This is a genomic window from Desulfuromusa ferrireducens (assembly GCF_055389805.1).
The window spans coordinates 346,029-403,699 of sequence record NZ_AP042415.1 but is presented as its reverse complement, the minus strand read 5'-3'; the positions used below and the strand labels follow the sequence as shown (position 1 = coordinate 403,699).

The following is a 57,671-nucleotide window of genomic DNA, read 5'->3' as shown; positions in this document are numbered from 1 at the left end:
AAAATCCATTTCACAATTTTAAAATCGAATGATGATGATTTTGTAGGTGCCATAAGCTCAATTTTAGCATCAAACGGGTAACGATAACCGGCGGCGACGTAAACTTTCGTGACCCACCGCAATAGGTTTTGTTTTTAAATTTAAAGCAGAAGCGTTTTCCGTCCGGTTGATTAGATGGTTATGTGGCTTTTTATGTTGAACTTTTCAGACAGCTTCCTAATTGAATAACCGTACCCTATGGCACCCATTGGGGTTCTATTGATCTTTTTATTTATTTCAAGAATGTTGCAGCTATTTACGCCACCTTCCATTTCGATATAGACCTCGTAACCATAAGCATGATCGGTCATTGAGCCAAGCACACTTCTGCTTTTCGTTTTGGTGATTTCGATGGTCTCATTTTGCATTTGAATTTTATCGATGATCGCTTGTGGAAACCCCTCTGCTCTCAAGTTGGTCTCAAGGCCTGTTGAGAAGGTGAGTTGTAAATTTTCAAAGTCTTTCTTTTTCACGCCGAGCACCATGAATGAGTACAGCGTTTCCTCTTGGGTGAATAAGATGCATTTTCTCCGGTTGAATCGAAGGAGGTTCGCATACCAAGGCCCTAGTGGGGCAATTGGCACCACTTCTTTTTCTGGAATTGTTCCTTTGAGGCCCAACTCCTTCAGTACTTTTTGAGTAGCGCGGATAATCTGCATTTCATTCTTGCCACATAACGGTTCATGATAACCGGCGGCGACGCGAAGTTTCGGCCACCACCGCAATTTGGTTTTGCTTTTCAATTTAAAGCAGAAGTATTTTCCGTCCGGTTGATTGGTTTGTTAGGCCACAGTTTCACCGGGACTCCAAAAATATTTGAACAGTTCGCCACTTTTCCAACAGCAGAGCTCTGTTTTCAGGCTTCCGATTGATGTACAACGGGCTTGGGTGTGGACTTGTGAAGATTTTGAGTCTCGGAGCAACCCGTTGCACATACCATTCAGCTTTTTGCGCTTTCCCACCGACAAGGACAATCGCGCGAAGGCGTGGCAGGTGCCCTATCAGTTCGGCCAACGATTCAATGCCCGAATCAATATCTTTCGAGTTGGCAGGACGAATTCGACTACCTGATCCAATATACCAGGGTACGACATTCCAAGTGATGGTGCGCTTTCGGTCGATTCCAGCCTCTCTGCTTATTTCAAATAAGTTTTTAGCTGTTTCGTCAGGATTGTTGCGCGATATAAAACCAGAGTTTCTTGCCTTTGATCCTGGTGCTTCAAGCAAAAACAGAACTTCTGCCTCAATGCCCCCATCCCAAGGATCAAAAAACGGGATAGATGCCTCTGGTCCCATCTTTATGCGAAGGTTCCGTACAAATTCAGTGAGAGCCGCGATATGGGGCTGATCAATCTGCGACAGTCTTGTGTCCACATCTTCCGCTGTGCCTAATAATTTTGGTTTATCCATTCTAGGGCCTAACGGTTCATGATAACCGGCGGCGACGCGAACTTGCGTGATCCACCGTAATTTGGTTTTGTTTTTCAATTTAGCGCAGAAGTATTTTCTGTCCGCGTTGATTAGTTTGTTAGCTGCTTTTTCGTGCAAAAAACAATGCGCCAATTGTGAACTTTGAAGTGCTGAATTCTGTGTAGCCCACGCATTCAGCGTCAATGAATCCGGCATTTTGAATTAACTTGATTTGATCCCGAACCGGGATCGCACCGCCAATTCAATGTGACCATGCTTTTGCACTTAATTCCCCCGGTGGCAATTCTTCTTTTAAGACCATGTCTGCAAACTGAAGACGCCCACCCGGTTTCAATACACGAAATATTTCTGAATATGTTTTTTCTTTTTCCGGGGAAAGATTGAAAACACCATTTGAGGTAACAACGTCAAATGTATTGTTTTCAAATGGCAATTGCTCTGAACTTCCCGATTGGACTTTTGCATTGCTAATGCCTGCGAGGGCAAGGTTTTCCTTCGCTTTTTCTAACATTTCGAGGGAAAGGTCTAGGCCAAAAACGTTTCCTTTTGGTCCTACCAATTTACTTGAGCAGAACATGTCAAAACCACCACCACAGCCGATATCGAGTATGTCCTCTTCTGGTTTTATTTTTCCTGCTGTGAATGGACAGCCAACGCCGCAAAAGAGGGTACTTAATTCCTGTGGCGCTGAATTGATTAAGTTTTGATCGTATCCGAGTGTTTCTGCCCCAGCTCTACCCGTTGGATAACGGAAATTGCCTTCCGGAGACTTGGAGACCTTTTTGTATTTTTCTTTTATGGCAGATTGAATCTCGCCAAGATCAACTTTTGGGGGCATGGATTTATTCTTTCCTTGCAGCTAACGGTTCATGATAACCGGCGGCGACGCGAACTTGCGTGACCTACCGCAATTTTAGATTTTGCTTTTCAAATTTGCACAGACGTATTTTCCGTCCGCGTTGATTTAGTTGTTAGCTTTTTTCAACATAAGCTTTGATATCCGCCAAATCTTGTATTAGTGCCTTTTTTATCGAGTTTCTAATAAGTGGACCCATTGAAAATGAAAGGGTCTTTGCAATAAATGATTGTGGAATTCCATTGAATGATATCGTTAACAAGGTGCCACCATCAATTGCTGTTAAACTCAACTTTGTTATGTAAACAGATCCGTGGCTTTCCGCACGCGTAGAGTAATATTCGTTTGTTTCCGAATCTGTTATCCACATGGTTTCTGATGCTTCTTTTCCAAACATCTCTCTTGTTTCTTCCCATTTTAATCCAACGATACCGGAGGATGTTTTATTTAGGATATTAATTTTAAGGATGCTCGTAATTATGTGCTCACAATTTTCAATATCTGTTATTGCTTTCCATACTGCATCTTTTGTCTGATTTATCTCGATAACTTCCGTGACAATCATGTTCGTGCTTTCTCCGGTTTTTTTCCGAAAGCTAACGGTTCATGATAACCGGCGGCGACGCGAACTTGCGTGGCCCACCGCAATTTGGTTTTGCTTTTCAATTTAGCGCAGAAGCATTTTCCGTCCGGTTAATTAGATTGTTATATGCTTTTATTTGACGTGGTAACTATTGGTGAATTCTTCAAAGCTGAAGGTGACAGATTTAGTGTCCATGACTGTGCAGCTTTTTAAGTTTGCAAGATCAAGATCAAACAAGATGAAGTTATGACCTGGTCCCAAATGGCTTTTACAACAGATTCCATCGAAACCTTCAAGCTTAAACAATTCAGCTAAAATTTGAGTAGGAACGTACTCTGAGCTTGAATGGTCATTTGTTACAGGGTTTGTAAAACTGTCATTTATGAATGACCAGATAGCAGCGGAGATTTCTACCTCAGATTCTGGGGGTGAAAAGAAGCATTCAACATGAGAATACTGTTTATTTACTGAGTAGCAGTCTACAAGTCTTAAATTTTTAGTGACCTTGAACTGTGCACAGGAAATTTTCTGACCAACGTGTGGTCGGAGTTCTGCCATGCTCGTATTTTTGTCATTCGATAAATAAAGGTATGAAATACCTTTTGGATTGGCCCTTCCTTCGTGTGCCTTTCTTTCTAGTGGCTTCATTCTGGAGGGTGGATACCCTACGCAAATGCACTGTCCTTCTTGCTCGCTTTCTTCATAACCGATTTGAGAGCGGAAAAGGGAGCTGCCTTCAGCGAAACTTCTTTCACGGCTCGGCAATGTCTTTTTTAAATTTTCGAGGAATTCAACTGCTTCGGGACTATGAACGTACCGATTATTGAATCGCACCTCTTTTGCAAAGGCATAAAAGTCAGCCCACGATTTAAAGGCCATGATGGTTCCTCATTTTTGCATATAACGGTTCATGATAACCGGCGGCGACGCGAATTTGCGTGACCCACCGCAATTGGTTTTGCTTTTCAATTTAAAGCAGAAGTATTTTCCGTCCGTGTTGATTAGTTTGTTAGAAGCTTTTCTGTTTTTACTCAAGAATGAATGCAATCATAATCATTGACGCAACAACCATAATTGCAATTACAATATCTGACTTGGTCACATTCGCCTGATAATTAAGTTTGTTTTTTGGGGTGTTTATTGATTGTTTTTGGTCTTCTTGACGCTTGATCTTATCACCGCCCCCAAATGTAAATTTACGTAAATTAGGCCATACGACGAGGACGATGCCGCACAATATGAGTAAACTTGGCCAAATGATTTTAGAGTTCATGATTCTATCAATTCTTGCTTCTAACGGTTCATGATAACCGGCGGCGACGCGAACTTGCGTGACCAACCGCAATTGGTTTTGCTTTTCAATTTAAAGAAGAAGCGTTTTCCGTCAGGTTGATTAGTTTGTTAGATCGTTTATTCGCAGTTTGATAATTTTTTGTTTTTATTTAGTAAGTCCATGTAACTATCAGCTCCAGGAGATTTAATAGTAACGTTTTTATTATGATCTATTTGTAGCTCATAATACTTTAAACTTTTTTCATAGTTCTTGCAGGCTGCTTCATAATTATTGTTGTATTGATTTACAAAACCAATGGTGTAGTAACCATTATTTGCATATTGAATATACTCTTTGTATTGATCAATATTTTTCATGTTTTCATTTTTGGAAAAGAAAGTATCAAGGTACTCTAGCGATTTTTTATAATGAGGAATGGACTCCATTCCATTATTGATTCCATTATTGATTCCATTTGTTGGGAAATTGTATCTCAGGCCACCATACACATTATATGCGTAGCCGAGTCCTAGCGTATTACTCTCCAGTTCAAATATCGTGATAGCTTCTTTGATCAATTTTTCTGCTGGGAGTGGCCTGCCTGAAAAAATTGCAGCATTCGCCCATTCGAGTTTGCTTTCTGGGTCATCAGTTTCTGGAATGAATGCAGCAGCACAACTACAGAGGCAGAGCATGGCAATAAGGTAGATAGAGAATTTCAAATTCACGCTAATCATGATTGTTCTCCAGATCTAACGGTTCATGATAACCGGCGGCGACGCGAAGTTTCGGCCACCACCGCAATTTGGTTTTGCTTTTCAATTTAAAGCAGAAGTATTTTCCGTCCGGTTGATTGGTTTGTTAGGCCACAGTTTCACCGGGACTCCAAAAATATTTGAACAGTTCGCCACTTTTCCAACAGCAGAGCTCTGTTTTCAGGCTTCCGATTGATGTACAACGGGCTTGGGTGTGGACTTGTGAAGATTTTGAGTCTCGGAGCAACCCGTTGCACATACCATTCAGCTTTTTGCGCTTTCCCACCGACAAGGACAATCGCGCGAAGGCGTGGCAGGTGCCCTATCAGTTCGGCCAACGATTCAATGCCCGAATCAATATCTTTCGAGTTGGCAGGACGAATTCGACTACCTGATCCAATATACCAGGGTACGACATTCCAAGTGATGGTGCGCTTTCGGTCGATTCCAGCCTCTCTGCTTATTTCAAATAAGTTTTTAGCTGTTTCGTCAGGATTGTTGCGCGATATAAAACCAGAGTTTCTTGCCTTTGATCCTGGTGCTTCAAGCAAAAACAGAACTTCTGCCTCAATGCCCCCATCCCAAGGATCAAAAAACGGGATAGATGCCTCTGGTCCCATCTTTATGCGAAGGTTCCGTACAAATTCAGTGAGAGCCGCGATATGGGGCTGATCAATCTGCGACAGTCTTGTGTCCACATCTTCCGCTGTGCCTAATAATTTTGGTTTATCCATTCTAGGGCCTAACGGTTCATGATAACCGGCGGCGACGCGAACTTGCGTGACCCACCGCAATTGGTTTTGCTTTTCAATTTAGAGCAGAAGCATTTTCCGTCCGGTTGATTAGTTTGTTATGTGTTTTCATATTTCGTTGATCATTAACTGGATTACGTCGTCTTCTTTTTGACCCTCAATAAAGTCAAATTGGGCCAGGATTCCATAAAGAAATTTACCCAAACATTTAACGTGGTCGTCATAGTGAACACTTGAGTTCTGTAGAGTATAAACATGAGAAGTTAGACTTTTGAAGAAACTGTGCACTTTTTCTTCTTCAATTGTGATGTTGTTTAATACATATGAAATTTCATTTGCAAAATGCGAGAGTTCAACGATTAAATCGTTTAGTAGGTTCCTATCGTCTTCAAGGGCATTTAAAGCGGCGTACCATTTTTCTCTATCGTTTTTCTTGAAATACTCTTTGAATTTTTGATAGTCGCAAAGCTGTTCAGGAACGTCATGATTGTAACTTCCATTTGCAGCCATTAGCAAAATTTGAATTGTTCCAATTTTGAAGTATTTATATTGCCGTTCGAGGTTCCTTTTTATGATTTTGCGTTTTTTTGATTCTGGCTGCTGAACGACCAAATACCAAAAAAATAAGCTGACGAGATAGCCTATTGATAAGTTAAAAATAACTTCGTTCCCAATGTGCAAGTTATGCAAAATTGGTTCTATGGAAGTACCTTTAAGGATAGCAATTGTAGCTTCATTACTACCGGCTACCGCACCGAATGCTGCAAAAACGGTGAGTGCTGAAAGGATAATATTTGATGTTTTTATCTTCTTATTCATTTCTACACATAACAGGGATTAGACGGACTCTATAGATCTATAAATGGTTTATAGGTCTGGATGCCCGGTTTATAAATGTATCTGCTGGTTTATAGATATGCCTGCTATAAACTTTTAGAGACTGTTCTTTTCTGGTTTTATCCGATCTTCTATGTTCAGGTCGATGGCATCTTTAAAGCGCATCCTCCAGATTTTCTTCTCTGGGTCCCAGCGTGCTCCGCGGCTTTTGGCCTGGTTGCGCAGTTCCTGCTCGTGGAACTCGATCCGGACGGATACTTCGGCGAAGTATTTGGCGCTATTTTCGGGGACGTAGGGTTTGGCATCGACGATCAGTTCGACGGTTTTATAGCGCATCCTTGTCTTGGGATCGTATCGGTAGCGGACGCACACCAATTGATCGCCGTACTGGGCGTGCAACTGCCTGGTCCCCTTGTCGCCTGGTCTCAGGCTGACTCTGGTTTTCATTCCCCCCCCCTAAAACGCAAAAAAACCGCTTCTCTGATGGCTGGAGCGCGATCATGAAAGCGGTCGTCGTTTTATTTCCCCCCGATGAAAATATGATAACAACGCATAGATACTAGCGAATCAGCATCCGGCGGTCAAACTATTCTCACTTATCAGCTGTTGTTTTGTGGCGCTCGGTTGGCAGATTGCCCTGCGAAGTATTTTCGTTGTTCTTCTGTCAGGGGCCTGTTAGCGCTTCTGCCCGCGTTTAGATGTTGGCACCTCTCCCGCTTTGGTCATCAGCCTTGCTTGATCAGAGCGGCGATCTGTTCCGGGGTGCTATGCGGATGTACGCTGATGTACCGCTGGGTTTCCTCTGCTGTCAGCGGCTCTGCCTGCTGCCATTGGGTGTTCAGGACCGCGACGTCGGCTTCTGAAACCTGTCTACGTTGGCTGCTGCGCTGTTCAACCCGTCGTATCAGGTCTTCTTTACTTAGCGGGAAGTCGAGGATGAGCAGGGGGCGTTGCAGTTTGCTCGCCAGTTGCTGCATCTGTCGGCGTTGTTCCTGTTTGAGGAAGGTGGCATCAACGATGACTGGCAGGTCGGAGAGAAGAATGGTTTCGGCCTGCGTCTGCAGGTGGTGGTAGGTTTGGCGGCTGGCTTGCTCGGTGTAGATTCCGCTGTCGAGCGCTGAGTGGCTAGTCTCTGTCGCCTGCAGTCCATGCAGCCGTTTACGTTCGATATCAGAATGCAGGCTGATGGCGCCACATAGCGGGGCGAGTTGTTCGATGAAGGTGCTTTTACCGGAACCGGAAAAGCCGTGGCTGATGATCAATGGCGGTTGCTGTGGGACCGTGTAGCTGGTGGCCAGATCAAGGTAGCTTTGCGCCAGCTCGCTATCCACCGTCCGTTCGCGGCTGCTCAGTCCTGGCTGTGACAGCCGCAGGCAGGTGACTTTGGCCCGCACCAGGGCGCGATAAGTCTTGTAGAAGTTGAGTAGCGGCAGTCCCTGATAATCGCCGCTTTGGCGCAGGTAGCGGTTGAGAAACAGCCATCCGAGGGGGGACGCGCCGCGATCATCCAGGTCCATCAATAAAAAGGCGATATCGCTGATTACGTCGATCCAGCGCAGATTCTCGTTAAACTCAATGCAGTCAAACAGCAGTGGTTGCTGGTCCTGCCAGACCATGTTGGCCAGATGCATGTCGCCGTGACATTCACGAATGGCACCCTGTGCCTTGCGCTGTTCCATCCGCGGGCTGAGAGTCTTTAGCCGGCTCCGACTCCAGCTTTCCAGTTCGTTCAGTTGTGCAGCGCTGCGGCTGTAGGTCTTTAGTGCCTGCAAGTGGTGAAAATTTTCCAGTACCGGCGCACTGATCGCGGCGGCGGAGCCGAAGCTTTGGTTTGGCTCGCTGCGTGGGAGTTGCTGATGGATTGCCGCGATGTAGTCGGCAAAGGCTCTGATCTGCTCGGCCTTGAGGCGTTGCTGCTCAAGCATTACATCCAGTTCGCCGGAGCGGGGGAAGCGTTTCATTTTAACAGCATATTCAAATGCCGGGGTGCCGCTGAGGATGGGGGCTTCGGGCGTGCCACCGATGCCTATGACTTCGAGGTAGAGATGCGGGGCAAAACGCTGATTGAGGCGGATTTCTTCGTTGCAGTAGTGTCGTCGCTTGGCCAGGGTGGAAAAATCAAGAAAGCCGAAGTTGACCGGTTTTTTTAGTTTGTAGGCAAAGTTACCCGCCAGAAGCACCCAGGAAATATGGGTTTCGACCAGTTTGACCCGATCCGCCGGGTGATCGTAACAGTCAGGATTGTGCAGTGCTTTAACCAGGATTGATTGCCGGTTGGTCATGCGTTGTCTCCTGGCCCTCGGGGGCAGCTCAAAGGCAGGGAATTGCTATTCGTCGTCCTGTTTATAGCCTAGTCGATCGGCTCGTATTGGCAAATGTCGCGCTGATATTTTGCTCATTTTCACTCAGAGCATCCATCATCTGCAAAGAATTCATCTTGCGCCTCGTCCTTTAAATCAGATTCTGCGGTATTTCTTGGTGGTATTGTTGGGTGTATGTTGGTAAGATTAACGATAGCCAAGGATGGGGGGGGTGGAAATGTTGAAAGATAACTGCGAATGTCCTCCCGATCGATCCGCCACCTACGGGTCAATCGTTTTTAGAGCTGGCAGGGCCTTCCTGTATTTGCTCATCATTTTTTTCCTGAGCGGCTGTCAAGACGAGCGGCCGACGGTCAATCTCGGCAGTAATGCCGATCGAGAAGACTCCTCGCCGGTAACGCCAGCCGATCCTCAAGCGACGTTACGAGTGGCTGTCGGGGCCATGGTTTCGCCGGAAATCACCCGTGAGTATTATCAGGAAATGATGGAGCTGATAGCCCATCGCGTTGGTCGCCGGGCGATTTTTTCACAGCGTCGTACCTACGCAGAAGTCAACGAACTGGTCGAAGCGCATGAGGTGGATCTGGCCTTTGTCTGTGCTGGTCCCTATACCAGTGGCCGTGATGATTTCGGTATGGAGCTGCTGGTCACTCCGGTGGCACACGGACAAACCGTTTATCATTCATATATTCTTGCCCGACGTGGCAGCGCAATCCAGTCTTTTGCTGATCTGCGCGGCAAACGTTTCGCTTTTACCGATCCGCACTCCAATACTGGCTCCCTGGTGCCGACCTATATGCTTGCTAAGGATGGCGAGTCTCCCGAATCATATTTTGCTGAAACCTTCTATACCAACAGCCATGACAACTCGATCAAGGCGGTTGCCGATGGCTTGGCCGATGGCGCAGCGGTCGATTCCTTGATCTGGGAGTTTATGAATGCTGTCGATCCTGAGGCGACCGCACGAACTAAAATCATTGAAAAGTCACCCCCTTACGGGATTCCACCCGTTGTTGTGCACCCCCATCTGGACGCTGAACTGAAACGCCGCTTAAAGGCAGCCTTTCTCTCTCTGCATGAAGATCCCAACGCGATTCCTTTGTTGCGTAAGATCCAGATCGACCGCTTCACTGAAGGGGATGATGCGATGTATGACAGTGTGCGTGAGATGCGTCAATGGACGGATTCTTTTGTCCGGGGGACTCGTCAGTAATGCTGAAAAGAAAAATATTCCAGCGCACTTCCTTTTTGTTGCTGACCCTGATCGGGGTTGTCACTGCAGTTCTTATCTTTTTTTCCTTGCGCGAAAATCGTATCGAAACAAAGCGGATTCATCTGGCTGTCGCCAGTGTGGTGACGGGGGAAATCGAACGTCTCATCCTTTGGGATGACCGCGTCGCCGTGCGCGAGACGTTGGCACGACAAATGGAGATTCATCATCTGATTGAATACGCTTTTATTGTTCTTGATGGCCAACCCTACGTTGACTCCTTCGGCGGCTCCGTTCCCGTTGGCCTGCTCAACGCGGCCTCTCCCGAGCAGCAGGGAGCATATTATCTGGAGTTTCTCGATCCCGATGGGGAAGTTTACTACGATCTGGCGCTCTCCATGCCGCAGACCGGCGCGGTCTTGCGACTTGGGCTGAAAAGGGCCAACATCGATAAGCAAATATATCCTGCTGTATCTATGATTGCTTTTGTCGGCAGCATCGCTCTGTTGATCGGAATTGCCTTCTCTTATCGGATTGCCCTGCGTGCGACAAGGGAAATCACCCTCCTTTGCGACGCTATCCATTCTTATCGGGGGCAGGGCGATGAGGCGCCTTCAGGCTTAACTGACGCGACAACAGAAGTGGCTGAGCTGACAAAATCTTTCCGTGGACTTGTTACCGAGCGTCAACACGCCGAGGAAGAGTTACGGCAACTGCGCAACTATCTTTCCAATATCATCGATTCGATGCCTTCGGTGCTGATCGGTGTCGACCCTGATGGCAAGGTGACGCAGTGGAATAGTGAAGCGCGGCGGACGACCGGCATAAGTACGGAGGCTGCTCTGGGGCAGCCGTTGGGTCAGGTTTTCCCCCGCTTGGCGAGTGATTCGCCGCGGATGCGTCAGGCGATGCAGACGCGCCAGCAACAGAGCGACAGCAAGCGTCCCTATCCGCAAGAGGGGATCACCCGCTTTGAGGATGTGACGATCTACCCGCTGATCGCCAATGGCGTGGTCGGGGTGGTGATCCGGGTGGATGATGTCACCGAGCGGGTTCGACTGGAAGAGGTGATGATTCAAAGTGAGAAGATGCTTTCGGTTGGCGGACTGGCTGCCGGCATGGCCCACGAGATCAACAACCCGCTGGCCGGGATGATGCAGACTGCCAACGTCGTGGCAAACCGCTTGTCCAAAGACCTGCCAGCCAATGACCGCGCCGCTGCCGCTGTTGGAACGACAATGGCGGCGATTCACGGTTTTATGGAGAGTCGCGGGATTTGCAAAATGATCGATCAGATCCATGCCTCGGGTATACGCGCTGCGGAGATTGTCGACAATATGTTGAGTTTTGCTCGCAAAAGTAGTGCTGCCGTCTCAAGTCACAATCTCGGCGAGCTCCTCGACCGCAGTGTCGATTTGGCCAGCAGTGACTACGATTTGAAGAAACAGTACGATTTTCGCCAGATTAAGATTGTTCGTGAGTATCAGGATGATCTGCCGCTGGTGCCCTGTGAAGGCAGTTCTATCCAGCAGGTTATGTTGAATATCCTCCGCAATGGGGCCGAGGCGATGCGGGATGTCGTCGCGTCCGCTGACGGGCGGGAGCCATGCTTGCGGTTGCGGACGGCATACGATCCGCAACGCAACTCTGTACGTGTCGAGATCGAGGATAACGGTCCCGGTATGGATGAAAAAACCTGCAAGCGGGTCTTTGAGCCTTTCTTTACCACCAAGCCGGTCGGGGTGGGGACCGGGCTGGGTTTGAGCATTTCCTACTTTATCGTCACCGAAAATCATGGCGGTGAAATGAGTGTAGAATCCTGGCTTGGTGCGGGTACTAAATTTGTCATCGATTTGCCGGTCGCGGGAATTTCGGCCTGACTGAGGTGAGATGTCATCCGGGCATAAAAAACAATCAGCCCCCTGAGTTATTTAAACGTCAGGGGGCTGATTGTTTTCTCAGTTTTTCTATTCTGCGTCAGCTATCGCTGGCGGCATTCCAACCGGCCTGAACCGCTTTGAGGTTGGTTTCCAGCAGCGCCGGTTTTTTGAAGGTTTCAGCCAAAAAGGCTTCCAGTCCGGCCAGCTCGAACATACCGGTTTTTCGAGCGACAAATCCAAGCACAACCACATTGGCCGCTTTAGTCGTTCCTGCTTCCGCGGCCAGGTCTGTCGCCGGCAGGGCGTAGACTTGGCCCTTGAGGTTGTCCGGCACCTGATCGATCAGCGAGCTGTTGTAGATGATCAGGCCATCCTCGGGGACCAGTGGGCCGAATTTATCCAGCGATGGTCGGTTCAGGGCAACCAGCACGTTCGGGTTTTCGACCGCTGGGGAGCCGATCGCTTTTTTACCCACCACCACCGAGCAGTTGGCAACACCGCCGCGCATCTCCGGACCGTAGGAGGGCAGCCAGGTGACCTCCATATTCTGTTCCATCGACATCTGCGCCATCATCATGCCGAGCGATAAAATCCCCTGCCCGCCAAAACCGGCGAATTTGAAGCGCAGCTCATCGGCCAGCATTTCCATCTTCTGGCTGGTATCTTCGTCATCACTGGTCAGTCCGAGCTGTTCGGCGATGGCCGCAAATTCAACCCGTTCGCAGCGACGATTCTGTGCCTGGCGCTCATCGGTCAGATCTTTAAAGACGCCGAGCGGGTACTGCTTGCAGACCACCTCGTCGATCCACTCGCAGGCTTCCTTTGGATCTTTTCTCCAGTTGGTCGGGCACTGCGAGAGCACTTCGATAAAGGCATAGCCCTTCTTGTCGCGCTGCACTTCCAGGCCTTTTTTGATCACCTTGATCGCCTGCCGGATGTTTTTCGGGTTGTTGACGCCGACCCGGGCGACCAGGGTTGGCGCTTCCAGCCCGGCCATCATTTCCGCCATGCGCAGCGGGTAGCCGTCGTTGAGTACGCTGCGGCCGGTTGGTGAGGTGGTCGAGGTCTGACCGATCAGCGTGGTTGGCGCCAGTTGGCCGCCGGTCATGCCGTAGATGTTGTTGTTGACGAAAAAGACGATCATGTTCTCGCCACGGTTGGCGGCGTGGATGGCGTTACTGGTACCGATCGCCGCCAGGTCGCCGTCGCCCTGGTAGGAGATGGTGACGCTGTCCGGGTTGGCGCGGCTGACGCCGGTGGCGACGGCCGAAGCGCGGCCGTGGGCGGCGGAAACGCTGGCGCTTTCAAAGTAGTAGTAGATAAAGACGCCGCAGCCGACCGGACCGACAATGATCGTCTGGTCCTGCAGCCCGAGCTCGGCGAGCTGATCGGCGATGATCTTGTTCAGGGTGCCGTGGCCGCAACCCGGGCAGTAGTGGGTGGTCTTCTGCATACTCGGCTTGCGTTCGAAGGTGTCGAAGAAGGCCGGTGATTTCTCGTAAACTTTAGACATTTTTCGCCTCCTGCAACAACTTTTCGGCTTGCTCGACCAGTTCGCCCAATTCCGGCAGGTTGCCGCCGACCCGACCGTAGTGCTTGACGTTATAGCCAGGCAGAGACAGGCGGACATCCTCGACAAATTGGCCGCGACTCAACTCGACCGACAGCACCGGCACGCCCGGTTTGACGATTTCCTGATAAACTTTACTCGGGAACGGCCAGAGGGTCTGCGGGCGGATCAGGGTCGCGTCGATGCCGCATTCGTTGAGCTGATCGACCACGCTGCGCAACATCCGACCGGTGATGCCGTAGCCGGTCAGGACGATATCCGGCACATCGGCGCCGTAGACTTCCGCCTTGGCTTCTGTGTCGGTGATCTGCTGATATTTGTCATGCAAGCCATTAATGTGCGCTTCCATATCATCAAAATCGAGATAGATGGAAGTGATCAGATTGTCGTTACTCTCCGTCTTGGTATCCAGCGCCCAGGGTTTCTCGGCGCGGTGAGTTGGCACCTCGCGGATATCGATCGGCTCCATCATCTGACCCAGCGTTGCGTCGGTGAGGATAAAGACCGGGCTGCGCCATTTGTCGGCCAGGTCGAAGGCTTCGATGCTCATCCGGTAGGTTTCTTCGACCGAAGCCGGGGCCAGCACGATGGCGCGGTAATCACCGTGACCGCCACCTTTAACCACCTGAAAGTAATCGCTCTGTTCCGGACCGATGTTGCCCAGGCCCGGACCGACGCGCTGCACATCGACGATAACGCAGGGCAGCTGCGCACCAGCCAGGTAGGAGACGCCTTCCATCTTCAGGCTGATGCCGGGGCCGGAGCTGGCGGTCAGCACCCGTTGTCCCGAGGATGCGGCGCCATAGACCATGTTGATGGCGCCGACTTCGCACTCGGCCTGAACAAAGACTTTGCCGAGCGGTAAAAAGTGCTCGCTGGCGGCATGGGCGATCTCGCTCGCCGGGGTGATCGGGTAGCCGTAGTAGGCATCGCAACCGGCCACGAGGGCACCGATTACCACCGCCTCGTTTCCTTTAACCAATTTTTTCAAAACAGGGACTCCTGTAGTTCTTTGTTTCGCAATATTTAAGTTACGGTTTAATAACGGTGACCGCGCCCGGCTCTGGGCAGACCAGGTAGCAGTTGGCACAGCCGATACAGCCGTCTTTGGCGACCACGGTGGTCGGATAGCCCAGCTCGTTGATCTTGTCCGAGGCCTCAAGGATATCCTTCGGGCAATGGATGATGCACAGGCCGCAGGCCTTGCACAGATCTTCGTGGATAATCACCGTTGGTTGTTCTTTTTGCTGTTTCTCAGTCACTTTATCCTCACTCAAATACTTTGGTTTTAATGCCGAGTTGCTCACAGGCCATCTCGCGTAGCTTATATTTCTGGATCTTGCCGCTGGCGGTCATCGGGTAGCTGTCGACGAAGAGGACATGCTTCGGCTTTTTGTAGGGAGCGATGCGGGTGCGGGTGAAGTCGATGACATCCTCTTCGGTGATGTCGGCCCCCGCTTTGCGAATGATGAAGGCGCCGACCACTTCGCCGTATTTTTCGTCGGGCAGGCCAACCACCTGCACGTCGAGCACACCCTCCATGGTGTAGAGGAATTCCTCGATTTCGCGCGGGTAGATGTTCTCGCCGCCACGGATGATCATGTCTTTAATCCGGCCGGTGATCTTGTAGTAGCCGTCGGCATCGACCTCGGCCTGATCACCGGAGTGCAGCCAACCGTCGGCGTCAATGGCGACTGCGGTCTGCTCCGCCAAGTTGTAGTAGCCCTTCATGACGTTGTAGCCGCGGCAGCAGAGTTCGCCGCGCTCGCCAATACCGACCTCTTTGCCACTGTCGGGATCGACCAGCTTGACTTCGATCTCCGGCAGCGCGGCGCCGACGGTGCCGGTGCGCTGGGCGACCGCGTCGTCGGTGCGGGTCTGGGTGATCACCGGCGAGGCTTCGGTCAGCCCATAAGCGATGGTGATGTCGGTGCAGTTCATTTTGTCCATCACCTGGCGCATCGTCTCTTCCGGGCAGGGTGATCCGGCCATGATGCCGGTGCGCAAACTGCTCATGTCGAACATGTCGAACATCGGGTGGGAAAGCTCGGCGATGAACATGGTCGGCACGCCGTAGACTGCGGTACACTTCTCTTTCTGCACCGCCGCCAGAACCATCAGCGGATCGAACAGCTCCAGTGGCACCAAAGTGGTTCCATGGGTCAGCGCCGCCATTACTCCGAGTACGCAGCCGAAGCAGTGGAACAGCGGCACCGGCAGGCAGAGCCGGTCGGCTTCGGTGAACTTCTGCCGGTCGCCGATGTAGTAGCCGTTATTGAGAATATTGTAGTGGCTGAGCATAACCCCCTTGGGGAAACCGGTGGTGCCGGAGGTGTACTGCATGTTGATGACATCATGCGCGCTCAGCGAATTTTTGATCCTGTCCAGTTCGGCATTGTCGGATTGGTCGCCGAGCAGCATCAGCTCGCGGGTGTTGAACAGGCCGCGATGCTTTTCTTGGCCAATGAAAATAACGCTGCGCAGTTCCGGGAACTTTTCACTTTTTAACTGGCCACGCTGGCAGGATTTCAGCTCCGGAATCAGCTCGTTAATCGTCTGCAGGTAGTCGTGATCGCGGAAGTGACCGATCAGCGCTAAGGCTTTCAAGTCGGCCTGCTTGACCAGGTATTCCAGCTCGAAGCTGCGGTAGTGGGTGTTGATGGTCACCAGCACCGCGCCGATCTTGGCGGTGGCGAACATGAAGGTTGTCCAGTCGGGCACGTTGGTCGCCCAGATGCCGACATTGTCACCCTTACCGATGCCGATCGCCAGCAGGCCCTTGGCCAGCTGGTCGACCCGCTCGTTGAACTGGCTGAAGGTCCAGCGCAGGTCACGGTCGGGGTAGACGACAAATTCGTGGTCGGGCAGACGGGCTACCTGGTCCTCGAAAAAGGCACCGATAGTTTTATCTGTATATGGCATGGGAGCTCTCCGAACTAGCAGGGTGCGTAGACGACGGCCAGAATTTTCGCGGTTTGGTCACCTTTGGCGTGAACATCGTGGGGGACGACGGAGTCGTAATAGATGCTTTGGCCTGCTTCCAGTTCGTAGCTGGTTTTACCGTAATTGATCTGGATTTTACCTTCGATGACGTAGATGAACTCCTCGCCTTCGTGTCCGGAGAGTGGTGGCGCCTCGCCGCTGAGCGGCTTGACGTCAATCATGAAGGGTTCCATGTGACGATCTTTTTTGCTGGCGGCCATCGAATAAAAATCGAGGTTGCTGCTGGTCGCTTTGGGGTCTTTGCCGGAAAAGCGGAGCACGTTGGGAGATTGAGCATTATCGAACACCGCCGGACCCTCGACCGGAGCGTCATCGAGCAAAGTACCGAGGCGTTCGCCCAGGGCGCGGGAGATTTCCATCAGCGGGGTCAGTGAGGGCACCAGGGCCCCTGCTTCGATCTGCCGGATCTGGTCGGCGTGACATTGACTTTGTTCGGCCAACTGCTCGACGCTCATTTGTTTGGCTTCGCGCAACTGACGCAACTTGACTCCGATTTTGTTCTCGGCAGACATTCATAACTCCTTTTTGACGGTGTTTTAGGCTAGAAAAACAGTCGATATTAAATAAAATAACAAGGATGTCATAAATTGCCCGATCTGCTAAAAATCGTCAAGATAGAAGTTTGCTTTGAGTGGCGTTTTGTTTTGGTTTAAACAAACAGGGGTTGATGGCGAAGTTTTTTACTATACGCTGGCAGATAGCTTTGTTATCTTATTTTAATGGAGGTTGGGGCAATGAATAAAAACATGTTTGCCAGTGACAATTATAGCGGCGTTTGTCCGGAAGCCTGGCAAGCGATGGCCGAGGCCAATAGTGGCTACGTGAATTCCTATGGCGACGACCTCTGGACGGCCAAGGCCTGTGATCGTTTGCGCGATTTTTTTGCTACCGATTGCCAGGTTTTTTTCGTTTTTAACGGCACTGCAGCCAATTCTCTGGCGCTGGCCGCGCTGTGTCGTTCTTATCACAGCATCATTTGTCACGAGATGGCCCATGTCGAGACCGACGAATGTGGTGCCAGCGAGTTTTTCTCCAACGGCACCAAGGTGCTGCTGGTGCCGGGCGAGGGGGGCAAAGTTGACCCAGCGGCGGTGACCCATACCGTAGCGCGGCGCAGCGATATCCACTATCCTAAGCCGAAGGTCCTCAGCATTACCCAGGCGACCGAGCTGGGGACGCTCTATTCCATTGACGAATTAAATGTGCTCGGTGAGCTGGCTCGACGGCATCAACTGAAGTTGCATATGGACGGTGCCCGTTTTGCCAATGCCCTGGCCTCGCTTGAGCTGCCGGCGGCGGATCTGACCTGGAAGGCTGGGGTCGACGTTTTGACCTTCGGCGGCACCAAAAATGGCATGGCGGTTGGTGAAGCGGTGGTCTTTTTTGATCGGCAACTGGCCGAGGAGTTTGACTACCGCTGCAAACAGGCCGGACAGTTGGCTTCGAAAATGCGTTACCTGGCGGCCCCTTGGGTGGGAATGCTGGAACAGGGGACGTTGTTGAACAACGCCGTACATGCCAACCGCTGTGCCAAGCTGCTGGCGGAACAGCTACTGCGCATTGCGGGGGTGCAACTGGTGCATCCGGTGCAGGCCAATGCGGTCTTTGTGCAGATGCCGGAAGCACTTATCGCTGCGTTGCATGAGGCCGGTTGGCATTTCTACACCTTTATCGGTTCCGGTCATGCACGCTTTATGTGCTCGTGGCAGACCTGCGAAGATGATATCCTGATGTTTGGCGATGAACTGCAGAACATTGCTGCGCACCTTCAGGCGGCTGATTAAACTGGTTTTGATGGGATAACAGAATGGGAACTTTCAGAGATTTTAATTCAATTATCAAGTGCATGGGGGAATTGCCGCCATCGCCGATCGTCGCGACCAAGCTGCTTGAACTGTTGCGTAAACCTGATCTGAAAATCAAGGAACTGGCCAATGCCGTATCGCTCGATCCGGTCATCGCGGCGCGCTTGATGCGCATGGCCAATTCGGCATTTTACCAGCAGCAGAAACAGATCAACACGGTTGACCGGGCGATTATCATTGTTGGCGAGGACGTGTTGAAAAATCTCGCCATGGAATACAGCCTGCGCAACGCGCACAAAACCTATGGTGTTTTAGAGCGCCGCCTGTGGGAAGTGTCCATCGGTTGCGCGGTTGCCAGCCGCATGATCGCTGACCGCCTGACCGAGATTGACAAAAATGAAGCCTACCTGGCTGGCTTGCAGCACCACATCGGCAAGGTCTTGATGGTCAATCGTGACAAGGATCTGTACAAGGAGGTCGTCAGGATTGTCGATGCTGGCAAGGGCCAGCTGCGCGATGTCGAGCGCGGTCTGTTTGCCTATTCCCATGAAATGGTTGGCGCGGCGCTGCTCGATTACTGGAATTATCCGAAAACCATCGTCAATGTCACCCTTCATCACCACGAGTTTGAAAAACTTCGTCATGAAGATGAAGAGGTCTTTACCCTCTGTGCCATTATTTGTCTGGCCAGTGACTTCTGCCTTCACCACGGTATCGGTCGCTTGCAGCCGGATAAGGATGTCGATATGACCCGCAACCCAGGAGCGATCGCCCTGGAGGCCAATCCACTCGTTATTGACGAACTGCTGGAAAAGTTCCATCCGGCATTCATCAAAGAGCGCAACCTGTTTCTGTCCTGAGCTATCCGGATTGAAAACCGCCACTTGCTCCGTAGTGTTTCCCTCAAAAAAAATCTGCAGAAATCGTGGTCTCTGGAAGTCTGGCCGTAATTAGCGGGACAGGGTGCGGCACGGGTTTTAAGAGGACTTGCTGCTGCCGATAAAGCCATGTTAGTTTCAGTTGTGGTTTATCTTCTGTTTTGCCCCCTGTTTTTGAGGATTCGTTGTCATGTGCAAAAAAATCTTTGTTGCCTCGACTGGCCAGAATACCGGGAAAACTACAACCAGTATCTCTTTATTGCACCTGGCGCAGCGTAAATACCAGCGGATCGGCTTTATCAAGCCGTTCGGTCCGAAACTGACCAATTACAAAGGGCAGGACGTTGATGTTGATGCCGCTCTGGTGGCCAATGTTTACGGTATGGATGACGACCTCAAGTTGATGTCGCCGGTGGTGCTGCATTCGCAGACCACCCGCAAGGTCCTCGACGGTCGCATCGACGCCGGGCACTACCTTGAGCGGATCGAGCAGGCGGTTGCCGAATTGGAAAAGAAATGCGATTTTCTGATTATCGAGGGCGCCGGACATTCCGGAGTCGGCTCGGTGGTCGGTCTGAGCAACGCGCATGTCGCCAAGCGACTTAATGCGCCGGTGTTGATGGTTGCCGGCGGCGGGGTCGGCAGCGTGATCGATGATATTCATCTGAATCTGTCGATGTTTCGCGAGTCGGGCGCCGAAGTGCGGGCGATTCTGCCGAACAAGCTGATGCGTTCCAAGCGGGAAATGATCCTGCACTATATCGGTCTGGCGTTTCGTGACTCAGGGATCAAGGTGGTCGGTGGCTTCAACTATTCCCCGATTCTGGCCAATCCGACCTTGACCTATCTGTCGGCGTTGTTGAAGCTGAAATTGAACGCTGACGAAGAACAGAGCCGCAAGATTGTTCATCAGGTCCAGCTCGGTGCAGCGTCCACCCAGCGGGTGGTTGACAAGTTGCTGGAATCCACCTTGGTCATTGTCACCAGCAGTCGCGACGAGGTGCTGGTTATGCTGGCGACCCTCTATCACCTGCCGGAATTTAAAACCAAAATAGCCGGTCTGATTATCACCGGAGTGGCGCCGATTGCTGATATTGTCCTGCGGGTTCTCGACGATGCGGAGATCCCCTACATGCGGACCACAAACCCTTCGGCCGAAGTTTACACGGTGATTCAAGAAGATGTCGCCAAGATCCGCGCTGATGATTTTCAAAAGATTGGTCTCGTCCAGCAATTGGCGGAGACGGAACTCGATTTTGAAATGATTGATGCACTCTTCTAAGTGGTCTGAAGATAATACTTTAATCTGGTCATCTGCTTTGCTCCACCAAAAATCGGTGTTGCGTTAATTCTTCAGTTTTTGTCCACTGAAAACACGGAAGACACTGAATTTTTAAGATCAAGATTTTTCCGTGAGTTCTGTGCTTTCTGTGGAAAATATTTTTCAACCATGCTTTGACGTTAAATCATTCAAGGTTGAGTCAAGTGGATAAACAGTTACTTTAAAAGGTTACATTACATGGGTTTTCTGAAAAAAATATTTGGTGGCGGAGCTTCGATCGCAGGCTTGCGCAAAGCGGTTGAGCAGAAGCGTTTCGCTGATGCCAAGCTGCTGGCGGAACAATTGCTTGAGCAACCCTTGGCTGACGCTGAGGTTGCCGAAGCAAAGCAACTGCAGGTCGCTGCCGGCGATGGTCTGGCGCGGCTCAACCTGGAGGAAGGGCTCGGCTTTCAGCGTTCGGGAGATGCCGAACGGGCGGCGGAGCATCTGCAGTTAGCGCTGCAGCAGGTTTGCAGCGCAACGTTGCGGAGCGAGATTGCGCAGCTCGCCGAAGAACCGCTGATTCCGATTGTCGAGGCACCGGAGCCAAGTCATGCTGGTGGTTCCTGTGGCAGTTGCGGACCGCAGGAGTTGGAGCCGCTAAGCAATGATGAATTCGATTTGCCCGATCGCGACAGTCAGCTGGAGTTGCTGTTGACCTCTTATCCGCCGCAGATTGCCGATCTTTATCGGCAAAAGGGGGATCCCTTTCTGCAGGCCTTTTTGTTGTCCAACTCTGGACAGGATGAGGAGGCCTTGCCGATCTGGCAACAGGTGAAACCTGAGGATCAGGATGCGCTCTACTGGTTTGAGTTCGGTTCTGCTCAGGCTCGGTGCGGCGCGGAGAAAAAAGCGCGCAAAAGCCTCGAAAAGGCGTTGCAAATTGATCCGCGGATGACGGCGGCGACAGAGACTCTTGTCGCCCTGCTGGTTTCTCTGGGTGAGGCGGATAATGCGTTGACTCTATTGCAGCAGCTGCTGGAGGGCGGGCAGGATCCGGCTTTTTGTCACGTCCAGTTAACGATTGTCCGCTTGCAGAAGCAGCAGACTGAGCTCGCTCTCGGCCATGCTCGCCAGGCTTTGGCTGTCGGCGTTACGGCACCGGACTTTCTGCAGTTGGCTGCTTCCCTGTTGGAGCAGGCGGGCGAGTTGGAAGAAGCGGAAGCGGTTTTGCAGCGTCTGCCCGGGGGCGGCTGTGGTGGTGGCATCAGTCTGCAATTGGCAGAATTTCTGCTCCGTCAGGAAAGGGATCTGGCGAGAATTCTGGATACGTTTAATGATGCCTGTCGCAAGGATCCGCAAAATCCACGTTGGCAGTTGCGGGTCGCACAGACTTACCTGGCGCGCAACTGGCGCAAGGAAGGGCTTGCATTGCTGAATAAGGTGGTGGATGATCCGCGCCTCGATGCGGAATTGAAGCAAGAAGCCGACCTGCTCTTGGCCAGTCAGGGGGCCTGAGCGTGCCAAGTATTACCGAGGTCAGCGCGTATCTGGCGGTTCATCAGATCGAGGTCTGGGAATATCAGCAGCCAACACCGACCGCCGCTGCTGCGGCCGCCGCTGTTGGCTGTTCGGTCGCCGAAATCGCAAAGACGTTGCTGTTTTTAGTTGGTGGCCAGCCGGTTGTGGTGGTGACCTGTGGTGATATGAAAGTGAAGAGCTCGCTGCTGAAGCAGGCCTCTGGTTTTTCCGGCAAGGTTAAATTCCCACAGGCTGATGAGGTCTTGTCCCATACCGGCTATGCCCCCGGTGGTGTTTGTCCATTTCTGTTTCCGGCCGAACTGCCGGTTTTGCTGGATGTCTCCTTGCAGCGGTTTGAGCAGGTTTATGCCGCTGCCGGCAACGATTTCTCCGCTGTGCCGATCCGTTTTGTCCAGCTGGAGGAGCTGACTGGCGGCTTGCCGGTTAACGTTTGCCAGCCCTTGTCTCTGCCTTTATAACTTCTAGTTTAAAACGTTTTTCAAATCCACCTGTTGGCTTGTTGGTCTTGAGCCTGGGTTTCATTAAGTTTCTTGGTTTTTTCTCCCACATTAATCTTGTAAGTTCAATCTGCTAGGGCATTCTTCCCGTCCAGATTTTCTCATCTGTCTTCGATTCTTCGGTTGTATGCGGTCGGCAAACGCTTTGATCACGTCGGTCATGTCAATCATCAGGTGAATTACCAGGGCCGCCTGCTCGGTTGTTCGGTCTACAAAACGGCCAATCGTTATCGCTGTATCTTCCTGCGCGACATCAGTGAAAAGACCCACCTCGAATCGATCGCCAACTGGCCGATGTGCTGGAGCGGTTACGGTTGAGTCTTAACGCCGCCATGGGCCGCTTGCAGAAAAAGTAGGGGGGCTATCTGCGGAGTACTCACTTTATTTCGCCATTGACTGGCTTGACTCCCCAGTATTCTAGGCGATAACTTAGAGTATCAGCTTATAATCTTTCTGGAGTTACGCACCCATGGATGATTCCCCGTTGATCCTGACTATCGACGATGAAGCGTCGGTTCGCGATAGTTTTCGACTCTATTTGGAGGATTTTGATTACCGGGTGATCGAAGCCGCAGATGGTATCTCAGGCATCGAGATGTTTCGGGCACAACGGCCCGACCTGATTCTGCTTGATATGCGGATGCCAAAACTTGACGGGTTGGATGTACTCAAAATTGTAAGCAAAGAAGATCCTGACCTCCCGATCATTATGGTTTCAGGGACCGGTGTCATCAGCGACGTTGTTAATGCGGTCCACCTTGGAGCCTGGAGCTACTTACTCAAACCAATCATCGATTTGTCTATTCTGCGGCACGCTGTCGAAAAAGAACTTGAAAGGGCACGTCTGATTCGCGAAAATCGCGAATATCGCAATCGCTTAGAGGAAATGATCTCCCTGCGGACCCGTCAACTTGAAGCCGCCTATTTCAAACTGGAACAGAATTACGTGCAGGTCATACACAGCCTTGGCCGAGCAGCGGAGTTTCGCGACAATAACACGAGCGCACATGTTGTCCGCGTCAGTAAATACTCACGGCTTCTGGCGCAGGCATGCGATCTGCCTGATCAAACCTGCGAATTAATTCAGTTGGCAAGTCTGATGCACGACATTGGAAAGATCGGCACTCCTGATCGTATCCTATTAAAGCCCGGCAAACTTGATGGCGATGAATGGCGCCAGATGCAGAAGCATTGTGAGATTGGGGTAAAGATTTTAGAAACCGCGTCGAATGATGAAATAGGATCATACCCCCCCGGAGCATCCGAAGAAATGATGATTTCATCTGACCGGGAATCTGAGCTACTTATCATGGCACGGATTATCGCCGCCTGCCACCATGAGCGCTGGGACGGCAAAGGATATCCCCATGGACTAACAGGCGAAGAAATCCCCATCGAAGCCCGCATTGTTAGCCTTTCCGACATCTACGATGCGCTTTCCAGCACTCGCGCCTACAAAAATGCCTTTGAGGAGTCAGAATGTCAGCAATCTATCCGCGATGAGGCCGGAAAATCTCTCGACCCACACCTTGTTGACCTCTTTTTCGCGAATATCGGCGGCATCCTGGATATTAAAACATCGTGGACTGACTGATTAATCGGAACGTCAGTCATAAAAATGCCGTCTCTTCATTTCTGAACGATGTCTCCGAGAGAGTCGCTTTGAGGCAATGGCATCGATGCAGGTGATTACGCTTAAACCAAAACTAAGAGAAAAATGTTTTTCTCTTACAGGGCATATTTATGCTCCTTGACCGGTGCCTTTAAATGGGTGACACAGGGAGGGGATCTCCAAGGATTTTTGCAAGCGCTTGCGAGTTGAATTGTCAAATCAACTTAATCCTCTATCCAGGCCTATTTTTTTGACAAATGATTGGTTTTCTTTTGAGAAGTCAAAGAGCTCTGTGGCAAAGTCTGTTCAATTATCAACTCAGGAGGAATATCTATGCTTGAACTTTTACGTCAGCGCCGCAGTATCCGCAAATTTAAATCGCAACCGGTCGAAGCGGAAAAGATTGAACTGCTCTGTGAGGCGCTGCTGCGCTCGCCGACTTCACGTAATTTCCAACCCGGCCAGTTTGTGCTGGTTGATGACCCAAAGCTGTTGCAGCAGCTGGCGACGGCTAAGGCGAACGGCACGGCTTTTTTTGCCACTGCGCCACTGGCAATCGTGGTTGCCGCCGATCCGCAGAAGTCGGATGTCTGGATTGAGGACAGTTCGATTGCTGCGTTTGACGCACAGTTGGCCGCAGAGGAGTTGGGGCTGAAAAGTTGTTGGGCGCAGCTGCGTTTGCGGCCGCATGACGATGACATCAGTGCTTCGGAATACGTGCGCCAACTGGTTGGTCTGCCGGAAGGGCTTGAAGTGCCGATGGTGATTGCTGTTGGTTACGCCGATCAAGAGTTGGCCGGCCATCCGCGTGAGACGTTGGCGGATGAAAAAATCCATCGGAATAAATTCTCTGTCGAGTCAAAATAGCGTTAATTAGTTTACGGGTTAACCCCTTGACTCAACCTTGAATGATTTAACGTCGAAGCAATGGTTGAAAAATATTGTCCACTGAAAACACAGAACTCACGGAAAAATCTTGATCTTGCAAGTTCAGTGTCTTCCGTGTGTTCAGTGGTTAAAAACTGAAGAATTATCGCAACACCGATTTGTGGTGGAGCGAAATAGATAGCCAGAATTAGTTTTTCTGCAACCTCAGTTCTGCCAGCGTTTGCCGATAGAGTTCGGTGTCTTCGCTGGAAAAACAGCAGAAAATGATTTTGCTCAAAGAGCTGGGTCGCTGCAGAAAATTCAGGGTTTCGCTGATGGCGATGTGGCAGGCCTGGCCGATCGGATAACCATAGACGCCGGTGCTGATCGAGGGGAAGGCGACCGACTGCAGGCCTGCGGTGGCGGCCAGTTGCAGGCTGTTACGGTAGCAGTTGGCCAGCAGCTGCGCCTCCCCCTGCTGACCGCCGTGCCAGATCGGGCCGACGGTGTGAATCACTTTCTCGGCGAGCAGCTGGTAGCCGTCGGTGATTTTCGCTTCACCGGTCGGGCAACCATTGAGCAAGCGGCACGCCTCGAGTAAATGCGGCCCGGCGGCGCGGTGAATCGCGCCATCAACACCACCGCCTCCAAGGAGTCTGGTATTTGCTGCGTTAACGATCGCCGCAACTGGTAGCTGCGTGATATCCCCTTGTAGAATGTCTATTGCCGTCATCCGCTGAATTCCCTTCTCTGCTGCTATTCAGGCGTTGTTCCGCTTGCCGTGGGGGAGGAAATTCTCCGGTTTTTTCGCCATTTCCGCGCGGAAGCAATCACTCAATCGCTTCATCTCCAGTTCTTTATCCGCTCCCGGAACCCAATGGGAACAAAAGAAGATGATCTTGTTTTGATAGTCGAGTCCGGCCGGAACCAGGGGAATCTGTGCGCTGTGAGCAATCCGGTAACAGCCGATTTTCCACGGGCTGGTCGCTTTGCGGGTCCCTTCCGGGGCGATGCCAATGATGAAATGGGGGCGCTGTTCGCAGTCGTCGATCAAGTGTTCAAGGACTCCATGCGGATGGGCGCGGTCGACTGGAATGCCACCCAATTTGCGCAGTACTTTCCCCCCGGGACCATTGAATAGGCTGTTCTTTCCCAACCAGACGGCATCCAGATCGAGAGCGAGTGCTGCCGCCATGCCGATGACAAAATCCCAGTTGGACGTATGTGGGGCAACAGCGAAGACCGCTTTTTTCAGCTCGGGTGGCTGCTGCGCAAAACGCCAGCCGAACAGCTGTAATAGCCGTTTCGCGACGCGTTGAGCGATGGACCAGTTTCGGCGGGGTAATAGGGATGCTGTGGTCTGCATGCCTTAGATTGTAGCGATAATTTGTCAGAATTGTCATTCTTGTAGAAATCATAGCGTTTAAACAGGACAAAAGAGCAGTGAAAGCTTGCTCGTAATTATAAAAAACTGTAATAAGTAGGGGCAAAGAATTGAACTTTCCAGGTTGCTCTGCATCGAATAGAGTTGGTTCTGTTGGTTGTTGGCAACCATTATTGTGGTAAGAAATTTTATGTATTTGCTTCGCCTTTGTTTCCTGCTTCTCTTTGTTCCGTTGTTGCTGCTCTGCGGTTGTAGTCGCTCCTCTCCCGAATTTAAAAATTTGTTAAAGTCTGATATCGACATGGTTGCCGACGCGCATCTTGATCGGATTGAGGAGCTGCTCAAGGAGTTGACGACTAAACTCTATCGTCGCAATCCGCGCGAATTGAAGAAAGGACCAGTGTCGTCGTTGGATGAGCGTGTTGCGCAGCTTTTTAATGCTGACCGCTCCCTGGTTTTTCCTGAAGTCAATAACTTGCGCGGTGTACCGGCGATACTCTTCGCGCTCGACCCGGATTATGCGGGGGATCGCACGTTTGCTTTGATGGTTGGCATGATCAGCATGGTGCGCAGTTCGTATAATGATCAGCCGGAATTTTTTATGCTCGACAGTCTCGATCCGCAGAAGCTTTACAATAGTGCCCGTAATCTCGAAATTCTGGTTTGGCGTTTGAAGTATCGTCTTGATGCCGAAGGGAGGCCACTGTTACTGACCAATAGCCTGGCCGATGAGGCGAGAAATTTAAGCTTTGAACGTCTCTTTGGTAAGCTGATCGCGTATCAGGATGTGATGGCGCAGATAGCTGCAGAGAAGTGGGATCGGGCGGTTAATCGTGTTGTGCATAGTGCTGCGACAGCGGTTTTTTTACCGGTTGGACTCTAGTACCTTGTACCCCCTAAATCGTCGCATCTTGCTTGTTCTTTGACGCGCCACCTGCGTTGTGACTTCAGTTGCATAGCGGTGCTATGCGCCCTTAATCACGCCTTATTGGCACGCCAAATCCCTTCGCAATCTTGCGACACTTTAAGAGTTACAAGGCACTAGATTTCGGTACGTGCGCTCGTCATTCTGTTGTTGGCGATGCCGGGTTCTGGTGGTCTTTTTCGCGTTCACTGTCGAGGCCGAGTTGCTGAGGCGGAAGGCTGGGAGGCCGCAAGCTGTCTTGACGACTGTTGCCAGCCAAGGTAAATGGACCGGGCAGCTTCTTTTTTTGCTCGGTTAAGGCGTCTGATCTTAATTCTTCTTCAAGGATTTCTTCCTCAATCTCGATGGCCAGTTTATTCAGCGGTGACAGGCTGAGCTGTCGTAACCCACCCTCGCGGGTGTTCTCAATCAAGGTCAGCGGGCCGGACCGCTCGATTTTAAACTCGGTTACTGCTTGGCCCAGCCGGACCTTTACCCCTTCCTTGATTGCTTTGATGGCATTGACTTTCGGGTTGCAGTGGCTGAAAACCTGCGGTTGCGAGGCCGCTAGCTCCATAATTGATTGTTCTTTTTCCTGCTCCAGCTTTTCCCATTGCAGGTTTAAAATTGACAGTCGCAGCTCCGAGGCATTGTCGAATGCTTCGCCTAACTCTTTAACCCGCTCCAGTGGGCCGAGGGCTTCATGGATCAGTTTTAATTGCCGGTTGATGTTGCTCAGTCGTTCGTGCAGGTAATCGAAGCGATCGGCATCGGGGAAATAGATTCCAGCAACAAGCTCCGTGTGGAGCCCGGAAGTGGCCCCCAAGATCTTCGCTTCTATCCCTTCCAGGGCAATGCATCTGCCACCGATAATTGAACCGCGCTCGACAATGATCTGTCCCGTCGCCTTGACGTGCGAATTGCGGATTTCATTGCTGACGAAGACATTGCCATAGCAAAGGACCATCGCCTGGTTGAGGTAGTTGGCTTTGAAGTCGCCATGGCAGATGATCTTTCCCGTTTCCTTGCCGGCAACGCTGCCGATTTCCATCGATCCTCCCGATTCGATCTGGCCGTTGCCGATGACTCCGGAAATCCGTATGCCCTTACTCGCTTTGACCGAAAAATCATCCGGCACATCCCCTTTGATTTCGACATAACCATGAAAATCTATATTGCCGACCTTTAAATCGAGGTCGCCGGAAACAATCAGCTCATCGACGACGGAAAGGGTCTGCTTGTCGAGCAGGGCGCGGCCAGCTCTTTCTGCAAAGGCAATGCGGTCATCATATTTCAGGATGACACCTTGGCCAGCAATCAGGGGGAAGGGCTTGCCTTTTTCGGCTGGAATCGGTAAGCCGTTGGCGGTCATCCCCGGGGTACCCTCTTGCGGTGGGTGGACGGTGCCCAGTTTCTGTCCCACTTCTATCTCGGTAAAGGTGTGCAGGGTGCGTAGGTCAACTCTGCCGTTGGCATCTTCCTCAAATTCTGTCTGCTCAGGTTTGGTTTTCACCGCCAGTTCAAACCAACCGTCGGTTCCGCTTGTCGCCCCATAACCTTCCGCCAGCAGCACATCCTGTTGAGCTCTTTTTTCTGCCGCTGCAGCACAGAAACGGTACAGCCCGTCAAAATTGATCGTCTGTGAAATGTTGTATTTGTGCAGGAGTGAAATGAGTTCGGGGGGCGTCAGGGCTGTGGTGTCTGCGGCGACATCCAGGGTGGTTGCGTTTGTCGCAGCGCTATTTTCGGACCTTGACTCTTCAGCTTCGGTCGTTTCGTTTTCTGCTTCAATGGCTATCGGGACCCCTTTAAGAATCTGTAGGTCGGCCCGGCATTTCAGCTGTTCATTCGCAAGTCGGAGAGACAATCGATAGCCGGGGTACTCCTGTTGATGAAGCAGGTTCGGATCTGGTGGATTGGTCTGTTGTGTTGCAACCGTTGCCTCGGACATGGCGCCTCTGCTGTGGCCTGAATGCTACGTGGTTAGCTGCTGCCAACATTGATACCGCCGAAGAGGGATGCACGGCAAGAAATATCTGACCTAAAAGTATTTTCAAGCGGTTGGTGACGCGAATGGGTCCCGGCGTTTTACTTTATTTTCGGTGCCGATTAAGTGCGTTCTCTCTCCACAAAATGCGAAACTGATTAACTGTTAAATTATGTTATGCATATAGCATGATATCCCCAGCAGTTTATGTCGGAATTCTTTACATTTATGGTATCTAATCGTTTTAATGGTGGATACCCCTTTCATCTCGGGTAGATAGGAAATCGGTCTGATATTTGCTTGTACCCCGCGGGCAAAAGGAAGGGAGGCCTTAAAACGTGGTTAGGGGTATGTAATTAACCCCTTATTAGTAGCACCCATTTGCAATGCAATAGCCGCATAAAACATCTAGCAGCCCACCTGTTTAATTGGTATTGATGATATCAAAGTAACACCAGGGTTCCAAAAAGAATCAACGAGGGAAAGATACCAACAAAAATTAAAGAGGAGAACCTAATGAAAAAGCTTGGATTGTTTGGAATTGTGCTTTTTGTCTGCCTACTCATAACTACGTCCTTAACTTTTGCCGCCAAACCCGCTCCGTCACCAGACGGAACCGGAACCTTGACCGGAAAAGTTCTCATAGCCGGAACCCGCACCGCTATTGTTGGTGCTTCGGTCTCCGCGACCGGTGCTACCGGTACCTATGTTGCGTCCGCTGATAGTAAAGGAACCTACATCCTGACCCCACCAGCCGGTGAATATACCGTCACGGCCACTGCTGTTGGATATACCAGTCAGACTTTTTCGGCTACAGTTAAATCCGGGACGAAAGCAACGCTCTACTTTGCCCTGTCTGAGGTCGTCGCAACCGGCGGCACGCTTGCGGGTTCGGTGCTGGATGCTGCGACCGGTTCGCCACTGATCGGCGCTCTGGTTAACGCAGATCACGGCGGTTATAGTGCCCTGACCGATAATCAAGGGCAATATTTGCTGGAGGTCGCTGCTGGCAGTTACGATCTGACCGCATCCTTAGCCGGCTATCAAGCGCTTACCTCGCCGGCAACGGCTATTGTTGATCAGACGACGGTCATCGATTTTGCCCTTTCGGCACTGTCTGCAGGTCTCAGCATTAGCTCCTTAACCGCAACACCGGATAGCTTTCTCGAAGCAGCTACGGCTTCAATTTCTCTTGCAGCTGTTGTTGAGGGCGCACCACTGACCTATTCCTGGGCTCAGGTTGCCGGGCCAAAGGTTCCTCTGGACGCGACCGCCGCCAGCGCAACTGCTGATATCAGTCTGCTTGAAATTGCCGCAGAGTGTGAGCTGGTCTTCGAGCTGACTGTCAGTGACGGAACCGACTCAGCAACAGCACAAGTGACCGTTGTCGCACTACCAACCGACATGGTCCAGTACCCGGAAGCCAATGCCCAGGTCGGTGGGTCGAGTACTGCGGTTGCCCGCTTCCAATATGCAGGTACCGAATGGTGTCTTTTCAACCTTGGTACCACCTTGCGTGCCACTCCGGTAACCCCGATTAAAGGTATCTCTTACGACCTAACCATTCCGGCCTTTGCTAACGATATCGAAGTCCTTAACTACAACGGCCAATTGTATGCACTGATTGCCACGGGCGAAGCCGGTATCACCATCGTTAACATAACTAATCCCGCAACGATGACGATTGAAAACGTGCTGCCGGTCAATTTCTACCTTGATGGCGTGATCTTCGCTGAAGGTGGCGGGGCCATCCTCTACGACAATATCTTCCAGAGCAGCGCATCACCGATCGCTTCCCTGGCAACTGACGGCGTAGATCTCTACATCGCCAACCACGAGTTCGGCCTGCACAAAACCAGCTTGCTCAACGTCTTCGGTGATGTTCGTGAAATCGACGGCACCCTGAAAATTGACCAGGAAGTTTGTACCGTACAATATGCCGGCGAGCATGCCTGGGGCGGCCCGGTGGATATCAGCCTCTACGGCGGAAAACTGTTTGTCGGACTCGGTGCCCAGGGAATGGGCATCTTTGATCCCGTCACTATGCAGCAGGTCGGCCGCTACAATCGTTACACCGATGAAGCGCAGACCGAAGATTATTTTGGTGCCATGTCTGTCAGTCAAACGGTTGCCAGCGACTCAGCCACCGGCGAACCGTTCGTCGATGCCTTTACCGGTATGCCTGACTATCGTCAGGTCAACTTTGAAATCACCGTTGTCATGAAGGGGACCGGTACCGACGATCCGACCCCGTGGGCCGATTTTGATCGCAACGGCAAGTGGTACTACGAAGCGATCGGCGTCGATATCGCTCAGCAAGGCACTCGCACCATCGCCTACATTGCCTACGCGTTGGGTGGTGTGGTCGCCGTCGATATCAGCGGTTTTGAATCAGCAACGGTTCAAAACTTCTTTAACGGCCAATATCTCGGCTACTTTGTCGCCGTTCCTTCCAATGGCCCTTACGAAACCCTCTCCGAGCCGTCCAGTTTGCTGCCCTATGAAGGGGCTGGCATGCTCAAAGAAGCGGGGGTCACCAGTGTTCGTGTTCAGGGTGACCGCCTCTACATGACCGACCATTTTGCCGGTCTGGTTATTGTCGATAACGCCGCCACTCCAGAAAACTGGAACGGTGATGCCCCTCCCTACAACAATGATACCGACGGCATCCCCAACAACAACGTCCCGACCTATGAAGATATCACCTCGTACAATATGTCCCCGTGGGATCCAGCCGATAACGAGTCACTGCCCTGGGCTTACTACCAAGGCCCCTGTGAACTGGCAACCCGCGAGCTCAATGGCCACGGCTACACCCTTGAGATTATGGACACTATCGATGTTACGAACGCTGGTCAGATCGACGTGCTCGAATGCTCCGGTGCCGGTGGTTTCGTCCAGGTCGATGTCAGTAACATCACTGCTCCGCTGATGACCGATCGTTTTGCCATCAGCACCTACTTCCCGACCACCGATGAGGTTGGTGCCGCCGCTGACGGTAGCGCCACCCAGACCATCGCTTTGGGTCATACCGACAGCATTGCATCTACACCTGACTACATCTACATCTCTGATGGCCCTCACGGCGTCAGTGCCTGGAAGATCACCGATGAGTTCGGTTACCCGACCGATAATGTCAAGCTGGTTGCCAATACTCTGCAGGATGAGTATCCAGAACTGGTCGGCGACGAATTGATCTACCCGGCATCGCACACCGTGCGTAATGTTATCGACCCAAGCGGCGAATTCACTTGGGCACTCTGCGTCGGCAACGGTCTGCGCAGAATCCCTATTAGCCAAGTGGAAGCGGGCGGTGGTCAAATCGGCTCACCACTCCTGCTCAAAACGTTCATCGAGGACAGCTTTGAGCACAATGGCGACTGGGGCGTGATCAAGAAGTTCAACTATCAGGATCAAGCTTACGATGTCGAATTCCTCGGCAACTACGCTTATGTTGCCGACGGCACCAACGGCCTGACCATCTACGACATCACCAAAGATTCAACCAATGCGCGCAGTGGCTTCTTTGTCGGCAACATCGGCTACAACATCGGCAACCCGCTGCTCGGCACCGCTTCGGGTGTTGAACTGTGGACCGACTCAGCGACCGGCAGCCGCTATGCAGTAGTCGCCGGTGGTCCTTACGGCGTCGCGGTGGTCAATGTCACTGATGTCAATGCCATGCACGTCGTTAAAGTATTTGAGCCGATTAAATACGAAAATGGCGATATTGGCAGCGCCGATGGTCAAGCAATCGACGTCGAAGTAATCGGCGACAATGCTTACTTCACCTACGACAGCTTCGGCGTGCTGGCCTACGCCATGGCCGATCTCGTTCTGCCAGCGCCAGATGGTGTCGACCCGACCGAACTGTTCAAAAAGGAAGTCGACGGAACGGTCATCTACGACTACCGACCTGAATTTGTCGGTCGTTTCAAGCTGCAATGGGTCCCCGGCTACGAAGAGATGTCCGGTGGCGCAGTCAAGATGGCCTACACTGAAGCGGGCGGAAAACTGATGATGTACGTTGCCTTCGGTGAAGCCGGTGTGGTCAAAGTTGACTACAGCGACACCGCAAATCCGCAACTGGTCGAAGTGGTTAATACGGCGGCCGAATGTGTTGATGTCGAAATTGCCAATGGCCGCCTCTATGTTGGCGACCACGGTGGTGGCATGGTGCTGTTTAAATAAAGTGCAATTGTGATTCAATCGGGAGCGTCCGGGGAGGACGCTCCCACTCTTTTTGTTAGCTGCCATTTTGTGAGTACGACAGGCCTTTACAGGTCAATTTTTTATTGGGAACCCTCGTAACGAGGGAAGGAGGCGAAGCAACAATGTATATCAAGGCTAAAATTCTTACCATCGCAGGACTGCTGCTGATCTGCTGTGGCTTCAGCACGACACCGGTCTTTGCCGCGGCAGAGATCCTCTCGCTGGACGCCAACCCCAATACGTTTATGGAGCGCGGAGCCACTGAGATTACCCTGACGGCAGAGGTTGCCGGCAGTCCGAGCGTTTCAGCCTGGAGTCAGATCAGCGGGCCGAAGGTTCCGTTATTGGCGCTTTCGTCGACCACTGCCACGGCCGATGTCAGCACTCTTGAGGTTGCCGCAGAGACAGAGCTGGTCTTTCAGTTAAGCACCAGCGAAGTCGATGGCTCGATTGTCTCCCGACAAGTCAGCGTGCAGGTACAACCTGCCGATATGACTCAGGTGCCGGGTGAAAATGTGCAGATCGGCGGGTCGAGTACGGCCGTGGCGCGTTTTACCGTTAATGGCGCGCAGTGGTGTCTGTTCAATGTCGGCACCGCGCTAAAGGCGACGCCGGTCAGCATCCCGCAAGGTGATGTTGCTCAGATTGTCCTGCCTGGTTTCATCAAGGATCTGAAGGTCATCGATTACAATGGCGTCAACTATGCAATTGCGGCCTTGGGCAGTGCTGGAGTCGCGCTGGTCGATGTTACTGATCCCGTTAACATGAAGCTGGTGACGGTTGCCAAGGTGAACTACCTGCTCGAAGATGTCACCTTTGCCGAGGGGGGCGGGAGTATCCTCTATGGCAATACTATTGCCAGCGACAAGGCACCGATCGTTGCAGTTGAAACTGATGCGGAAAGCCTTTATTTGGGTGACGCTGAATATGGGATTCACAAAACTGCCATCGCCAACCTGATTAACAATCTACGTGAAGCCGATGGCACCTTAGTGATCGATCAGGAGATCGCTACCATTCAGTATGCCGGCGAACGCCCCTGGGGCGGTGCTCAAGGGTTGCAGTTGTACGGCGGAAAGCTGTTCGTATCGCTCGATGTGCTCGGCCTGGGGATTTTTGATCCCAGCAGTCTTGAGCAGGTCGGTGGTTACAACCTGTACACCGACAGCGCCCGGCACGAGGATTACTTCGGGACGATGGTTGTTGCCGATAACGTCGGCCACGACGCTGCGACTGGCGAACCCTACCTGAACGGCTTTACCGGCATGCCCGATTATCGGCAGGTCAACTACGAACTTCGCAGCGGCAGCAAAGGCAAGAACAAAAGCGTGGAGATCCCGCACCCTTGGGCCGATCTGGAACGCGAAGCGCGCTGGTTTTATCAGGCCCTCGATGTTGACATCACCCAACAGGCAGACCGCACCATCGCCTACATCGCCTATTCTCTGGGCGGGGTGGTGGCCGTCGATATCAGTGGTTTTGAACACGCCACAGACAACGACTTTTATCACCCTCGCTATCTTGGCTATTTCCCGGCCGTACCCGCCAACGGCCCCGATGAAACCGGCTCACAGCCAGCCAGCTTGCTCCCCTATGAGGGGGCCGGCAAGCTCAAGGAGTCGGGTGTTCGCGCAGTACGGGTCAGCGGCGACCGGGTCTATCTGAGTGATCATTTCGCAGGGCTGGTGGTACTCGACAATGCCGCCACTCCAGATCTGCACTGGCATGGGGCGAGCACGCCTTACAACAACGATGACAATGTCATCGCCGGCGACCATATTCCCGATTGGGAAAATGTTTCTTCTTACGACATGTCGCCTTTTGATCCGGCGGACAATGAATCTCTGCCGGGTGCTTTTTTTAATGCTCCTTGTCTGCTTGCCACCGCCGAGTTAAACGGTCACGGCAACAACTTGGCTCTCCTCGATAGCATTGAGGAGGCGGCAGAAAATATTGATCTGCTCGAATGCTCCGGAGCTGGCGGTTTTGTCTTTGTCGACCTCAAAGATCTGGGTGCTACCGAGATGGCTGATCGCTACGAGATCAACGGCTATTTCCCACCGACCGATGAGATCGGCGCAGCGCCGGATGGCAGCCCGACCCAAACGATCTCCATCGGCCATACCTCTGGAGTCGCGACATCGGATAATTACCTGTATGTTTCCGACGGTCCCCACGGAGTCACCGCCTGGAAGATCACCGACGATGCCGGTTATCCGACCGACGATGTTCATCTGGTCGCCAATACCGTGCAAAATGAGTATCCGGTGACCGTGAACGGCGAAACCATTTATCCGCCTTCGCACACGGTGCGTAACGTCATCGATCCGAGCGGCGAGAACGCTTGGGCCCTGTGCGCCAGAAACGGACTGCGCCGTGTCGCTATCGATCAGGTTGAGGCGGGAGCCGGTCAGGTTGGAGCGCCGCTGATGCTTAAACTGGCGCCCACCGATATCTATGAGCACAACAACGAAGTATTAAATGTCGAGGAACTCAATCAGCAGGACCACGCCTACGGGGTTAAATTCCTCGGTGATCTGGCCTTTGTTGCCGATGGCTCCAACGGTCTGACTGTTTATGACGTCAGCAAGGATCCGACCCTGCCCGGCAGCGGCTTCTTTGTCGCTAATTTGGGCACAACCAAGGCCAAGCCGTTGTTCGGCACGGCCCATGGGGTCGACCTCTGGCAAGATCCGGTCAGTGGCAAGCGCTACGCTCTGGTCGCTTCCGGTCCCTTCGGTATCGGTGTCGCCGATGTCACCGATGTTTATAATATGCGGACGATCAAGGTTTTTGAGCCGATCAAATACGAGGATGGTGATGTCGGTTCGGCTGACGGCAAAGCCAGCGACGTTAAGGTGATCGGCGACAAGGCCTACTTCACTTACGACAGTTTTGGCGTTGTCTGCTACAGCATGGCCGATCTGATCGCGCCACTGCCTGAGGGAACGGATCCCACCGACCTGTTTAAAAAATCGAATCGGGGGATCGTGAGTTATGATTACCGTCCCGAGGTGCTGGGTCGTTTCAAGCTACAGCTGATCCCAGGGTACGAGGAGGTTTCCGGCGGGGCGATGCGCATGGACTACACGACCCAAAGTGGTCGTCTCTACCTGTACGTTGCCTTCGGTGCAGCCGGTGTGGTCAAGATTGATTTTACCGATCCGGCGAGTCCGCAGCTATTGGACATTAAAAACACCGCAGCCGAAGCCTCGGATGTGACCATTTCCAACGGCCGTCTTTATATCGGGGATGGTGCCGGAGGTCTGGTTCTGTTTAAATAATCAACATCTTCTGGGAGCGCTCCGTTCGGGGCGCTCCTTTTTTCAACGCCACTTTTTATCTCCTGATCCCGTGTAATCCCTCTCCCCCCTGCCAAATAGCCAGACAAGGTCCCTGCTCTAACAAATTCGCTGCAGTATTATCTGTCCTCCTTTAAGCCGTTATTTCCTCGTAGCTAGCTAGGGTACTGGCTTTGCTCGACTCAATCATACTTTTTCAATATCTACCAGCGGTTACTTGGCGCAAGTTATCCAAATGATTTGCTTTTTCGGGAATACCTCATGCCGAAACTTCGGATAAGCCTGCGTACGGGCATGACTAGCTATGCTGGATTCAAGGCCGTATTGATTTCCATTTGAGGGGGCCATTTAAATGTATATTCAATTGTGTAAGAAATATTCTTCAGGAGGGAACATGCTTCTCAGGCGCTGCTTGATATTGTTTGTCTGCACCTTGTCCATCTTTGTCTGTGGCCCCGTGTTTGCCATGGTCGGAGGCTCATGTGTCAACTGCCATACCATGCACAGCAGCCAGGACGGACAAGGGGCTATTGATGCTGACAATCTAATGCGGCCGTCATTGACCACGACAGACTGTGTCGGCTGTCATTCCAGTGGTGGTGCGTCCACCATCGTGACTCTCGGCGAGACGAAAATCCCCATCGTATTTAACAGTGGCAGTGCTCCTGACTATCCTCCTGATGGGACTAGCAGTTCTGCTTTGGCCGGGGGCAATTTTTATTGGGTTGCCAAGGGGGATGACTCGAAGGGGCACAATGTCTTCGGAATTTCCAATGTTGACCAGAACCTTTCTGTGGGCCCTGGGTATCCGTCCAACGCGGCCAGCGGCTGCCATTGCCATAGTACGCTTGCAACTGCCGATAGCGGTTGTACCGGTTGTCATACCCCCCGACATCACGCCGATGACTCAGCTACGGTCGTTGATGTCATTGGTGGATCTTACCGCTTTCTTGGCGGTGTCATGGACAGGTTTTTCGGGGCGATTGTGGAAGGTTCTGACAATAGTCCAAACTCCAGACCTTGGGTGGCGGGAATTGAAGCCAAGGATTGGGAGCAGAATCCCTCAGCCGATAACCATAATACCTACTCTGGTACCGATACCGTTTATGCTAGAACGGTAGGTACCTATCTGAGTAACTCCTCTATCGGGGAGCTTTGCAACGGTTGCCATGGGAACTTTCACCATATGATGAATGAAGGTCAGGGACTGAATAATAGGGTGCCTGGATTCGTCACCCCAGTGACGTGGTCATTCCTGACCGCGGGGAGTATCAAAACTACCTTGAATACAATCCACTGGCCCCAGTCGCCAAGCAGAACCTGACAGCTGGTATGAAGAATGCCACAGCTGTTCAACTGGGAAGTGATGTTGTCACCTGCATCTCCTGTCATCGTCCGCACGGGTCGCCGTATCCAGACATGCTTCGCTGGAATTACGATGACTGCCAGACCGGTCAGTCCAATAGCGACTGCGGCTGCTTTGTCTGTCACACCCAAAAGGATTAGTGGGGCTGCTTGCCAGTCGTTCTGGATTTTGAGCGCCATCTTTAACTATACACAATGTCGCAACCAGGCCCCAGGTCAAGATTGATCTGGGGTTTGTCAATTTTAAAGATTGAAAATTATTTTTGAGAATTGTCCCCTAAAAGTGCTCAGGGATATTCCGCTATTGGAGGGGATAGCAGGAGCGGCGAATGAATTAAGGCTGGAAAGGAAGTGTGTCGGGAAGCGTAGCGGATATAAACGACCATGCAGGCAGAAAAACGCAGAGCCACGCAGATCGACAGATCTTGTGGCTCTAGAGTTTACTAGCTATTGGTATGCCCTGCATTAACTGCAGGTGGATACTAGGAGAGATATTGAGAGTAGCCTGACTTTCTCAAGTCATTCAGAGTATAGCCTTTTGAAATAAGGTTGAGAATTTCGAGCTCCAATTTTTTGGAAGTATTCTCTTTTATCGCCATAATTGCAATCCGTTTCCCCCGATCATCTTTTTCACTCATATGATAACTCCTCCCTGGAAAATGGTTAAGAGCTTCGAGTTTAGCATAAATAGCCGGGGATACTCAGCCGGAGTTTTAGCGAAAGTGAAGTTGTTTAGCCTGGATGTTATTTGTTGAATCATATCTGTACTTTACCGCTGTTAATTTTTTTCACTTTCAGGGGTTGATTTTACCTGCCAGCAATGTAAATCTTCTGTGACTGATCCAATCAACTATTTCGTCGGCAGTGATACATGACACTGCCCTCTCTTTTTAGCTGAACATTTAGGAGATATCATGGCTGCAGAAGCTGGCAACAAGGTTAAAGTCCATTACACCGGAACCTTCGACGATGGTGAGGTCTTCGATTCCTCGCGTGAAACCCTACCGCTTGATGTTGAACTCGGTGCTGGACAGGTGATCCCCGGTTTTGAACAGGCGATTACCGGCATGGAAGTTGGTGAGTCGAAGCAGGTCCGGATTCCGGAAGTGGATGCCTACGGTGCCTATAATCCCGAGATGGTTTTCACCACTGACCACAGTCAATTCGAAGAGGGTGTTGCCCCTCTGGTTGGCCAGCAGTTTCAGGCCCAGTCTCCAGATGGTGGCCAGATGTTACTGACGGTTAAAACTGTGACCGAAGATGAAATTGTCATGGATGCCAACCATCCGATGGCTGGTAAAGACCTCAATTTTGCTCTTGAATTGATCGAGATTCTTTAGTCGGCGAGAATCTGATATAACGGTTGAAAACTTAAAAGGCCCAACTTCGAGAATTGAAGATGGGCCTTTTATCTGCCTATTCTGTTCAGTTAATGTAGGTGTTCTTTTTAGGGCTTAAGTTGGTTTTTTGAACAGCGTCTCCGCGGCCTCGTAAATGGTCTCGGACAGGGTCGGATGGGGATGGATTGCTTTGCGCAGGTCTTCACTCACCGCGGCCATCTCCAGAGCGACCACCCCTTCGGCGATCAGCTCCCCGGCACCGGGACCGGCGACCGCAACGCCGAGTACCCGATCCGTTTCGGCGTCGACAATCAGTTTGGTGATCCCGTCATCCCGCCCCAGGGTCAGGGTCCGACCGTTGCCACGCCAGGGAGTTTTGGCGGTTTTGACCTTCAGTTTCTGTTCCCGCGCCTGCGTTTCAGTCAACCCGCACCAGGCAATTTCCGGGTCGGTGAAAACCACCGCTGGAATTGCCCGTGGATCGAACACCGCGTTGCCGCCAGCTGCGACATCGGCGGCTACGTTCGCTTCTGCGTAGGCTTTGTGGGCCAGCATCGGTTCCCCGGCAATATCACCAATGGCAAAAATATGTGGCTCTGCTGTGTATAATTGACCGTCGACCTCAACAAAGCCCTTTTCATTGAGGGTGATGGCGGTATTTTCCAACCCCAGGTTTTCGCTGTTCGGTCGCCGACCGATGGCAATCAGAACCTTGTCAAACGTTTTGCTGAGTTGCTCTCCCTTCTTATCTTCCAGCATCACCTGTACAGCATTTTTCTGCTCTTTTAATTCTGTCACCTTCGTACTGAGCATGATGGCGGAAAACTTTTTATCCAGACGACGCTTGAGGACCGACACCAGATCGCGATCGCAACCGGGTAGCAGACCGTTGGTCATTTCAACCACCGAGACTTTACTCCCCAGTGCGGCATAAACTGATCCTAACTCCAGGCCGATGTAGCCGCCGCCGACCACCAGCAAAGATTTCGGTACATCGGTCAGTTCCAGCGCACCGGTCGAGTCGATGATCCGTGTGCTGCCCGGCTTGGTACCCGGCAGCATGATCGGCCGTGAACCGGTGGCGATGATGGCTTGTTCGAAGGTCATCTCTCCGGTTGCCCCGTCGGTTGTCGTTATTGACAGGGTTTGGTTGTCCTTGAATTGTGCGCTGCCACGAACGTAGGTTAGTTTTAGTTTTTCTACTTTCATCCCCAGTCCGCCGGTCAGTTTTTCGATGATTTCGTTCTTCCAGTCGCGCACGCGATCGAGATCGATCTTCGGTTTGCTGAAGGTGACGCCGATCTCTGCCGACTCTTCGCTTTCGGCAAGTAGTTTGGCGACATGCAGCAGGGCTTTGGAGGGGATGCAGCCGCGCTGCAGACAGACGCCGCCGGGGTTGGCTTCGGGATCGATCAGGGTCACGTTGAGGCCGAGTTCGGCGGCTTTGAAGGCTGCGGCGTAGCCGCCGGGGCCGGCGCCGATGATGACTAGTTGGGCCTTTTCGGGGATATTGTTCATGCGGAACTCAACCTTTCCGTTGTTGATGTCTTTGGCTCAGTCAAAACCGGCGGGTTGCGTCCCGCCAGACGCCTTACTTTTTGTCCAAGCCAACAAAAAAGTAAGCAAAAAATGGCTTTTTTATTTCTTCCTCATGGTTGCGGTGACTCTTTTCAATGGCAAAACAAATCAAATCAAGCCGTAAGTCCATTCGGCAGAACCCGGTAAGGCCCCGGCTCGCAGGCTCACACGGGCTAAACGGGAGCGGCGTTTCTTTGTAGGTTCCGTTGGAACTGGGATCCATCGGTAGATCCAAGCTGTTATTTCCATTGCTCCGACGGCATTTCCCGTTTAACCCGTTCGAGCGGCTTTTCGCTCGTCCGGGGCCTTTCGCTTTCAGGAGCAACAGCGACAAGACCTATTTGGATTCATCTGACCACATAGTTTTTAACAGCGCCGAGACCTCTCGCGACAGTAATAAAAAGGCTGCTTTCTTTTGCTTCGTTTTCTTTGCAGCCTTTCAAAGAAAATGCAGTCGGCTGTCGGGCCGAGACCCGACGGTTTCCCCCCTTAATCACCCCTTCATCACCAAATGAATCGGCTTCTCCAACGCCCCACAAATCCACCTCAAAAACCGCGCCCCATCCGCCCCATCAATCACCCGATGATCATAACTCAGCGACAACGGCAACATCAGTCGGGGTTCAAATTCCCTTCCGTTCCAGACCGGTTGCATCTCCGCCTGGGAAACGCCAAGAATAGCCACCTGTGGCGCATAAACAATCGGCGTAAAAGCGCTGCCACCGATACCACCCAGGTTACTGATAATAAAGCAGCCACCCTCCATTTCCGCCGGACTGATTTTGCGTTGCCGGGTTTTTTCTGCCAGTTCGTTCAATTCAACGGCCAGCCGCTCTATGCCTTTTTCTCCGGCATCGTGCAGCACCGGCACCAAAAGCCCGCTGGTTGTATCGACGGCGACGCCGATATGTTGATAATGCTTAAGGATCAGCTCGTTGCGCGCCAGATCCAGGCTGCTGTTGAAACGCGGAAAGGCTTTCAACGCCGCGGCGCAGACCTTGACCAGAATGGCGGTCATGGTCAGTTTGGCTTCGGCGGTCATTTGATAATTGAAGTCTTTGCGAAATCCCTCCAGTTCTTCAATGTCGGCTTTGTCGTACTGGGTAACCATCGGAATAGTTGACCAGGCATAAGCCATGGCATCGGCGGTCAGTTCGCGAATTTTCGATAGCGGTTCAAGGCTGGTTTCTCCCCATTTGCTGAAATCGGGCAGCGGTCGTTGCGCGTGCAGGCCAGCAAATTCTCCGACTGCCATTGGTGTCGATCCGCCGCCAGTGAGTCGCTGCATAGTGTCACGAACAAACAGGCGAACGTCCTCAGCGCTGATGCGGCCAGCGGGTCCGGAACCCTGTACTTGATAGATATCGACCCCCAGTTCTCGGGCCAGTCGACGCACCGAAGGTGCCGCAGGAGCGACCCGATCATCACGGCGGATACTGGTTAGGTCGAGAGGCGGTTCTGCTGGCAGCGGCAAGACTGGCGGCGGTAATGGTTGCTTGGGCGTGGGTTCGACTACGGGCTCTGGTGCCGGTGTTGCTTTGGCTGGTGCTAGCTCAGGAGCATCAGTTGTAATTTCCTGACTCGCGGTAGCGGCGGCTTCAACCAGCATGATCACCGCGCCGATCGCCACTTTGTCCCCTTCAGCAACCTTGATTGCGGTGACCTGTCCGGCCACGGGCGTGGGGATGGCAACCACGGCCTTATCGGTTTCTAGTTCCAGCAGGGTCTGATCCTCATCAACTTGATCTCCAACAGCAACGCTGATGGCGATGACCAGTCCGGCGGTAACGCCGTCAGAAACTTCGGGGACGATTATTTCGTGTAGCATGCTGGTCCTTTATTCGACGTGGGGGTTCAGTTTGTTTGGATTTATAGCAAATTCGTTCAGCGCTTCGGTCACCTTGCTCATCGGGAGTTCCCCAGCCAAGGCAAGCTGGCGCAGGGTGGCGACGACAATATAGCGCGCATCGACTTCAAAGAAATCGCGCAATAGTTCGCGACTGTCACTGCGGCCGAAGCCATCGGTTCCCAAACAATGCAGTGGCCGCGGAAACCATTGTGCGACCGAAGCCGGCAGGGCTTTCATGTAGTCGGAAGCGGCGACGAAAACACCTTTTTCTTTGCTCAGTAGCTGACTGACATAAGGCGTTTTGAATTTTTTCTGCGGGTTGAGCAGGTTCCAGCGTTCACATTCGATGGCGTCGGTATAGAGTTCCTTGTAGCTGGTGACACTCCAGACATCGGCCGAGACCTGATATTTTTCCAATAGCTGCTGGGCCTTGATGACTTCGTTGAGAATTGCCCCGCTACCGAGCAGCTGCGCTTTGAATTTGCCTTTTTTCCCCGTTTGATACTTATACATCCCCTTGATGATCCCTTCGCGTACATCGGCCCGCTTCGGCATTGCTGGCATCAGATAGGTTTCGTTCATCACCGTCAGGTAGTAGATCCAGTCTTCCTGATGACAGTACATGCGCGTCAGCCCTTCGTGGACTATCACCGCCAGTTCATAAGCGAAGGCCGGGTCGTAGGCCTTGACCTTGGTCGGTGCCATCGCCAGCAGATGACTGTGACCGTCCTGATGTTGCAGCCCTTCACCGGCCAAAGTGGTGCGCCCCGAAGTGGCGCCGATCAAAAAGCCACGCGCGCGGCTGTCGCAGGCCTGCCAGATCAGATCGCCGACCCGCTGGAAACCGAACATCGAGTAGAAGGTGTAGAAGGGGATGGTCTGTACGCCGTTATTGGAGTGGGCGGTGCCGGCGGCGATAAAACTGGCCATGGAACCGGCTTCGCTGAGACCTTCCTCCAGAATGGCTCCTGTCTTCTTTTCGTTGTAGAACAGCAGGCTGCCCTTGTCGATCGGCTCGTACAGTTGCCCGGAGTGGCTGTAGATTCCGGCCTGCCGGAACAGCGCTTCCATGCCGAAGGTGCGGGCCTCGTCGGGTACAATAGGGACGATCAGTTTGCCCAGTTCGGGATCGCGCAGCAGTTTGGCCAGCAGATGGACAAAGGCCATGGTGGTGGCCAGTTCCCGGTCTCCAGAACCGTCCATATATTCGCGGATCAGTTCGTCGGTCTGGCAGGCCATCGGATCGCTGCCGGCATAGCGATTGGGAATGGAACCGCCTAGCTGTGATCGGCGTTCCAGCAGGTATTGAGACTCGGGGCTATCGGTGGCGGGTTTATAAAATGGCGCTGCGGCGATGTCCTCATCACTGATCGGGATGTTGAAGCGGGTGCGAAATTCCTTCAGTTCCTCTTCGTTGAGCTTCTTTTGCGAGTGGGTGATGTTCTTCCCTTCGCCCGCTTCGCCCATCCCATAGCCCTTGATGGTGTGCGCCAGAATCACCGTCGGCGAGCCCTTGTGTTCATAGGCCGTCTTGTACGCCGCATAAACCTTGTCCGGGTCGTGACCGCCGCGGGTCAGCGCGCCAAGCTGTTCATCACTGTAGTTTTTCACCAGCTCCAGCAGTTCCGGATATTTGCCGAAGAAATGATCGCGGATATAGGCACCGCTGCCGAGGGTGAAACGTTGCATCTCGCCATCGAGCACTTCGTCCATCCGTTCAATCAAGCGCCCGGATTGATCCTGATCGAGGAGTCGATCCCAATCGCCGCCCCAGATGACCTTGATGACATTCCAGCCGGCGCCGCGAAAAGCGGCTTCCAGCTCTTGAACGATCTTGCCGTTGCCGCGCACCGGGCCATCGAGGCGTTGCAGGTTGCAGTTGACGACAAAAATCAGGTTGTCGAGCTGCTCGCGGGCCGCCAGGGTGATGGCGCCGAGGGATTCCGGTTCGTCCATTTCGCCGTCGCCGAGCATCGCCCAAACCTTGCGGCCGCTCGATTTGCGTAGGCCGCGGTCGACCAGATAATGATTAAAGCGTGCCTGGTAGATGGCGGTCAGGGCGGTCAGCCCCATCGAGACGGTTGGGAACTCCCAGAAGTTTTTCATCAAAAAGGGGTGCGGGTAAGAGGAGAGTCCACCTTCCGGGTGCAGTTCGTTGCGGAAGCGTTCCAAATCCTGTTCGGTCAAGCGTCCTTCAAGAAAGGCCCGCGCATAAACTCCCGGTGCCGCGTGCCCCTGAAAATAAACCATGTCACCGATAAAGTCTTCGGTGCGGCCGCGCCAGAAATGATTGAAGCCCATTTCCCAGAGGGTTGCGGTTGAGGCGTAGGTCGAAATGTGGCCGCCGATGCCGGGGGATTCGCGATTGGCGCGCACCACCATCGCCATGGCGTTCCAGCGGATGATCGACTTGACGCGGCGTTCGATGTCGCGGTTGCCGGGGAACACCGGTTGCTGATCGTAGGGGATACTGTTGATATAGGGGGTGTTGGCGGTAAAGGGGATGCTGACCCCCTGTTCCTGTGCGCGTACTTGCAATAGCCTGAGCAGCTGTCGAACCCGATCCGGCCCCTGATTCTGCAATACGTAATCGAGCGATTCACGCCACTCGCTGTTTTCTACTTCCTGCTGGTCGCCTGTAACTTTCGGCTTTTGCTGACTCATAGCCCTCAACTCCTTGTAACTGAAGAACGCTGCTTGCTCGTGGGTGCATGCAGTTAAAAAATCGAAACTCTGTAAATCTTACCTGACATTAAGTTTTTCGCTATGACGCTGCGGTGGGAAAACAACTTGAGAGTGGAAATCCAGTTGTTTCTCTGTCCTTATCTGGTGTTTGATCAGGGAATGGCAGAACAACGCAAAATAATTCACCTCGATATGGATGCTTTTTTCGCCTCGGTCGAACAGCGGGACAACCCAGCGTTGCGTGGCAAACCGGTGATCGTCGGTGGCGATCCTGGAGGTCGCGGCGTGGTGGCGACCTGTTCTTACGAGGCGCGCCGTTTCGGTATCCATTCGGCCATGTCTTGCGCCCGGGCTTATCGACTTTGCCCACAGGCGTTGTTTGTTCGTCCCCGTTTTGATGCCTACCGAACGGTGTCGTTACAGATTCGCGAAATTTTCCATCAGTACACCGATCTGGTCGAACCGCTCTCCCTTGATGAAGCCTTCCTTGATGTGACGGAAAACAAGCCGGGTATTGTCTCCGCCACCTGGGTGGCGCAGGAGATTAGGCAGGAAATCAGCAGCGTGACCCAGTTGACCGCATCGGCCGGTGTTTCCTACAACAAGTTTCTCGCTAAAATCGCTTCCGATGTGCAGAAGCCTGACGGCCTGACGGTGGTGACGCCAGAACAGGCGCAGGCATTTATTGATCTGCTGCCGGTGCGTCGCTTTCATGGCGTCGGGCGGGTTACGGAAACTAAGATGCAGAACCGTGGGGTTTTGCTTGGCGCGGATTTGAAGCGCTGCTCGCGGGAAGAGCTGGATAAATATTTCGGCAAGGCGGGAGAGTATTACTACAACATTGCTCGCGGCATAGACCTGCGTCCGGTGGTGCCGAACCGGGTGCGTAAGTCGATCGGCAAAGAAACAACGTTGAGCGAAGATATCGCCGACCGAGGTCAGCTATTGACCATCCTCGGCGATCTCGCAGGGCGGGTCGCCACGTTGTTGCAAAGCAAAGAGACCAGTGGCCTGACGCTGACTTTGAAGGTCAAATATGGTGATTTTCAAATTGTCACTCGCTCGCTCACCCGCGTCGAACCGAATGAACAGACGGCGGAGATGTTACAACTGGCAGAAGAGTTGTTGGGGAAAACCGAAGCCGGTCAGCGCTCGGTCCGGTTGTTGGGCCTGACAATTTCCGGGCTGACGACCGATATCCCGGCGGAAGAACCGTTGCAGATGGAGTTGCCGTTTCCTTAGCTCTCGATAGTCTCAGCCTCCATAAAGAGCAAAGTACCAGCTGAGCATAAGCAGACACAAACTTCCGCCGGCGAAAAGGCGATTAACTGCTGCGGACAGCTGACCCGACTGCTGAGCAATCCAGCCAACTAGCACACCCAGCCCGATGCCGAACAGAAAGCCAAACAGGTGCGCACCAATATCGGTATTCTCGCCACCTGCCCCAAGTAGTGCAAGTAATCCCAATGCGGCAGCCACGGGCATTGGCCAGCGGCGGCGTAAATTGTCGCGGTAGCGCATGGTGTTGATCGCTGCCAGCAGGCCGACGGCACCGAAAACTGCAGTTGATGCGCCGATGGAGCGATGGTCGGGGGATTGCACCAGGGCGTTGGCCAGGTTGCCGAGGATGCCGCTGGCCAGGACCAGACTCCAGCCGAGACCGGACCCGAGATCACGACAGAGGCGGTTGATAAAAATGCCGCCAACGACGATATTGCCCATTAGGTGGACGCCACCGGAGTGCAGGGTCAGGGCGGTGACCAGGCGCCACCATTGTCCGTCGAGAATTTTCCCGGCATGCGCGTTACCGAGGCTGTGCCAGTTGATTGGGGCGTGACCGAAAAGGGCGATCTGTTTCTGCGTCAGAATATGAAACAGCCCGAGGGCAATCAGTACCCATATTGTTGCCGCAGTGTTTTCCTGTTGAGGGTGTTCTGCCGGAGGCGGTGGTGGCCAGTTACGATTCTCTTTTTCAAAACTTTGCAGTTCTTCGACGGCAGCCCGGTAGCTGGTGGTCGGCACCGACAACTGCCAACCGTGGGTTAGTCGCTGGTTGCGGTAGGGAATGCCACGTGATTGCAGGACCAGGGCCCAGTTTTTACGCTGGCGTTTCGACAGCGGATGGGAGGTTGGCCCATCCGTCAGTTGCGCTGGTATCACGATCCATTCCAGTTGCTCGATGTCGATCCGGTTATCGCTCATAGCGGCTATTCTGGCAGATGAAGATTGTCAGGTCATCCGATAACTGCTAATAACAGCAAATCACCCCTTTCCTTGCAGGCTGTTATGACCGTCGAAACACTTGCCACGGAGCTTGGGCTCTGGGCTGAAATCACCACCTGCCTCTACCGTACAGCTGGCGATCAGGCACCGCCGCTGCTGACTCGATTGGCCGCGTTGCCGGTCAGGCGCAGTCGGGCAACCCGCAGTTTGGGCAGTTATGTTTCACGGCAGGGACTGCCGGTCTGTATCCGCCTGCAGTTTGCCCAGGAGCCGGAGACGCTTAAACAGACCTTGCTGCATGAAATCGCCCACGCTTGTGATCATCTGAGCGATCAATATGGTAACCGCTATCGCCGCGCCCATGGTCCGCAATGGCAGGCTTGGGCGAGAGCCCTTGGTACGGCTGCGGAGAGTTGTGGCAAGAGTGAGGCCTTGAATCAGCTCTATCAACAACGGTTGAAGCTGGTCGCCGTTTGCCAGACCTGCGGTACGGAATTCCGGCGGATAAGACGTTTGAATCGGCGCCGAAAGTATTTTCATAGCAATTGCGGTGGTCGTTTGCGACCGGTCTGAACAATCTATTTATTGAACAATTCCCCTCCCCATGAAAAATGGCAGGAATGTCAGGTAAGCTTGATACGAACCCAATTCGTAGCCAGGAGGTCTGATATGCGTTCACTGTTTTTTCTTATCTGTTTTACCTTTGTTTTTATTCCCCTGTCCCATGCTACCGTTGGCGTTGTGCATGTAAAAAGCGCTCACGATGTTAGAGCCACCGCAGACCGGTTAGAGAGTGCTCTGTTAAATAAGGGAATGACGGTTTTTGTTCGGATCGATCATGCCGCTGGAGCAAAGGGTGCCGGTCTGGAGTTACGACCGACTGAGCTGGTTATTTTTGGCAACCCTAAGGTTGGCACTCCGCTGATGCAGTGTCAGCAATCTGCAGCGATTGATTTGCCGCAAAAAGCGTTGATCTGGCAGGATGCCGATGGTCAGGTCTGGTTAACTTACAACGATCCGCACTATTTGGCAGAGCGGCATGGTTTGGAACCTTGTGCAGAGCAGGCGTTGAAGAAGCTCGCCGGGGCGTTGGCTAAGTTTTCCCAGGTCGCGACCGCTCCATGATCGTTTTATGGCTGTGTTTCATAATGTAGGAATTTATACATAGGTGAACATCTATTTCTAGTGAACATCATTGTCATTATTTAAAACAAACAGGAGGTCGTGTGGAGAATTTTATTAACGTTCTGAGGGAAACCGTCAATCCGGCAACTCAACCTGTGGGAGTGAACCTGATTGCGGATAAAGCATTGCTGGAGGGGAAGAAAATACGTCTGCAGGGCAAGCGGCTGACCATTTGCCAGCAGATTGCTTACAGCCGGATGTATGGCTGGTCGACCTGTTGTACGGCAGAAACCGCTCATTGTGTTTTGGGGGCCGGCTGCACCGGATTAATCGACGCACCGCAACGGGTCGTAGATGGAGTGGTTAATGACGGAGTCTATCAGCAGAATCAGTCTGCGGCGGCAGCGATGCAGCAGGTGATGCCTCGGCTTGACTCGGGGATGGCAGCGGTGTTGACCTATCCGCTGGGTCGTCCGATTGCTGGATTGGAACCGGATCTGGTGGTGATCTACATGAATACGGCGCAGGCGATGCGTATGGTGCAGGCCTTTCTCTACCATGAGGGTGGCGAGTTCACCATGAAGTCATCCGGCGATGCCGGGGTCTGTTCGCGTGGGGTGGCGCAGGTGGCAATCAGCGGTGAGCCGACCATTGAGATCCCCTGCCTCGGTGACCGCCGCTTCGCCATGGCGCAGGACCACGAACTGTTGGTCGGAATTCCAGCCACCTGGCTGGAGCGTACGGCTGAAGCGCTGCAGGCAACCCATAAGGCTGGAATTCGTTATCCGATCCCCTTTCAGATCCCCGATAGTTGTGATCTTCCACCGACCTTTATTACTGGAGAAGAGGATATCTGAACCCTCTAAAACTCATGGTTTATCGCAGTCGGTGTGAGGTTTTGCGCCGGCTGTTCAGTGCGCGGTATCCGGATAGACCCTCGCGAGAAACTCGGCAACGCAGGCCGGCTTGCTAGCTCCCTCAATTTCAATCTTAATCAGGTAGCAGATTTGCACACCATTTTTAACTTCTTCGGCCGATTGAATTTCGGTGCGGGCACGGACTTTTGCTCCGACTTTAACCGGTGCCGGGAAGCGGACTTTGTTCAGTCCATAATTGACACGGTATTTCATGCCCGGATAGTTTTTCTGAAAGAAGTCCGGGTGGTTGCTTTCGGTCAGCAAGGGCAGCAGCGACAGGGTCAGATAACCGTGGGCGATGGTTGAACCGTAGGGGGAGTCTTTTTTGGCGCGCTGCGGGTCGGTGTGGATCCATTGGACATCGCCGGTCACTTCGGCAAATTTATCGATCCGCTGCTGGTCGATTTCCAACCAGGGGCCGAGGTGCGTTTCCTGTCCGATTTGTGGTTGCAGAAATTCAAGTAGTTTTAAAATAGCGGTCGATTCTGTAGCTTTGCTCGACATCGGTCAGACTCCTTATTTTGATTCACGGGCAGCTCAGCAGTTTATCCAGTTTTGTCAGCTTAGTTTTTATTTCCTCATCCACCTGTTCTGGGCCGAACATCCAGCGGAGTTGCCCGAGCATTAGTGTGACATCGGCCAGTTCTGAGATGACGGCCTGTTTGTCGATTTTCCCGCGCCGATAATGCTTCAGCGCCGCAATTAATTCGGCACATTCTTCAACCGCCTGATCGTATTGGGCCTCTTCGCCCCATTTGTCGATAGTTGCCTGGTAGATCTGTTCCATCTGCATAGTTGAGGGCCTTGTAGAAAAAGAATCTAAAGTCAGTGATAGCGGTGGCAAGTTTAACATAAAGGGATATTGCGGAAATCAGAGAATTTACAATTAAGTTGTCAGTCGATTCGTAGTGAGCTTGACTGTCTTGCTTGTTTTAAATACCCTCCGAGGTGCAAATAGTTTCTGTCCGGAGGGGGCTCCGTTTGGTTTTCCTGTTTGGATTTTGTTATGGAACTTTTCGCTGGTTTGTTATTGATTCTCGGTAGCGCGTTGTTGCTGGCGGCTGTTTGGCCGGTCTGGCGGCTGATTCTGCAACTTCCTCCGGGTGGTATTCGTAGTTCGTGGCGCTTGCTGTCGGTTTTGCTCTACTTTTTTATCGGTGGCTACCTCCTCTACTCCTTCCTTTTTTGGGGCGATCACGCTCAACTGACCGATCTGATTGTCCCGCTGATCTTTTTCTTTGGTGCGGTTTTTGTTCTGCTGGTCAGTACGCTGTCGTTGACAACGGCCAATGATATTAAGCGGATCTTTACTTTGGAGTATGAAAGCACCACCGATCCGTTGTTGGGAATTTACAATCGTCGCTATCTGGAAAAGCGGTTGCACGAAGAGTTTTTCCGTTCCAAACGGTACGGTTTTCCTCTCTCTGTGCTGCTGCTCGATATCGATCATTTTAAACTTGTCAATGATCGTTGGGGGCACCCGATTGGCGACCTGATTTTAAAGCGGCTGGCGACATTGATTATAACCACAGTGCGTGAGGCAGATGTTGTGGCTCGCTATGGTGGCGAAGAAATTCTGGTCATTTTACCGCATACTGCTGGAGGCAAATCATTGCTCCTGGCGGAACGGCTACGCGCTGCAATAGAAACGTTTGTCATGGTGACGGCCGAGGAAAATGATAATCAGGAGGAAGTGACCGTGACGGCTAGTTTGGGGGTGTCAATGCTAGTTGATTCGATGACCAGCTGTCAGCAATTGGTTAAGCAGGCAGATAAATCACTCTATTTTGCCAAGGGTCGCGGGCGGAATATGGTGGTCGGTTGCCCCCATACCGAGAAGCAAAATAACTGAGTATTGCCGTTGAACGGTTGTTAAACGAAAGCGGCTGTCCCAAGTAGGGGCAGCCGCTTTTTATTTATGAATACATTTTATTTTCAAGCTGTATCGGGGCGTTCTTTCTGCAGGAAGAGCGCGAGCTTCTCTTCAACCAGGGTGAGATGTTCCATCATCCGGTCGCGAGCGCGTTCGGGGTCTCTGGCCTCGATCGCTTCCAGGATTTCACGGTGGTGATTCAGCAAGAGTTCGATGTAGCCCTCTTTGCTGTAGAATTCACTCAGCGCGACCATGATCGTGGTTTGAAACAGGGACTGGATGGTGTCGAGCACGTGGACCTGCAGGGTGTTGTGCGTTGCTGCCGTAATGGTCAGATGGAATTGGGCATCGATATCAGCATCCCAGCCACCACTGGATGATTGCTCAACCATGACAGCATAGAGTTCACGCAGATGCGCAATCTCAGAATCCTCGGCTCGTTTTGCTGCCAGGTATGCTGACCAGGTTTCCAGGCCGATACGGACTTCGGTTAGTGCGTGTAGCATGCGTGGATCACGGCGTTCAACCATGCTGGCCAATGGGTCGGCCATAGAGACATCCGCCAACGAACGAACATAGGTGCCGCCCCCTTGACGTGACTCAAGAAAACCCATTGCTTCCAGAACCATGATCGCCTCACGGACCGAAGGCCGACTGACCCCCAGAAACGAGGCAAGTTCTCTTTCTGAAGGAATCTTTTGTCCGGGGCGCAAATCTCCACGGGAAATGAGTTCCTTGATTTGATTGACGATCTCCTCGGAGAGTTTCTTCGGGCGGATCGGTTTGAACACTGTGGCCATATTATCCTCCTGGTTCTTGGTAAGACCTTTTACCATAGCTTATGGGGAATAACAAGCGAAGAGCGCTGCTGATAGGGGGATGGTCCTATCTGTTTGAGCCGGGGAAGTTCACCTGGATGTGTTTCTGGGAAAGTTAATTTATCGGTCATACCAGTTGGCGAAATCGCTATTTTGTTGCTTTGTTGCTTTGCCGGAAACGTTTGAACCAGGCTTGGAACTCGACTTCCTCATGTTCCATTTCGAAGGCGTTGACCAGCCCGCGTGCGAGGGAGACTGCAACGGCTCGGTTGCGCAGATTGAAGGAGTCACCAACTTTGTCACTGTGAAATTGATCCTGATCCAGACCTAATTTGATGTAGAGAGAGTTGAGCCGGCTTTGCACTCCGCGCCTGGAGAGGTAGCGGCGTTGCGCAATCAGGTTGTCGGTCAGGCCGAGGGAAATGTCGAGCAATGCCTCGTATTCGATATCGGAAAGGGCGGTGAGGCTGTGGCCAGCACGCCCTTGTACTTTGCGCACCTCAGGGGCGATCCAGCATTGCTCTTCCAGCAGGACCGTGCGGATGGCTGAGGAGATCCGTTCGCGTGGGCTCGACTTCAGGATATAGCCATAAACCGTCTCTGGGGGGACAATCTTTACCAATGCGCGGACATACATTTCGTCTTTGAACTGACTCCAAAAAACGATCCGTGCCTGCGGTTGTTCTTCCCAGAGGTTTCGGGCGAAGTCGATGCCGTTCATTTCCGGCATCTGAATGTCACTGATCACCAGTGGATTGCTGCGATTTCGCCCCATCTCCAGCGCCACCTTGCCGTTGGGGGCCCGGGTAATCTGCACCTTTTCATCCCAACTGGAAAGCAGCTGCTCGAGGAATTCGAAGTCTTTTGGGTTGTCCTCAGCGATCAGAATTTCGATCTTTTCCATGACTTGCTCCAGAAATAGTGATGATTCAGGCGGTTGGCAGGGCTAATTCAAAGCGGGTGCCAGTAGAAAAACGTGACGTTTTCCAGTCGACCTCGGCACCGATTGCTCGGGCGCGTTCGCGGATGTTGTTCAGCCCCCGGCCATTGCCATTGTAAATCTCTTGCGCAAAGCCTTTGCCATTGTCTTCAATCGACAAAACCAGAACCTTTTCACGCAGTTCCAGGTTGACTTCGTAACGGCTGGCTTCGGCATGCTTAAGCACGTTCTGTATCGCTTCAATGGCAATCCGATACAGAGCCAGTTGCTGCGCCCGGTTCAGGTTTTGTTCGCCAACCCGCGGATCTATATAGAGATGATACTCGGGAAGATTGTCTGTGCAACAGTGGCGATCAAGATGGGCTTCAATCGCTGCCCCCAGTCCAAGTATGTCGAGGGTTTGTGGGTGCAGGTTATTCATGATATCGCGGAGATTGGAAATCGCTCGGTTCAAGTCCTGGCCGAGGGTGATGGCACTGTGGTTGGTTTCCTGGTCTGGAGCTTTTATTTCCAGAGCCTGGAGTCCGCGCAGGACCGCGGAGAGGTCAGCCAGGGTCTGGTCGTGTAGATCCATGGCGATCCTGCGGCGTTCCTCTTCGGCTCCTTCCAGGAGTTTTTCGGTGCCGACGACGTTGATCAGGCGGTTGGTCATTCGGTTGATGGAGACCGTTAGGGCATCGAGCTCGTCATCGATGTGGGCCGGTGTTGGTGGCAATTCGAGATCGCCATCGGCGATGCGACCGGCGTTGTCCGACAACGTCTGGATGCGACTGAGAATCCGTCGGCTGAAATAGACTGCGATTAATAGGCACAGCAGGATGGCTAATGCCAGGACCGAAATCGACACCAGTACGGTGTGTTCAACCAGTTGGTTGATATCTTGTTTGTGCATGTGACGTAGCTTGTTGCGATGCACTTGAGTGGTATTCGACAGGTTTGACAGCTGTGCCCGGAAGCTGGCAAAGAGCTCTGCGGTCTGTTCCGGTTCCAGGGTGGTCGAAGGATTGAACTTTGCAGCCAGAACGCTGAGTTGTTCAATGTCTCGGGTTTCTTTGAGTGGCCCGAAAGGGACAATCCGTTCGATTGCTCCAATCAGCCGATCATACAGGTCGGTGGTCAGGGCCATGTCTTCAGGTGTTGCCATGCCGGTATGTTGCAGGGTGCGGACAATGACATGCAGCCGGCGGGCGGCCAGGTCAGCTTCTGCCAGGGCGACGAAGGTGGTGCCGATCGCTTTGGCCTCTTCACGCTTGGTCGACAGGTCCCAGTAGGTATAGTGCATGAACCCGAGCAGCAGGAGCAAAAGGAGCAGAACGGTTGCCGGTGCCAGGAGAACCTGTTGTTTGACGGTAATTCGCATCCGCGCAGCCTATCACGGTCGTTGGGTGAATGCACTGTGCAGATACACACTTGTTGGCGCATTTTCGATCAATGATTATCGCTTCTTACGCCGCAAATGACGAATCGCATTGTCCGCCAGATCGACCATGCCCCCAATGGTTTTTCGATAAAAACGGCGAATTGGCACATCATTGACCCGCAATTCGCCGGCGACCTGCTGCAGTTGGATTTTATCTCCAGTGAACAACCCTTCGAGAGGGGTCGCCGCTTGCGGATCGACGCCGATCAAAAAGCGATATCTTTCTCCTGCATGTTTGCTCGAGATGAGCAGCAGGGTGCGCTGTGGATTGCCGGTTCTGAAGTCAAAACGTGAGGTTTTTGCCAGAAGTTTTGCTGAACATTTGTGGTCGTTGCCGAGGATTGTCTCAAGGCTGAACCCTGTGGGCTTTAGTTGTCCCAGGGGTTGTCTTCGATCCGGGTGGTATGGTTCGGCATTGCGCTGCCGGTAATGGTCGTCGGTCTCCAGCAGGACCACGACATTGTTGTTGATCGGTCCGCCGATCGAGTGAGACAGGCCGGCATTGTATTTTCCGCTACAGAGCAGTTGGTGGTTTTCAACAATCTGTACCATGCCGGTTGCACCAAGTGGATGACCGCGACCTTTTAGTCCTCCGGTCAGGTTGGTCGGGAAACTGCCGTTCGGGCCGGTCAGGTCTGGATCGAGCAGTCCATCAAAGAGGCGTTCTCGTGGCGTTACCCCCAGGTCGACCAGATTAATTGCACCAAAGCCGTTAAAGGGGTCGTGCATGTTGATATGCAGTTGCCCCTCGAGTTGCTGCAGGTCGATGAGCCCGGCCATTCCGAGGGCTTGTCGCAGGGCAATCAATGTAGCCGGAAAACTGGTAAAGGTCAGACGGTCGGCAATGGTGGGGATGTCGGTACCCGACCCCACTCCGGCAATGCGCACCCGATTGCCGGTCGCGGTTAGCAGGCAGGCGGCGATGCCGTCCGACATCGGGCAGAAATCGTAGAAGCGCAACGGGTCGTAATAGAGGTAGTTGATGCCCTTGTCAATATCCTCAAAGTACTGTTTTACCGGTATCTCATAATTGAGATGGGCGTTGGGGTTCTGTGCCGCATAAGAGTGAGCACTTTCTGTCCAGCGGGCTGAATATTCCGTCCACTGTTTGGCGCTCAGCCCAAATTCGGCCATCAGCGATTGGGCCACTAATGCGCCGCAGGCCGGCATCGTCAGGCCGTATTCTGCTTCGTCCCGGTCGATCACACCGGCGACGATTTTTGTTGCGCTGCTGGTTGAAACATCACTCATCTTTTGGATGCCGATCGCCAGAACATGATCGTGTTGGCCTGAGGCAACTTCAAGGTAGGCCGCCTCGAAGGCGCTGGCCCCGGACGAGGAGGCGGTATCGACCAGCAGGGACTTTGCTCCGCTGATTCCCAGGCGTCCGCTGACTTTGGCGGCAACATTGTCGATGCCGGAAAAGGCAAAGGGGTTTTGGCAGCCAACAACAACGCAGCCGATCCGTTCTTTTTTAAATGGAGCGTTTTCCAGTAAAGGATTTAACGCATCAACCAGTTCTAGAAAACTAAGTTTGGGGCGGTGGCGACCGTTATATTTGCCGACTGGAAGCATAAAGGAATCGGCGAGGAAGACTGGACGGGGATGAAATGAGCGGCTCATAGTGACTCCAATTGTTCAGGATATCAATATCATAGCACTCGAAATGAGAAATGAAAGTTGCTGCTTTTGCTCGAGAGTGGGCGGGTGCGGACGAAAAAAAGCAGAAAATAAAATGCCCCGAAGACCTGGAGGGGGGGTAGGTCTTCGGGGCCAGAAGCCTAATAAAAGGCTTCCTTAAACAGATGTATATAACAGCCAGACGGAAAAGTGAACTAAAAAGTTAGGCTCATGTTTGATCCTACTGTTGTTTAGTCGCCGGGTCGGTTTTGCGTGTCAGGGGGAGCACGATGGCGAAGCTGCTGCCCTGTCCCGGGACAGAGCAGACCATGATCGATCCTCCGTGGGCTTCAACCAACCATTTGGCGATCGCCAGTCCCAGACCGGAGCCACCATCGTTACAGTTGCTGGTTTTATCGATCCGGTAAAAACGATCGAAAATATGTTGTTGGTGTTCGCTGTCGATGCCGATGCCGGTATCTTTGAAAATTATCCGTACCGCTTCGCCTTTTAGTGACCAGTCGATGGTCACCGTGCCGCCTTCCGGGGTGTACTTGATGCCGTTGGTCAGCAGGTTGAGAAATACCTGTCGGATGCGGTGGGCATCGGCTAGCAGACTGACCTGCTGTTCTGGACCTTGAAGTTCGACCTTGATCTGTTTCGGTTCGGCGATGATGCTGCCATGAAAATGGAGTTCTTCCAACAGGTCGTTCAGGTTTATGGCTTCCATCTTCAGGGGGATTTCGCCCAACTCACTTTTCGACAGCAGTAACAGATCCTCAACCAAGTGCCCCATCCTGCTGATTTCTTCCAGGTTGGAGTTGAGGATGCGCCGCAATTCCTCGGCATCTTTCTCGCCCCGTAGGGCCAGTTCCGTTTCTCCCCGCAGAATAGTCAGGGGGGTGCGTAATTCGTGGGTGACATCGGTCGAGAATTGCCGGGCTCGTTGTAAGCTCTGGGCAAGGCGTTCGGTGAGCCCATTGTAGCTATCGGCCAGTTGTTGCAGTTCGCTGCCGGGAAATGGGCCGAACATGAATTTCTGCTGCATATTCTCTTCGCCGGTGCGATCCATCTGACGTGACAGTTTTGCCAGTGGATTGATCATCAGTCCCAGCAACAACCATTGGCAGATGGTTAGGCAGATAGAGGTTATGAGG

Annotated in this window: 52 protein-coding genes (1 of these 52 only partly in view); 21 read left to right on the top strand and 31 right to left on the bottom strand. The window is 52.4% G+C overall.

Annotated features, from left to right (window positions below):
* Window positions 1–170 precede the first annotated feature (170 nt).
* The 11 genes from ACZ5PT_RS01795 to ACZ5PT_RS01745 form a co-directional block, all read right to left on the bottom strand.
* Complete coding sequence (locus ACZ5PT_RS01795) at window positions 171–698, bottom strand: DUF6933 domain-containing protein (protein WP_464265101.1); 528 nt, start codon at window positions 696–698, stop codon at window positions 171–173.
* A 136-nt stretch (window positions 699–834) separates the two neighbouring features.
* The gene (locus ACZ5PT_RS01790) at window positions 835–1,665 is read right to left on the bottom strand and encodes a uracil-DNA glycosylase (RefSeq protein WP_464265100.1); all 831 of its coding nucleotides are present in this window, start codon (window positions 1,663–1,665) and stop codon (window positions 835–837) included.
* A complete protein-coding gene (locus ACZ5PT_RS01785) occupies window positions 1,568–2,308 on the bottom strand; it encodes a methyltransferase domain-containing protein (protein WP_464265099.1) in 741 nt (246 codons plus the stop codon). The genes ACZ5PT_RS01790 and ACZ5PT_RS01785 overlap by 98 nt, the downstream gene beginning before the upstream one ends.
* A gap of 133 nt (window positions 2,309–2,441) precedes the next feature.
* Window positions 2,442–2,891 carry an SRPBCC family protein gene (locus tag ACZ5PT_RS01780; RefSeq protein ID WP_464265098.1) on the bottom strand — a complete coding sequence of 150 codons (450 nt, stop codon included), beginning with the start codon at window positions 2,889–2,891 and terminating at the stop codon, window positions 2,442–2,444.
* 150 nt (window positions 2,892–3,041) lie between these two features.
* Window positions 3,042–3,788 carry an RES family NAD+ phosphorylase gene (locus ACZ5PT_RS01775; protein WP_464265097.1) on the bottom strand — a complete coding sequence of 249 codons (747 nt, stop codon included), beginning with the start codon at window positions 3,786–3,788 and terminating at the stop codon, window positions 3,042–3,044.
* Window positions 3,789–3,936: 148 nt separating this feature from the next.
* The gene (locus ACZ5PT_RS01770) at window positions 3,937–4,254 is read right to left on the bottom strand and encodes a hypothetical protein (protein WP_464265096.1); all 318 of its coding nucleotides are present in this window, start codon (window positions 4,252–4,254) and stop codon (window positions 3,937–3,939) included.
* A 65-nt stretch (window positions 4,255–4,319) separates the two neighbouring features.
* Entirely contained in the window at window positions 4,320–4,919 is a 600-nt protein-coding gene (locus ACZ5PT_RS01765) for a hypothetical protein (protein WP_464265095.1), read from the bottom strand.
* A gap of 137 nt (window positions 4,920–5,056) precedes the next feature.
* The gene (locus ACZ5PT_RS01760; protein ID WP_464265094.1) at window positions 5,057–5,671 is read right to left on the bottom strand and encodes a uracil-DNA glycosylase; all 615 of its coding nucleotides are present in this window, start codon (window positions 5,669–5,671) and stop codon (window positions 5,057–5,059) included.
* Window positions 5,672–5,797: 126 nt separating this feature from the next.
* A complete protein-coding gene (locus ACZ5PT_RS01755; protein WP_464265093.1) occupies window positions 5,798–6,508 on the bottom strand; it encodes a hypothetical protein in 711 nt (236 codons plus the stop codon).
* A 114-nt stretch (window positions 6,509–6,622) separates the two neighbouring features.
* Window positions 6,623–6,973 (bottom strand): hypothetical protein, encoded by a 351-nt coding sequence (locus ACZ5PT_RS01750; RefSeq protein ID WP_464265092.1) that lies wholly within the window; start codon window positions 6,971–6,973, stop codon window positions 6,623–6,625.
* A gap of 278 nt (window positions 6,974–7,251) precedes the next feature.
* A complete protein-coding gene (locus ACZ5PT_RS01745; RefSeq protein WP_464265091.1) occupies window positions 7,252–8,808 on the bottom strand; it encodes a bifunctional aminoglycoside phosphotransferase/ATP-binding protein in 1,557 nt (518 codons plus the stop codon).
* A 256-nt stretch (window positions 8,809–9,064) separates the two neighbouring features.
* Here ACZ5PT_RS01745 and ACZ5PT_RS01740 point away from each other — a divergent pair, with 256 nt between their 5' ends.
* Together ACZ5PT_RS01740 and ACZ5PT_RS01735 are read left to right on the top strand one after the other, a co-directional pair.
* Window positions 9,065–10,060, top strand: coding sequence for a substrate-binding domain-containing protein (locus tag ACZ5PT_RS01740; RefSeq protein WP_464265090.1), 996 nt, complete (start codon window positions 9,065–9,067; stop codon window positions 10,058–10,060).
* A complete protein-coding gene (locus tag ACZ5PT_RS01735) occupies window positions 10,060–11,937 on the top strand; it encodes a two-component system sensor histidine kinase NtrB (RefSeq protein WP_464265089.1) in 1,878 nt (625 codons plus the stop codon). The genes ACZ5PT_RS01740 and ACZ5PT_RS01735 overlap by 1 nt, the downstream gene beginning before the upstream one ends.
* Window positions 11,938–12,034: 97 nt before the next feature.
* Here ACZ5PT_RS01735 and ACZ5PT_RS01730 read toward each other — a convergent pair whose 3' ends face one another.
* The 5 genes from ACZ5PT_RS01730 to ACZ5PT_RS01710 are packed head-to-tail and all read right to left on the bottom strand — an operon-like array spanning window position 12,035 to window position 17,022.
* Window positions 12,035–13,450, bottom strand: a complete 1,416-nt coding sequence (locus ACZ5PT_RS01730; RefSeq protein WP_464265088.1) for a 2-oxoacid:acceptor oxidoreductase family protein — start codon at window positions 13,448–13,450, stop codon at window positions 12,035–12,037.
* Window positions 13,443–14,498, bottom strand: coding sequence for a 3-methyl-2-oxobutanoate dehydrogenase subunit VorB (gene vorB, locus ACZ5PT_RS01725; protein ID WP_464265087.1), 1,056 nt, complete (start codon window positions 14,496–14,498; stop codon window positions 13,443–13,445). The genes ACZ5PT_RS01730 and vorB overlap by 8 nt, the downstream gene beginning before the upstream one ends.
* A gap of 40 nt (window positions 14,499–14,538) precedes the next feature.
* Window positions 14,539–14,769 carry a 4Fe-4S dicluster domain-containing protein gene (locus ACZ5PT_RS01720; RefSeq protein ID WP_464265086.1) on the bottom strand — a complete coding sequence of 77 codons (231 nt, stop codon included), beginning with the start codon at window positions 14,767–14,769 and terminating at the stop codon, window positions 14,539–14,541.
* A 7-nt stretch (window positions 14,770–14,776) separates the two neighbouring features.
* On the bottom strand, window positions 14,777–16,429 hold the full coding sequence (locus ACZ5PT_RS01715) for an AMP-binding protein (RefSeq protein WP_464265085.1): 1,653 nt from the start codon (window positions 16,427–16,429) through the stop codon (window positions 14,777–14,779).
* A gap of 14 nt (window positions 16,430–16,443) precedes the next feature.
* A complete protein-coding gene (locus ACZ5PT_RS01710; RefSeq protein ID WP_464265084.1) occupies window positions 16,444–17,022 on the bottom strand; it encodes a helix-turn-helix domain-containing protein in 579 nt (192 codons plus the stop codon).
* A 222-nt stretch (window positions 17,023–17,244) separates the two neighbouring features.
* Between ACZ5PT_RS01710 and ACZ5PT_RS01705 the strand changes: the two genes are divergently transcribed.
* The 8 genes from ACZ5PT_RS01705 (at window position 17,245) to ACZ5PT_RS01670 (ending at window position 24,972) form a co-directional block, all read left to right on the top strand.
* Window positions 17,245–18,294: a threonine aldolase family protein gene (locus tag ACZ5PT_RS01705; RefSeq protein WP_464265083.1), complete on the top strand. Its 1,050-nt coding sequence runs from the start codon at window positions 17,245–17,247 to the stop codon at window positions 18,292–18,294.
* A 23-nt stretch (window positions 18,295–18,317) separates the two neighbouring features.
* Entirely contained in the window at window positions 18,318–19,175 is an 858-nt protein-coding gene (locus ACZ5PT_RS01700; RefSeq protein WP_464265082.1) for an HDOD domain-containing protein, read from the top strand.
* A 208-nt stretch (window positions 19,176–19,383) separates the two neighbouring features.
* Complete coding sequence (locus ACZ5PT_RS01695; protein ID WP_464265081.1) at window positions 19,384–20,475, top strand: phosphotransacetylase family protein; 1,092 nt, start codon at window positions 19,384–19,386, stop codon at window positions 20,473–20,475.
* 237 nt (window positions 20,476–20,712) lie between these two features.
* Window positions 20,713–21,972, top strand: coding sequence for a tetratricopeptide repeat protein (locus tag ACZ5PT_RS01690; protein ID WP_464265080.1), 1,260 nt, complete (start codon window positions 20,713–20,715; stop codon window positions 21,970–21,972).
* Between the two features lie 2 nt (window positions 21,973–21,974).
* Window positions 21,975–22,454, top strand: coding sequence for a YbaK/EbsC family protein (locus ACZ5PT_RS01685; RefSeq protein ID WP_464265079.1), 480 nt, complete (start codon window positions 21,975–21,977; stop codon window positions 22,452–22,454).
* A gap of 162 nt (window positions 22,455–22,616) precedes the next feature.
* Window positions 22,617–22,811 (top strand): hypothetical protein, encoded by a 195-nt coding sequence (locus tag ACZ5PT_RS01680; RefSeq protein ID WP_464265078.1) that lies wholly within the window; start codon window positions 22,617–22,619, stop codon window positions 22,809–22,811.
* A 166-nt stretch (window positions 22,812–22,977) separates the two neighbouring features.
* Window positions 22,978–24,087, top strand: coding sequence for an HD domain-containing phosphohydrolase (locus tag ACZ5PT_RS01675; RefSeq protein ID WP_464265077.1), 1,110 nt, complete (start codon window positions 22,978–22,980; stop codon window positions 24,085–24,087).
* Between the two features lie 351 nt (window positions 24,088–24,438).
* Window positions 24,439–24,972, top strand: a complete 534-nt coding sequence (locus ACZ5PT_RS01670; protein ID WP_464265076.1) for a nitroreductase family protein — start codon at window positions 24,439–24,441, stop codon at window positions 24,970–24,972.
* A gap of 208 nt (window positions 24,973–25,180) precedes the next feature.
* Here ACZ5PT_RS01670 and ACZ5PT_RS01665 read toward each other — a convergent pair whose 3' ends face one another.
* Window positions 25,181–25,705, bottom strand: a complete 525-nt coding sequence (locus ACZ5PT_RS01665) for an O-acetyl-ADP-ribose deacetylase (RefSeq protein ID WP_464265075.1) — start codon at window positions 25,703–25,705, stop codon at window positions 25,181–25,183.
* A 27-nt stretch (window positions 25,706–25,732) separates the two neighbouring features.
* Window positions 25,733–26,338, bottom strand: coding sequence for a 1-acyl-sn-glycerol-3-phosphate acyltransferase (locus tag ACZ5PT_RS01660; protein WP_464265074.1), 606 nt, complete (start codon window positions 26,336–26,338; stop codon window positions 25,733–25,735).
* Between the two features lie 208 nt (window positions 26,339–26,546).
* On the opposite strand from ACZ5PT_RS01660, the gene ACZ5PT_RS01655 reads away from it, so the two are divergent.
* Complete coding sequence (locus ACZ5PT_RS01655) at window positions 26,547–27,239, top strand: hypothetical protein (protein WP_464265073.1); 693 nt, start codon at window positions 26,547–26,549, stop codon at window positions 27,237–27,239.
* Between the two features lie 181 nt (window positions 27,240–27,420).
* Here ACZ5PT_RS01655 and ACZ5PT_RS01650 read toward each other — a convergent pair whose 3' ends face one another.
* On the bottom strand, window positions 27,421–29,211 hold the full coding sequence (locus ACZ5PT_RS01650) for a DUF342 domain-containing protein (protein ID WP_464265072.1): 1,791 nt from the start codon (window positions 29,209–29,211) through the stop codon (window positions 27,421–27,423).
* A 552-nt stretch (window positions 29,212–29,763) separates the two neighbouring features.
* Here ACZ5PT_RS01650 and ACZ5PT_RS01645 point away from each other — a divergent pair.
* The 4 genes from ACZ5PT_RS01645 to ACZ5PT_RS01630 all read left to right on the top strand — a co-directional run bounded on the left by ACZ5PT_RS01645 (window position 29,764) and on the right by ACZ5PT_RS01630 (window position 38,267).
* Window positions 29,764–33,438 carry a carboxypeptidase-like regulatory domain-containing protein gene (locus ACZ5PT_RS01645; RefSeq protein WP_464265071.1) on the top strand — a complete coding sequence of 1,225 codons (3,675 nt, stop codon included), beginning with the start codon at window positions 29,764–29,766 and terminating at the stop codon, window positions 33,436–33,438.
* A gap of 143 nt (window positions 33,439–33,581) precedes the next feature.
* Complete coding sequence (locus tag ACZ5PT_RS01640) at window positions 33,582–36,743, top strand: LVIVD repeat-containing protein (RefSeq protein ID WP_464265070.1); 3,162 nt, start codon at window positions 33,582–33,584, stop codon at window positions 36,741–36,743.
* A 412-nt stretch (window positions 36,744–37,155) separates the two neighbouring features.
* Window positions 37,156–38,085, top strand: a complete 930-nt coding sequence (locus tag ACZ5PT_RS01635; RefSeq protein ID WP_464265069.1) for a hypothetical protein — start codon at window positions 37,156–37,158, stop codon at window positions 38,083–38,085.
* A gap of 8 nt (window positions 38,086–38,093) precedes the next feature.
* Complete coding sequence (locus ACZ5PT_RS01630) at window positions 38,094–38,267, top strand: cytochrome c3 family protein (protein WP_464265068.1); 174 nt, start codon at window positions 38,094–38,096, stop codon at window positions 38,265–38,267.
* 341 nt (window positions 38,268–38,608) lie between these two features.
* On the opposite strand, the gene ACZ5PT_RS01625 is transcribed toward ACZ5PT_RS01630, so the two are convergent.
* Entirely contained in the window at window positions 38,609–38,764 is a 156-nt protein-coding gene (locus ACZ5PT_RS01625; RefSeq protein WP_464265067.1) for a hypothetical protein, read from the bottom strand.
* Window positions 38,765–39,040: 276 nt separating this feature from the next.
* Between ACZ5PT_RS01625 and ACZ5PT_RS01620 the strand changes: the two genes are divergently transcribed.
* On the top strand, window positions 39,041–39,466 hold the full coding sequence (locus ACZ5PT_RS01620; protein WP_464265066.1) for an FKBP-type peptidyl-prolyl cis-trans isomerase: 426 nt from the start codon (window positions 39,041–39,043) through the stop codon (window positions 39,464–39,466).
* Between the two features lie 114 nt (window positions 39,467–39,580).
* Here ACZ5PT_RS01620 and lpdA read toward each other — a convergent pair whose 3' ends face one another.
* The 3 genes from lpdA to aceE all read right to left on the bottom strand — a co-directional run bounded on the left by lpdA (window position 39,581) and on the right by aceE (window position 45,557).
* Complete coding sequence (gene lpdA, locus ACZ5PT_RS01615; RefSeq protein ID WP_464265065.1) at window positions 39,581–40,984, bottom strand: dihydrolipoyl dehydrogenase; 1,404 nt, start codon at window positions 40,982–40,984, stop codon at window positions 39,581–39,583.
* 553 nt (window positions 40,985–41,537) lie between these two features.
* Window positions 41,538–42,872 carry a 2-oxo acid dehydrogenase subunit E2 gene (locus tag ACZ5PT_RS01610; protein WP_464265064.1) on the bottom strand — a complete coding sequence of 445 codons (1,335 nt, stop codon included), beginning with the start codon at window positions 42,870–42,872 and terminating at the stop codon, window positions 41,538–41,540.
* A 9-nt stretch (window positions 42,873–42,881) separates the two neighbouring features.
* Window positions 42,882–45,557: a pyruvate dehydrogenase (acetyl-transferring), homodimeric type gene (gene aceE, locus ACZ5PT_RS01605; protein ID WP_464265063.1), complete on the bottom strand. Its 2,676-nt coding sequence runs from the start codon at window positions 45,555–45,557 to the stop codon at window positions 42,882–42,884.
* A 132-nt stretch (window positions 45,558–45,689) separates the two neighbouring features.
* Here aceE and dinB point away from each other — a divergent pair, with 132 nt between their 5' ends.
* Window positions 45,690–46,820, top strand: coding sequence for a DNA polymerase IV (gene dinB / locus ACZ5PT_RS01600; protein ID WP_464266698.1), 1,131 nt, complete (start codon window positions 45,690–45,692; stop codon window positions 46,818–46,820).
* Between the two features lie 12 nt (window positions 46,821–46,832).
* On the opposite strand, the gene ACZ5PT_RS01595 is transcribed toward dinB, so the two are convergent.
* Window positions 46,833–47,780, bottom strand: coding sequence for a rhomboid family intramembrane serine protease (locus tag ACZ5PT_RS01595; protein WP_464265062.1), 948 nt, complete (start codon window positions 47,778–47,780; stop codon window positions 46,833–46,835).
* Window positions 47,781–47,864: 84 nt separating this feature from the next.
* Here ACZ5PT_RS01595 and ACZ5PT_RS01590 point away from each other — a divergent pair, with 84 nt between their 5' ends.
* The 3 genes from ACZ5PT_RS01590 to ACZ5PT_RS01580 all read left to right on the top strand — a co-directional run bounded on the left by ACZ5PT_RS01590 (window position 47,865) and on the right by ACZ5PT_RS01580 (window position 49,783).
* A complete protein-coding gene (locus tag ACZ5PT_RS01590; RefSeq protein ID WP_464265061.1) occupies window positions 47,865–48,374 on the top strand; it encodes a SprT-like domain-containing protein in 510 nt (169 codons plus the stop codon).
* 96 nt (window positions 48,375–48,470) lie between these two features.
* Complete coding sequence (locus tag ACZ5PT_RS01585) at window positions 48,471–48,926, top strand: DUF302 domain-containing protein (protein ID WP_464265060.1); 456 nt, start codon at window positions 48,471–48,473, stop codon at window positions 48,924–48,926.
* A gap of 101 nt (window positions 48,927–49,027) precedes the next feature.
* Window positions 49,028–49,783: a DUF169 domain-containing protein gene (locus ACZ5PT_RS01580; protein WP_464265059.1), complete on the top strand. Its 756-nt coding sequence runs from the start codon at window positions 49,028–49,030 to the stop codon at window positions 49,781–49,783.
* 54 nt (window positions 49,784–49,837) lie between these two features.
* Here the strand turns inward: ACZ5PT_RS01580 and ACZ5PT_RS01575 are convergent, their stop codons facing one another.
* A complete protein-coding gene (locus ACZ5PT_RS01575) occupies window positions 49,838–50,347 on the bottom strand; it encodes a MaoC family dehydratase (RefSeq protein ID WP_464265058.1) in 510 nt (169 codons plus the stop codon).
* A gap of 22 nt (window positions 50,348–50,369) precedes the next feature.
* A complete protein-coding gene (locus tag ACZ5PT_RS01570) occupies window positions 50,370–50,636 on the bottom strand; it encodes an antitoxin (protein ID WP_464265057.1) in 267 nt (88 codons plus the stop codon).
* 213 nt (window positions 50,637–50,849) lie between these two features.
* Here ACZ5PT_RS01570 and ACZ5PT_RS01565 point away from each other — a divergent pair, with 213 nt between their 5' ends.
* Window positions 50,850–51,695, top strand: coding sequence for a GGDEF domain-containing protein (locus ACZ5PT_RS01565; protein ID WP_464265056.1), 846 nt, complete (start codon window positions 50,850–50,852; stop codon window positions 51,693–51,695).
* Between the two features lie 83 nt (window positions 51,696–51,778).
* Here ACZ5PT_RS01565 and ACZ5PT_RS01560 read toward each other — a convergent pair whose 3' ends face one another.
* The 5 genes from ACZ5PT_RS01560 to ACZ5PT_RS01540 all read right to left on the bottom strand — a co-directional run.
* The gene (locus ACZ5PT_RS01560; protein WP_464265055.1) at window positions 51,779–52,516 is read right to left on the bottom strand and encodes a FadR/GntR family transcriptional regulator; all 738 of its coding nucleotides are present in this window, start codon (window positions 52,514–52,516) and stop codon (window positions 51,779–51,781) included.
* 166 nt (window positions 52,517–52,682) lie between these two features.
* Window positions 52,683–53,438: a response regulator gene (locus ACZ5PT_RS01555; protein WP_464265054.1), complete on the bottom strand. Its 756-nt coding sequence runs from the start codon at window positions 53,436–53,438 to the stop codon at window positions 52,683–52,685.
* 25 nt (window positions 53,439–53,463) lie between these two features.
* A complete protein-coding gene (locus ACZ5PT_RS01550; protein WP_464265053.1) occupies window positions 53,464–54,834 on the bottom strand; it encodes a sensor histidine kinase in 1,371 nt (456 codons plus the stop codon).
* 75 nt (window positions 54,835–54,909) lie between these two features.
* Window positions 54,910–56,517, bottom strand: coding sequence for a thiolase family protein (locus tag ACZ5PT_RS01545; RefSeq protein ID WP_464265052.1), 1,608 nt, complete (start codon window positions 56,515–56,517; stop codon window positions 54,910–54,912).
* 238 nt (window positions 56,518–56,755) lie between these two features.
* Window positions 56,756–57,671, bottom strand: partial view of a sensor histidine kinase gene (locus ACZ5PT_RS01540; RefSeq protein ID WP_464265051.1) — the 3' portion only. Its footprint extends 530 nt past the window's final position; the window shows 916 of its 1,446 coding nt (coding positions 531–1,446); its start codon lies off the right edge, out of view; the stop codon is at window positions 56,756–56,758.

Bases quoted from the DNA above. Each gene is read 5' to 3' on its own strand.
- ACZ5PT_RS01750 (WP_464265092.1), bottom strand. From the start codon at position 6,973: ATGAAAACCAGAGTCAGCCTGAGACCAGGCGACAAGGGGACCAGGCAG.
- ACZ5PT_RS01740 (WP_464265090.1), top strand. From the start codon at position 9,065: ATGTTGAAAGATAACTGCGAATGTCCTCCCGATCGATCCGCCACCTAC.
- ACZ5PT_RS01765 (WP_464265095.1), bottom strand. From the start codon at position 4,919: ATGATTAGCGTGAATTTGAAATTCTCTATCTACCTTATTGCCATGCTC.
- ACZ5PT_RS01635 (WP_464265069.1), top strand. From the start codon at position 37,156: ATGCTTCTCAGGCGCTGCTTGATATTGTTTGTCTGCACCTTGTCCATC.
- ACZ5PT_RS01645 (WP_464265071.1), top strand. From the start codon at position 29,764: ATGAAAAAGCTTGGATTGTTTGGAATTGTGCTTTTTGTCTGCCTACTC.
- ACZ5PT_RS01665 (WP_464265075.1), bottom strand. From the start codon at position 25,705: ATGACGGCAATAGACATTCTACAAGGGGATATCACGCAGCTACCAGTT.
- ACZ5PT_RS01610 (WP_464265064.1), bottom strand. From the start codon at position 42,872: ATGCTACACGAAATAATCGTCCCCGAAGTTTCTGACGGCGTTACCGCC.
- ACZ5PT_RS01650 (WP_464265072.1), bottom strand. From the start codon at position 29,211: ATGTCCGAGGCAACGGTTGCAACACAACAGACCAATCCACCAGATCCG.
- ACZ5PT_RS01620 (WP_464265066.1), top strand. From the start codon at position 39,041: ATGGCTGCAGAAGCTGGCAACAAGGTTAAAGTCCATTACACCGGAACC.
- lpdA (WP_464265065.1), bottom strand. From the start codon at position 40,984: ATGAACAATATCCCCGAAAAGGCCCAACTAGTCATCATCGGCGCCGGC.
- ACZ5PT_RS01585 (WP_464265060.1), top strand. From the start codon at position 48,471: ATGCGTTCACTGTTTTTTCTTATCTGTTTTACCTTTGTTTTTATTCCC.
- ACZ5PT_RS01790 (WP_464265100.1), bottom strand. From the start codon at position 1,665: ATGCCGGATTCATTGACGCTGAATGCGTGGGCTACACAGAATTCAGCA.
- ACZ5PT_RS01630 (WP_464265068.1), top strand. From the start codon at position 38,094: ATGAAGAATGCCACAGCTGTTCAACTGGGAAGTGATGTTGTCACCTGC.
- ACZ5PT_RS01550 (WP_464265053.1), bottom strand. From the start codon at position 54,834: ATGCGAATTACCGTCAAACAACAGGTTCTCCTGGCACCGGCAACCGTT.
- ACZ5PT_RS01690 (WP_464265080.1), top strand. From the start codon at position 20,713: ATGGGTTTTCTGAAAAAAATATTTGGTGGCGGAGCTTCGATCGCAGGC.
- ACZ5PT_RS01545 (WP_464265052.1), bottom strand. From the start codon at position 56,517: ATGAGCCGCTCATTTCATCCCCGTCCAGTCTTCCTCGCCGATTCCTTT.
- ACZ5PT_RS01755 (WP_464265093.1), bottom strand. From the start codon at position 6,508: ATGAATAAGAAGATAAAAACATCAAATATTATCCTTTCAGCACTCACC.
- ACZ5PT_RS01735 (WP_464265089.1), top strand. From the start codon at position 10,060: ATGCTGAAAAGAAAAATATTCCAGCGCACTTCCTTTTTGTTGCTGACC.
- ACZ5PT_RS01660 (WP_464265074.1), bottom strand. From the start codon at position 26,338: ATGCAGACCACAGCATCCCTATTACCCCGCCGAAACTGGTCCATCGCT.
- ACZ5PT_RS01730 (WP_464265088.1), bottom strand. From the start codon at position 13,450: ATGTCTAAAGTTTACGAGAAATCACCGGCCTTCTTCGACACCTTCGAA.
- ACZ5PT_RS01625 (WP_464265067.1), bottom strand. From the start codon at position 38,764: ATGAGTGAAAAAGATGATCGGGGGAAACGGATTGCAATTATGGCGATA.
- ACZ5PT_RS01715 (WP_464265085.1), bottom strand. From the start codon at position 16,429: ATGCCATATACAGATAAAACTATCGGTGCCTTTTTCGAGGACCAGGTA.
- ACZ5PT_RS01670 (WP_464265076.1), top strand. From the start codon at position 24,439: ATGCTTGAACTTTTACGTCAGCGCCGCAGTATCCGCAAATTTAAATCG.
- ACZ5PT_RS01775 (WP_464265097.1), bottom strand. From the start codon at position 3,788: ATGGCCTTTAAATCGTGGGCTGACTTTTATGCCTTTGCAAAAGAGGTG.
- ACZ5PT_RS01640 (WP_464265070.1), top strand. From the start codon at position 33,582: ATGTATATCAAGGCTAAAATTCTTACCATCGCAGGACTGCTGCTGATC.
- ACZ5PT_RS01780 (WP_464265098.1), bottom strand. From the start codon at position 2,891: ATGATTGTCACGGAAGTTATCGAGATAAATCAGACAAAAGATGCAGTA.
- ACZ5PT_RS01760 (WP_464265094.1), bottom strand. From the start codon at position 5,671: ATGGATAAACCAAAATTATTAGGCACAGCGGAAGATGTGGACACAAGA.
- ACZ5PT_RS01555 (WP_464265054.1), bottom strand. From the start codon at position 53,438: ATGGAAAAGATCGAAATTCTGATCGCTGAGGACAACCCAAAAGACTTC.
- ACZ5PT_RS01565 (WP_464265056.1), top strand. From the start codon at position 50,850: ATGGAACTTTTCGCTGGTTTGTTATTGATTCTCGGTAGCGCGTTGTTG.
- ACZ5PT_RS01705 (WP_464265083.1), top strand. From the start codon at position 17,245: ATGAATAAAAACATGTTTGCCAGTGACAATTATAGCGGCGTTTGTCCG.
- ACZ5PT_RS01710 (WP_464265084.1), bottom strand. From the start codon at position 17,022: ATGTCTGCCGAGAACAAAATCGGAGTCAAGTTGCGTCAGTTGCGCGAA.
- ACZ5PT_RS01590 (WP_464265061.1), top strand. From the start codon at position 47,865: ATGACCGTCGAAACACTTGCCACGGAGCTTGGGCTCTGGGCTGAAATC.
- ACZ5PT_RS01745 (WP_464265091.1), bottom strand. From the start codon at position 8,808: ATGACCAACCGGCAATCAATCCTGGTTAAAGCACTGCACAATCCTGAC.
- ACZ5PT_RS01575 (WP_464265058.1), bottom strand. From the start codon at position 50,347: ATGTCGAGCAAAGCTACAGAATCGACCGCTATTTTAAAACTACTTGAA.
- ACZ5PT_RS01655 (WP_464265073.1), top strand. From the start codon at position 26,547: ATGTATTTGCTTCGCCTTTGTTTCCTGCTTCTCTTTGTTCCGTTGTTG.
- ACZ5PT_RS01700 (WP_464265082.1), top strand. From the start codon at position 18,318: ATGGGAACTTTCAGAGATTTTAATTCAATTATCAAGTGCATGGGGGAA.
- ACZ5PT_RS01570 (WP_464265057.1), bottom strand. From the start codon at position 50,636: ATGCAGATGGAACAGATCTACCAGGCAACTATCGACAAATGGGGCGAA.
- aceE (WP_464265063.1), bottom strand. From the start codon at position 45,557: ATGAGTCAGCAAAAGCCGAAAGTTACAGGCGACCAGCAGGAAGTAGAA.
- ACZ5PT_RS01795 (WP_464265101.1), bottom strand. From the start codon at position 698: ATGCAGATTATCCGCGCTACTCAAAAAGTACTGAAGGAGTTGGGCCTC.
- ACZ5PT_RS01560 (WP_464265055.1), bottom strand. From the start codon at position 52,516: ATGGCCACAGTGTTCAAACCGATCCGCCCGAAGAAACTCTCCGAGGAG.
- ACZ5PT_RS01595 (WP_464265062.1), bottom strand. From the start codon at position 47,780: ATGAGCGATAACCGGATCGACATCGAGCAACTGGAATGGATCGTGATA.
- ACZ5PT_RS01695 (WP_464265081.1), top strand. From the start codon at position 19,384: ATGTGCAAAAAAATCTTTGTTGCCTCGACTGGCCAGAATACCGGGAAA.